At 56.0% G+C, this 56,347-nt stretch carries 53 protein-coding genes, 1 tRNA gene, 1 pseudogene and 1 riboswitch (1 of these 56 cut by a window edge); of the genes and pseudogenes, 32 read left to right on the plus strand and 23 right to left on the minus strand.

Features of this window, described 5'->3' with window-relative positions; translation table 11 throughout:
- Window positions 1–448: 448 nt before the first annotated feature.
- The 5 genes and pseudogenes from ACQZ51_RS19075 to ACQZ51_RS19095 form a co-directional block, all read left to right on the plus strand.
- A pseudogene (locus ACQZ51_RS19075) lies at window positions 449–553 on the plus strand (GntR family transcriptional regulator); the annotation flags it as partial.
- Between the two features lie 107 nt (window positions 554–660).
- Window positions 661–861 (plus strand): FCD domain-containing protein, encoded by a 201-nt coding sequence (locus tag ACQZ51_RS19080; protein WP_448779634.1) that lies wholly within the window; start codon window positions 661–663, stop codon window positions 859–861.
- A 20-nt stretch (window positions 862–881) separates the two neighbouring features.
- The gene (locus ACQZ51_RS19085) at window positions 882–1,241 is read left to right on the plus strand and encodes a dihydrodipicolinate synthase family protein (protein WP_448779635.1); all 360 of its coding nucleotides are present in this window, start codon (window positions 882–884) and stop codon (window positions 1,239–1,241) included.
- 173 nt (window positions 1,242–1,414) lie between these two features.
- On the plus strand, window positions 1,415–1,798 hold the full coding sequence (locus ACQZ51_RS19090) for a dihydrodipicolinate synthase family protein (protein WP_448779637.1): 384 nt from the start codon (window positions 1,415–1,417) through the stop codon (window positions 1,796–1,798).
- A 126-nt stretch (window positions 1,799–1,924) separates the two neighbouring features.
- Window positions 1,925–1,998: transfer RNA gene (locus ACQZ51_RS19095), tRNA-Gln, on the plus strand.
- A gap of 548 nt (window positions 1,999–2,546) precedes the next feature.
- Here ACQZ51_RS19095 and ACQZ51_RS19100 read toward each other — a convergent pair.
- Genes ACQZ51_RS19100 through ACQZ51_RS19125 form a run of 6 tightly spaced genes read right to left on the minus strand, consistent with a single transcriptional unit; the run spans window position 2,547 to window position 7,423 of the window.
- Window positions 2,547–3,554: an AraC family transcriptional regulator gene (locus ACQZ51_RS19100; RefSeq protein WP_448779638.1), complete on the minus strand. Its 1,008-nt coding sequence runs from the start codon at window positions 3,552–3,554 to the stop codon at window positions 2,547–2,549.
- A gap of 10 nt (window positions 3,555–3,564) precedes the next feature.
- A complete protein-coding gene (gene hpaH / locus ACQZ51_RS19105) occupies window positions 3,565–4,347 on the minus strand; it encodes a 2-oxo-hept-4-ene-1,7-dioate hydratase (protein WP_448779640.1) in 783 nt (260 codons plus the stop codon).
- Window positions 4,348–4,364: 17 nt separating this feature from the next.
- Window positions 4,365–4,751, minus strand: a complete 387-nt coding sequence (locus ACQZ51_RS19110) for a RidA family protein (protein WP_448779642.1) — start codon at window positions 4,749–4,751, stop codon at window positions 4,365–4,367.
- A gap of 47 nt (window positions 4,752–4,798) precedes the next feature.
- Window positions 4,799–5,332 (minus strand): 3-hydroxyanthranilate 3,4-dioxygenase, encoded by a 534-nt coding sequence (gene nbaC / locus ACQZ51_RS19115; RefSeq protein WP_448779644.1) that lies wholly within the window; start codon window positions 5,330–5,332, stop codon window positions 4,799–4,801.
- A 10-nt stretch (window positions 5,333–5,342) separates the two neighbouring features.
- On the minus strand, window positions 5,343–5,849 hold the full coding sequence (locus ACQZ51_RS19120; protein WP_448779646.1) for a flavin reductase: 507 nt from the start codon (window positions 5,847–5,849) through the stop codon (window positions 5,343–5,345).
- Window positions 5,850–5,851: 2 nt separating this feature from the next.
- On the minus strand, window positions 5,852–7,423 hold the full coding sequence (locus tag ACQZ51_RS19125) for a 4-hydroxyphenylacetate 3-hydroxylase N-terminal domain-containing protein (protein ID WP_448779647.1): 1,572 nt from the start codon (window positions 7,421–7,423) through the stop codon (window positions 5,852–5,854).
- Between the two features lie 267 nt (window positions 7,424–7,690).
- Between ACQZ51_RS19125 and ACQZ51_RS19130 the strand changes: the two genes are divergently transcribed.
- The gene (locus ACQZ51_RS19130; RefSeq protein WP_448779649.1) at window positions 7,691–8,458 is read left to right on the plus strand and encodes an aldolase/citrate lyase family protein; all 768 of its coding nucleotides are present in this window, start codon (window positions 7,691–7,693) and stop codon (window positions 8,456–8,458) included.
- A 12-nt stretch (window positions 8,459–8,470) separates the two neighbouring features.
- Here ACQZ51_RS19130 and ACQZ51_RS19135 read toward each other — a convergent pair whose 3' ends face one another.
- Window positions 8,471–9,445, minus strand: coding sequence for a LysR family transcriptional regulator (locus tag ACQZ51_RS19135; protein ID WP_448779651.1), 975 nt, complete (start codon window positions 9,443–9,445; stop codon window positions 8,471–8,473).
- A 103-nt stretch (window positions 9,446–9,548) separates the two neighbouring features.
- On the opposite strand from ACQZ51_RS19135, the gene ACQZ51_RS19140 reads away from it, so the two are divergent.
- The 8 genes from ACQZ51_RS19140 to ACQZ51_RS19175 all read left to right on the plus strand — a co-directional run bounded on the left by ACQZ51_RS19140 (window position 9,549) and on the right by ACQZ51_RS19175 (window position 18,376).
- Window positions 9,549–11,024 (plus strand): carboxylesterase/lipase family protein, encoded by a 1,476-nt coding sequence (locus ACQZ51_RS19140; RefSeq protein WP_448779653.1) that lies wholly within the window; start codon window positions 9,549–9,551, stop codon window positions 11,022–11,024.
- A 116-nt stretch (window positions 11,025–11,140) separates the two neighbouring features.
- Complete coding sequence (locus ACQZ51_RS19145) at window positions 11,141–12,394, plus strand: MFS transporter (RefSeq protein ID WP_448779655.1); 1,254 nt, start codon at window positions 11,141–11,143, stop codon at window positions 12,392–12,394.
- Window positions 12,395–12,654: 260 nt separating this feature from the next.
- Window positions 12,655–13,827, plus strand: coding sequence for an ABC transporter substrate-binding protein (locus tag ACQZ51_RS19150; RefSeq protein WP_448779656.1), 1,173 nt, complete (start codon window positions 12,655–12,657; stop codon window positions 13,825–13,827).
- A gap of 139 nt (window positions 13,828–13,966) precedes the next feature.
- Entirely contained in the window at window positions 13,967–14,830 is an 864-nt protein-coding gene (locus ACQZ51_RS19155; protein ID WP_448779657.1) for a branched-chain amino acid ABC transporter permease, read from the plus strand.
- Between the two features lies 1 nt (window position 14,831).
- Window positions 14,832–15,833, plus strand: a complete 1,002-nt coding sequence (locus ACQZ51_RS19160; protein WP_448779658.1) for a branched-chain amino acid ABC transporter permease — start codon at window positions 14,832–14,834, stop codon at window positions 15,831–15,833.
- On the plus strand, window positions 15,830–16,579 hold the full coding sequence (locus tag ACQZ51_RS19165) for an ABC transporter ATP-binding protein (protein WP_448779660.1): 750 nt from the start codon (window positions 15,830–15,832) through the stop codon (window positions 16,577–16,579). Before ACQZ51_RS19160 ends, ACQZ51_RS19165 begins: the two co-directional genes overlap by 4 nt.
- The gene (locus ACQZ51_RS19170) at window positions 16,576–17,292 is read left to right on the plus strand and encodes an ABC transporter ATP-binding protein (RefSeq protein ID WP_448779662.1); all 717 of its coding nucleotides are present in this window, start codon (window positions 16,576–16,578) and stop codon (window positions 17,290–17,292) included. The genes ACQZ51_RS19165 and ACQZ51_RS19170 overlap by 4 nt, the downstream gene beginning before the upstream one ends.
- A gap of 139 nt (window positions 17,293–17,431) precedes the next feature.
- Complete coding sequence (locus ACQZ51_RS19175; RefSeq protein WP_448779663.1) at window positions 17,432–18,376, plus strand: aromatic alcohol reductase; 945 nt, start codon at window positions 17,432–17,434, stop codon at window positions 18,374–18,376.
- 144 nt (window positions 18,377–18,520) lie between these two features.
- Here the strand turns inward: ACQZ51_RS19175 and ACQZ51_RS19180 are convergent, their stop codons facing one another.
- Window positions 18,521–18,946, minus strand: coding sequence for a winged helix-turn-helix transcriptional regulator (locus tag ACQZ51_RS19180; protein ID WP_448779665.1), 426 nt, complete (start codon window positions 18,944–18,946; stop codon window positions 18,521–18,523).
- Between the two features lie 479 nt (window positions 18,947–19,425).
- On the opposite strand from ACQZ51_RS19180, the gene ACQZ51_RS19185 reads away from it, so the two are divergent.
- On the plus strand, window positions 19,426–21,621 hold the full coding sequence (locus ACQZ51_RS19185; protein ID WP_448779667.1) for a methyl-accepting chemotaxis protein: 2,196 nt from the start codon (window positions 19,426–19,428) through the stop codon (window positions 21,619–21,621).
- A 321-nt stretch (window positions 21,622–21,942) separates the two neighbouring features.
- Here the strand turns inward: ACQZ51_RS19185 and ACQZ51_RS19190 are convergent, their stop codons facing one another.
- The 4 genes from ACQZ51_RS19190 to ACQZ51_RS19205 all read right to left on the minus strand — a co-directional run bounded on the left by ACQZ51_RS19190 (window position 21,943) and on the right by ACQZ51_RS19205 (window position 25,669).
- The gene (locus tag ACQZ51_RS19190; protein WP_448779668.1) at window positions 21,943–22,719 is read right to left on the minus strand and encodes an ABC transporter permease; all 777 of its coding nucleotides are present in this window, start codon (window positions 22,717–22,719) and stop codon (window positions 21,943–21,945) included.
- Entirely contained in the window at window positions 22,706–23,473 is a 768-nt protein-coding gene (locus ACQZ51_RS19195; protein WP_448779855.1) for an ABC transporter ATP-binding protein, read from the minus strand. The genes ACQZ51_RS19190 and ACQZ51_RS19195 overlap by 14 nt, the downstream gene beginning before the upstream one ends.
- A 64-nt stretch (window positions 23,474–23,537) precedes the next feature.
- On the minus strand, window positions 23,538–24,539 hold the full coding sequence (locus tag ACQZ51_RS19200; RefSeq protein ID WP_448779670.1) for an ABC transporter substrate-binding protein: 1,002 nt from the start codon (window positions 24,537–24,539) through the stop codon (window positions 23,538–23,540).
- A 47-nt stretch (window positions 24,540–24,586) separates the two neighbouring features.
- Entirely contained in the window at window positions 24,587–25,669 is a 1,083-nt protein-coding gene (locus ACQZ51_RS19205) for a 4-oxalomesaconate tautomerase (RefSeq protein WP_448779671.1), read from the minus strand.
- 104 nt (window positions 25,670–25,773) lie between these two features.
- Here ACQZ51_RS19205 and ACQZ51_RS19210 point away from each other — a divergent pair, with 104 nt between their 5' ends.
- The 7 genes from ACQZ51_RS19210 to ACQZ51_RS19240 all read left to right on the plus strand — a co-directional run bounded on the left by ACQZ51_RS19210 (window position 25,774) and on the right by ACQZ51_RS19240 (window position 32,598).
- Entirely contained in the window at window positions 25,774–26,670 is an 897-nt protein-coding gene (locus ACQZ51_RS19210; RefSeq protein WP_448779672.1) for a LysR family transcriptional regulator, read from the plus strand.
- Window positions 26,671–26,827: 157 nt separating this feature from the next.
- Window positions 26,828–27,157 carry a hypothetical protein gene (locus ACQZ51_RS19215; protein WP_448779674.1) on the plus strand — a complete coding sequence of 110 codons (330 nt, stop codon included), beginning with the start codon at window positions 26,828–26,830 and terminating at the stop codon, window positions 27,155–27,157.
- A 361-nt stretch (window positions 27,158–27,518) separates the two neighbouring features.
- Window positions 27,519–28,349, plus strand: a complete 831-nt coding sequence (locus tag ACQZ51_RS19220) for a metallophosphoesterase family protein (RefSeq protein ID WP_448779675.1) — start codon at window positions 27,519–27,521, stop codon at window positions 28,347–28,349.
- A complete protein-coding gene (locus ACQZ51_RS19225) occupies window positions 28,346–29,506 on the plus strand; it encodes an ABC transporter ATP-binding protein (protein ID WP_448779677.1) in 1,161 nt (386 codons plus the stop codon). The genes ACQZ51_RS19220 and ACQZ51_RS19225 overlap by 4 nt, the downstream gene beginning before the upstream one ends.
- Entirely contained in the window at window positions 29,499–30,431 is a 933-nt protein-coding gene (locus tag ACQZ51_RS19230) for a carbohydrate ABC transporter permease (protein WP_448779679.1), read from the plus strand. Before ACQZ51_RS19225 ends, ACQZ51_RS19230 begins: the two co-directional genes overlap by 8 nt.
- Window positions 30,428–31,279 (plus strand): carbohydrate ABC transporter permease, encoded by an 852-nt coding sequence (locus ACQZ51_RS19235; protein ID WP_448779680.1) that lies wholly within the window; start codon window positions 30,428–30,430, stop codon window positions 31,277–31,279. Before ACQZ51_RS19230 ends, ACQZ51_RS19235 begins: the two co-directional genes overlap by 4 nt.
- 47 nt (window positions 31,280–31,326) lie before the next feature.
- Window positions 31,327–32,598, plus strand: coding sequence for an ABC transporter substrate-binding protein (locus ACQZ51_RS19240; RefSeq protein ID WP_448779682.1), 1,272 nt, complete (start codon window positions 31,327–31,329; stop codon window positions 32,596–32,598).
- Between the two features lie 99 nt (window positions 32,599–32,697).
- Here ACQZ51_RS19240 and ACQZ51_RS19245 read toward each other — a convergent pair whose 3' ends face one another.
- Window positions 32,698–33,675, minus strand: coding sequence for a substrate-binding domain-containing protein (locus tag ACQZ51_RS19245; RefSeq protein WP_448779684.1), 978 nt, complete (start codon window positions 33,673–33,675; stop codon window positions 32,698–32,700).
- A gap of 230 nt (window positions 33,676–33,905) precedes the next feature.
- Window positions 33,906–34,052: riboswitch (FMN riboswitch) on the plus strand.
- A gap of 112 nt (window positions 34,053–34,164) precedes the next feature.
- Here ACQZ51_RS19245 and ribB point away from each other — a divergent pair.
- Window positions 34,165–34,806, plus strand: a complete 642-nt coding sequence (ribB, locus tag ACQZ51_RS19250) for a 3,4-dihydroxy-2-butanone-4-phosphate synthase (RefSeq protein WP_448779686.1) — start codon at window positions 34,165–34,167, stop codon at window positions 34,804–34,806.
- 72 nt (window positions 34,807–34,878) lie between these two features.
- Here ribB and ACQZ51_RS19255 read toward each other — a convergent pair whose 3' ends face one another.
- Both ACQZ51_RS19255 and ACQZ51_RS19260 read right to left on the minus strand, forming a co-directional pair.
- Window positions 34,879–35,814, minus strand: coding sequence for a dihydrodipicolinate synthase family protein (locus tag ACQZ51_RS19255; RefSeq protein ID WP_448779688.1), 936 nt, complete (start codon window positions 35,812–35,814; stop codon window positions 34,879–34,881).
- A gap of 147 nt (window positions 35,815–35,961) precedes the next feature.
- Window positions 35,962–36,681, minus strand: a complete 720-nt coding sequence (locus tag ACQZ51_RS19260) for a GntR family transcriptional regulator (protein WP_448779690.1) — start codon at window positions 36,679–36,681, stop codon at window positions 35,962–35,964.
- A 233-nt stretch (window positions 36,682–36,914) separates the two neighbouring features.
- On the opposite strand from ACQZ51_RS19260, the gene ugpB reads away from it, so the two are divergent.
- The 4 genes from ugpB (at window position 36,915) to ACQZ51_RS19280 (ending at window position 41,145) form a co-directional block, all read left to right on the plus strand.
- Window positions 36,915–38,219, plus strand: coding sequence for a sn-glycerol-3-phosphate ABC transporter substrate-binding protein UgpB (gene ugpB, locus ACQZ51_RS19265; protein WP_042616875.1), 1,305 nt, complete (start codon window positions 36,915–36,917; stop codon window positions 38,217–38,219).
- Window positions 38,220–38,363: 144 nt separating this feature from the next.
- Window positions 38,364–39,245 carry a sn-glycerol-3-phosphate ABC transporter permease UgpA gene (gene ugpA / locus ACQZ51_RS19270; RefSeq protein WP_448779693.1) on the plus strand — a complete coding sequence of 294 codons (882 nt, stop codon included), beginning with the start codon at window positions 38,364–38,366 and terminating at the stop codon, window positions 39,243–39,245.
- 11 nt (window positions 39,246–39,256) lie between these two features.
- The gene (gene ugpE / locus ACQZ51_RS19275; protein ID WP_243257806.1) at window positions 39,257–40,105 is read left to right on the plus strand and encodes a sn-glycerol-3-phosphate ABC transporter permease UgpE; all 849 of its coding nucleotides are present in this window, start codon (window positions 39,257–39,259) and stop codon (window positions 40,103–40,105) included.
- Complete coding sequence (locus tag ACQZ51_RS19280) at window positions 40,105–41,145, plus strand: sn-glycerol-3-phosphate import ATP-binding protein UgpC (RefSeq protein ID WP_448779695.1); 1,041 nt, start codon at window positions 40,105–40,107, stop codon at window positions 41,143–41,145. The genes ugpE and ACQZ51_RS19280 overlap by 1 nt, the downstream gene beginning before the upstream one ends.
- 58 nt (window positions 41,146–41,203) lie before the next feature.
- On the opposite strand, the gene ACQZ51_RS19285 is transcribed toward ACQZ51_RS19280, so the two are convergent.
- From ACQZ51_RS19285 to ACQZ51_RS19310, 6 genes are all read right to left on the minus strand, one after another.
- On the minus strand, window positions 41,204–44,302 hold the full coding sequence (locus tag ACQZ51_RS19285; RefSeq protein WP_448779697.1) for an efflux RND transporter permease subunit: 3,099 nt from the start codon (window positions 44,300–44,302) through the stop codon (window positions 41,204–41,206).
- On the minus strand, window positions 44,299–45,552 hold the full coding sequence (locus ACQZ51_RS19290; protein WP_448779699.1) for an efflux RND transporter periplasmic adaptor subunit: 1,254 nt from the start codon (window positions 45,550–45,552) through the stop codon (window positions 44,299–44,301). Before ACQZ51_RS19290 ends, ACQZ51_RS19285 begins: the two co-directional genes overlap by 4 nt.
- Window positions 45,553–45,881: 329 nt before the next feature.
- A complete protein-coding gene (locus ACQZ51_RS19295) occupies window positions 45,882–46,862 on the minus strand; it encodes an esterase-like activity of phytase family protein (protein ID WP_448779701.1) in 981 nt (326 codons plus the stop codon).
- Between the two features lie 52 nt (window positions 46,863–46,914).
- On the minus strand, window positions 46,915–48,819 hold the full coding sequence (cobT, locus tag ACQZ51_RS19300; RefSeq protein ID WP_448779703.1) for a cobaltochelatase subunit CobT: 1,905 nt from the start codon (window positions 48,817–48,819) through the stop codon (window positions 46,915–46,917).
- Window positions 48,820–48,920: 101 nt separating this feature from the next.
- Complete coding sequence (gene cobS / locus ACQZ51_RS19305; protein ID WP_042616868.1) at window positions 48,921–49,910, minus strand: cobaltochelatase subunit CobS; 990 nt, start codon at window positions 49,908–49,910, stop codon at window positions 48,921–48,923.
- Window positions 49,911–49,975: 65 nt separating this feature from the next.
- Complete coding sequence (locus tag ACQZ51_RS19310; RefSeq protein ID WP_042616867.1) at window positions 49,976–50,605, minus strand: J domain-containing protein; 630 nt, start codon at window positions 50,603–50,605, stop codon at window positions 49,976–49,978.
- 113 nt (window positions 50,606–50,718) lie between these two features.
- On the opposite strand from ACQZ51_RS19310, the gene ACQZ51_RS19315 reads away from it, so the two are divergent.
- Window positions 50,719–51,000, plus strand: a complete 282-nt coding sequence (locus ACQZ51_RS19315; protein ID WP_448779706.1) for a BolA family protein — start codon at window positions 50,719–50,721, stop codon at window positions 50,998–51,000.
- 2 nt (window positions 51,001–51,002) lie between these two features.
- Here the strand turns inward: ACQZ51_RS19315 and aroB are convergent, their stop codons facing one another.
- Entirely contained in the window at window positions 51,003–52,136 is a 1,134-nt protein-coding gene (aroB, locus tag ACQZ51_RS19320) for a 3-dehydroquinate synthase (RefSeq protein ID WP_311273036.1), read from the minus strand.
- Window positions 52,137–52,139: 3 nt separating this feature from the next.
- Window positions 52,140–52,736, minus strand: a complete 597-nt coding sequence (locus tag ACQZ51_RS19325) for a shikimate kinase (protein WP_448779708.1) — start codon at window positions 52,734–52,736, stop codon at window positions 52,140–52,142.
- Between the two features lie 170 nt (window positions 52,737–52,906).
- On the opposite strand from ACQZ51_RS19325, the gene ACQZ51_RS19330 reads away from it, so the two are divergent.
- From ACQZ51_RS19330 to ACQZ51_RS19345, 4 genes are all read left to right on the plus strand, one after another.
- Window positions 52,907–53,059 carry a hypothetical protein gene (locus tag ACQZ51_RS19330; protein WP_448779710.1) on the plus strand — a complete coding sequence of 51 codons (153 nt, stop codon included), beginning with the start codon at window positions 52,907–52,909 and terminating at the stop codon, window positions 53,057–53,059.
- Window positions 53,060–53,076: 17 nt separating this feature from the next.
- Window positions 53,077–54,030, plus strand: a complete 954-nt coding sequence (gene xerD / locus ACQZ51_RS19335; RefSeq protein WP_448779712.1) for a site-specific tyrosine recombinase XerD — start codon at window positions 53,077–53,079, stop codon at window positions 54,028–54,030.
- A gap of 63 nt (window positions 54,031–54,093) precedes the next feature.
- Entirely contained in the window at window positions 54,094–55,047 is a 954-nt protein-coding gene (locus tag ACQZ51_RS19340) for an acetyl-CoA carboxylase carboxyltransferase subunit alpha (RefSeq protein ID WP_042616862.1), read from the plus strand.
- A 236-nt stretch (window positions 55,048–55,283) separates the two neighbouring features.
- Window positions 55,284–56,347 carry the 5' portion of a sensor histidine kinase gene (locus tag ACQZ51_RS19345; protein ID WP_448779857.1) on the plus strand. It continues 391 nt past the right edge of the window, so the window shows 1,064 of its 1,455 coding nt (coding positions 1–1,064); it begins with the start codon at window positions 55,284–55,286; its stop codon lies off the right edge, out of view.

The raw sequence follows: 56,347 nt of genomic DNA on the forward strand, positions 1-56,347 counted from the left end.
GTCTCAATCCTCAGAACCAAACCTCTCGGCCAATTCCAGGTTTTCTCTAGAACGAAGGACATCGTCGCTAGCAGCGCCGCCGCCCTCGTCAGTGAGCGGGTTATAGAGGACACCCCCGCAGATAGTCAACAGCACCCGAGACAGAAAATACAGAAAAACACTAAGTGATTGGTTATAAAGGCGTATTTTCGACTTAAGAGCTGGAACTCTTACGACAAGGCGAGTTTCGCCGTTGGCGGACTTGCTCCAGCATCTTGCCAACATCATCTCATTCGCCGTGCACCCTCCTGCCCTCCAACAACTTTCGCAGCCCTATGCATTTAATTGCATCAGTGTCTTAGGCGCTCACATTTTGCCGAAACCAATTTATCGTCCTGAAGCCGCCCGTTGAGCGCCTCGACCCTGAACACTCGACGCCTCGGGACCATGTCTATCGGCTGTTAGAAAGGCGATAATATCAGCGCGGTTTACATGGGAAGAGCATGTCAACGTACGAGAACTTGCAGAGCGACTGGGTGTCAGTACCACACCACTCAAAGAAACCCTGCACTAGCTTGAAGCTGAAGGATTAGTCCAAACGCTTGCGAGAGCGGTGTCATCATTCGTTTCAACGCAGACTTAGTGGAGGAAACGATACTGGGCAGAGCAGCGCTTGAATCGATGATCGCGCGGCTTGCCGCCAAACGGTGTGGCCAAAACGACATTCAGGCAATTGAGAGAACGATCGATCACATGCGTTTCGCGACTATGAATGTGTCTGCCGATGAACTGATTGAACTGAACGAGACGTTTCACGATCATATCCATGCAGTATCGCAGCCGATACCTCGCTGGAATGATCGAGCGTCAAAAGTTTCATGACGCGACCGTGAAGGTTCGAAATGCATTGGAAGGTATCCGGTATTCCGGTGACACCTTATGCGACAGATGGACAAGTCGACACATTTAAGCTGTCGATGCTTATCAAACGCCTCGCTGATGCTGGCGTCCAGAACATTATGGCGGCGGGTAATACCGGTGAGTTTTTCACCCTAATGACCGCTAAGGTGCGGCTCGTGCATCGCACGACAATAAAGGGGCGTGATGGCAAGTCTTTGGTCAGCGCAACTGTTGGCCGTTCTTTGACTGATGCTAAAGCACGCGCAAGTGATGCTATCTCTGATAGGCGCCGACGCAATCATGGGCCACGATCAGATCGATCCCTTCGCCGGACCAAGCTATCAAGCGAAATACTTTCTTGAGCCAGCGGAAGCTTCAACTACTCCTGTCAGAGCGTATGTCGTAGCGACGCACTGTCGGTGAGTGATTTTCGGCACCTCGCGGTTCACGACAATATTTCTGGTATCAAATACGCCTCTGGCAAACTCATGCTTCTGGCCGAAGTTATTCGTGCGACGCAGGACACGCGACCATTTTGGTCTGGGGCCTGACAGAAGGATGGGCGCCTGCATTTTATGCCATGGGTGCACACGGCGTTACATCCGGCCTGGTTAATGTCTTTCCCGAACGATCCCAGGCCATTCAACGTACTTTGGAAGCGGAAAATTACAAAGCAGCCCGCAGCTTGATTGATGCTATTGCTGGCTTCGACGCCCTTAGAACGAGATATCAGAACGTTGCGAATGTGACAGTCGTCAAAGAAGCGTTGAAAATGCTAGGAACAGACGTGGGTCCAGTACGGATACCTGGTGTGAAAGCACTTGATTCTGCCGAACGTGCTGAACTCAAGGAAATTATCGAGCACGTGAAAGCCAGCCCCGGTAGCTGGCTTTCATCAGAAGTCGCATACGATCGGTAGCATCTAGAGGCAGACAAGATCCGGCCATTGAGAAATGTCGCTTGCGACGCATTTTTCGACTTGCATCCCCAAAAAAATCATTTATACGACGGACCAACGGAATGCTTAGGCATCTCCTGATGGCGTTGGGGAATAGTTCAACGGTAGAACGACGGACTCTGACTCCGTTAATCTTGGTTCGAATCCAGGTTCCCCAGCCACTATCTCTCCTGAATGAAATCAGCCGCTTAGGAAGAAAGTCTAAAACGCTAAGTGTAGCCGCTTTGCGGATCCTCCATATCGACTTCCTCGCCACGCTGGCTTATGACATCACGCCTACGCCCTTAATCAGTGCAAAACCCGCGTCCGAAGCTCTGGTGAGCGCATCGATAACGTCTTGGCGGTATGAAGCCTGAGCGATTGCTATTCTAAGCTAGGATGGCTGATGAAACTGTGAGGGCGAGCGCCTTAGCTACACGCTTAAAGAGGGATGTCTGTGCTGACCCAGTCACAACGTCCAGCGCGGGCTTCTCGTCTTCAATACGCAACTGCCTGATACCTGACAGTGCGGCTTTGAGCTGATCGTCCATTTTGGAACGCTCGACTTCGAGCAATTTCAGGGGATTGTTATGCCCACGATTTGTATAGACAGTAGGTCTCTGTTTTTATCAGGGCCTCCAACTCATCCTAGCGTGCGAACAGGTCTCCCCTCTGTGCAATGAAGGGATCGACGCCGACGCGAGCCGTGCGCGTGCGGTAAAACTCCTACTTAGTCCTCAAGTTGTGAGTCACCCTTTTGAAGACCATGACGGAATTCTTGTGGAGGCAAACGGCGATGCGCCTTGAAGAAGCGGACGAAGTGCGACGGATGTGAGTAGCCCAGAAGGTAGGAAATTTCTTTGATGGAGAACTGCGTATAAAGGAGCAATTGGCATGCTTGATACAGCAACGCCTCCTGGATCAGTTCGCGTGCGCTCACGCCCGCCACAAGTTTGCACGCCGTATTCAATAGATGAGGCGTTGTGGATAGCGCCTCAGCAAAGTTTAAGGTCGTCGGTGGAAACCTCATTTTCATTTTGCGAATGCCGAGCTGCCTGATCTCTTCGCCAATGAGGTCTTGGCAGCGATCAAACATCTGAACTGCCTGAATATTTCCCTTTCTGGTCTGACCTCTTTCGTTGCTGACGGCAAAAATCTCAAGTTCCAGCAGAAGCGCTGCAAAGAGATGGCGCATCAACTCGCGCTTGTTCTCATGGTAGGCAGATACGTGGTTGGAGAGGGATGCCAACAATTGATGGATCGATGTGTGTCCGCGCGGGTCATCTATGGCAAAGGATCGCGCCGCCGCCACGCGCAGATATGCACGCGATACTCCACTGGATGTCGAACCGAGCCCGTTCACTACATCGGGCGAAACGCTTACGACAAAGCCGTCAGAGCCTGGTTCGTAAGAGAAGCGGTGGATCGTCCCGGCTTTGGTGAAGACGCAGGATGGCGCTTGCAGGATGAACACCATGCCGTCGTGTTCGTATTCGCAATATCCAGTTAGAAGAATTGACAGCTGGTCGAAATCCGGATGCACATGAAGCGGTATGTTCCAATCGACTTCGGCATTCCGGACTTCCAGTTTCTCGGCGTGCAGAAAGGCATAAATCTCTTCCTTGCAAGGTTCGCCAAAGAGAAAAAATGCCGGGACCTGTATGCCTTTCTGGATTGCCAATGACTTCACCACAGCTTGCGCACTTGCCTTGAGTTCGCTGTTGCCTGGTGTTGTCATCGGACCCCCCTTAAATAAAGCTTACGCCGATGGAGCCTAATTCACCATAGTTCGCCTCGATAACATCCCCTTTGACGATATCGACTGGACGCGTGAACGAGCCGCCGAGGACAATCTGCCCCTTCTCGAGTTTCTCGCCTACGGCATGCAATTTGTTCGCCAGCCAGGCTATTCCCGCAGCCGGATGCCCCATGATCGACGCCGAAACTCCGGATTCCTCGATGATCCCGTTTTTCGACAATGTTGCCCCGACCCATCGGACATCGACATCGAACGGGCGAACGACCCGGCCACCGACGACCACACCACCCGAGGCTGCATTGTCGGCAATGGTGTCGGTGATAGCCCGTGGGACCTCTGTGCGATAGTCAATGATCTCAAGAGCCGGGACCACATATTCGGTTGCCCGCATCACGTCATAGATTTGAATGCCGGGCCCCTCCAGATCGCTGGCCAGCACAAAAGCAAGCTCCACCTCAAGACGGGGGCGGATAAATGTGCTCGTATCGATTTGCGCGCCATCCCGATACATCATGTGGTCGAGCAGATGACCATAGTCCGGCTCGGTAATCTTTGATGCCATTTGCATAGCGCGAGAGGTCAGGCCGATCTTATGGCCAACTTGGCGCGCGCCCTTTTCCCTGTGCAAATCGGCCCACAGCTTTTGAATGGCGTAGGCGTCCTGCAATTCGATGTCGGGATAGGTTCGGCTCAGTTGCGGGATCACACGCTTGTCGTGTTCCGCCCTGAACAGGTCTGCGGCGCCTTGCCGGCGTTGTTCGTCAGTCAGCATTGATTTCTTCGTCCTTCTCAGGCTTCTGCGACGCAGTCGATCTCCAAAAGGAAATCTTTGCGTGGCAAGCGAGCTTCAACCGTCGTTCGTGCGGGCCAGCCCGATGGCTCGTCGCCGAAGAACTCCCGATAGATTTCATTCATCTCGTCAAAATCTGCGCGGCGGTCGAGATAGATGTTGATCTTGCCGATCTTTTCAACAGAGCTTCCCGCATATTCGAGCGTCGCCTTGATGTGCTGCAGCGCTAGACGCATCTGCGCAGCAAAATCACCTTTGGGCACCTGCACATTTGAATCATATCCCGGAAAACCGGAAACGAATATCAGGCCACCAATCTTTACTGCATTTGAATGTGGGGATTTGGAACGGGGCAGTGCGGGGTTGTTGTAAATGGTTCGTGCCAAGGGCCTGTATCCTCGTTGTCGTGTTGGAAGCTATTTATCTTGCTGTATTATTCGCCGCTTGACCGCCAGGTCGTCGGGATCCTGCGATCCGGGTCCTTTACCCACGTCGCCCATTTTTCCTGCACGAGCTTCAGGTCCAGCTCGATGTTCTTGACAAGGAATTCTCCGCGAAACTCGAGATTGCCATCATCATCATACCACTCCAACGCATCGACCTCACCCGGTTGGCGATATCGCTCGATGACGAGGCCGATACACCCTTCCGGACGTTGGGGGGAATGGCGAACATGTGCCGGGAGTAGGAACATCTCCCCCTCGCGCACCACCACTTCGCTTCTCTCACGCGTGGCTGGGTCTATCAGCCGCAGAGTAACATCCCCCCGCAACTGAATGAACAATTCCTCGCCGGGATCATCATGATAGTCAGGCCTGTAATTCGGCCCTCCCACCATCATCACCATGAGATTTTGCCAATTCTCTTTCCAAAACTGGATATTCCCAATCGGCGGTTTCAGAGTGGCACCGTTTTCGTCAATCCAGTCGTCCAGATTGATCGGCATATTTGAAGGTGTCAGCTTCATGATGGTCTCCTCAAACGTTGGCGTGGCGGCCGATCGACACGGCGTGATATGCCCGGTTGCAATAGATCAAAGCTTCATCCGGGTTAGGGTTGACGTCGATCTTGATCACTCGGCCAAACAAAATCGAGTGTGTGCCAACTTCCTTAACTTCGGTGATCTCGCAATCGATAAGGCAAAGCGCCTGCTGATGTCCCGGTGATCCGGTCGGCATCCGGGACCAGTCTGCACCGGAAAACCTGTCCTGCATTTCAACACCCGCACTGCCGGAAAATTGCTGCGAAAGATGTTTTTGATCGTTGCTCAAGACATTGATGCAGAAGACGCCGTTGTGCTTGAAGACCTCGTTCATGGCGCTCGAACGGTTGAGGCATACCAGCACGATTGCAGGATCGTCAGTCACGGAGCAAACGGCCGTGCATGTGTAACCGCAACGTCCTTTGGCGCCGTCAGTGGTCACGACGTTGACCGCGGCTGCAATATGCGCCATCGCGTCTCGGAATTGGCTTTTGTCAACCATCCTCACTGCTCCCCAGAGCGAGCTTTGAAGATCGATACATCGTCGACGTTGTGATAGGCGGGATCGATCCAACCGTTTTCATCGTAATCCGCCATCGCAGCCGCGGCCAGATCTTCCATGGCGGCAAGTTTGCCACTGCCCTTTGCATGCATAAGAGCCTGCATGCGGATCATTTCGTGGTTACCGAAATAGTTGCGCTCATACAGTTCATGACGAGCCCCAAATTCAGAGCCTATGGCATCCCACAGGGTCTTCATGATCTTGATACGCTCTTTGTAGTCCACACCGTTTGAACCACGGACGTATCGCTTCAAATACTCGTCCAGATACGGATTTTTGAAGTCGAGCGCGCTGGATGGTAGATAGATCAGCCCGGAAGCAACAATCTTCTCGATAATGCCGCGTACGGCTGGATAAGCTTCGCTTGCCAGAATCCGGTAAGTCACAGACGCGTTCACGTTGGGCAATACCGCGCCGCCAACCCATTCGTCGGGCGCACCCGCCATGGCGTCGGTCAGCGCCCAGAACAGATTACGCCAACCGATCATTTCCCCAACAAGCACCTGCACGCCGCGGAAATCATCTGTACCGGACGCGCGCAATGCCTTCTGTGTCAGGCCGATGATGAAATCGAGTTTCACCGCCAGACGCGTGCAGCCTTGGAAGGTGAAGCCGTTGAGGAAACCTGACCGGTTGTAGAAGGTCTTCAGCATCTCCTTGTCGCGATAGCAGAAGACATTTTCCCAGGGAATGAAGGCATTGTCGAAAATGAAGATGGCGTCATTCTCATCGAAGCGACTGGTCAAGGGATAGTCGAAGGGAGATCCTGTCGCAGCCGCCGCCAATTCGTAGGATGGACGGCAGATCAGCTTCACACCGGGCGTGTCCATGGGGGCCATGAACATTACCGCCATACTGTCATCGGTCAGCTCTGCGGATAGGTTTTGGCCGAGGAAGTTGTAATGCGTGAGAGCGGATGAGGTCGCAACCACCTTCGCGCCCGAAACGAAAAACCCTGAATCGGTTTCCTTCGTCACATTGATGAACACGTCCTTGACGTCATCCATCGCCTTGTTTCTGTCGATGGGAGGATTGACCAAGGCGTGATTGATGAATGCCACGGATTCCTGGGCGCGGGTATACCAGGACCGCGCATTCCCAGCGAACTTACCGTAGAAATCAGGGTTTGCGCCGAGCGTGTTTGTGAAACTAGCCTTGTAGTCAGGGCTTCGGCCCATCCAGCCATAGGTGATGCGTGCCCAGTCGGCGATGGCGTCACGCTGGGCGAAAAGTTCCTGACTGGTGCGAGCATAGCGGAAGAACTTGTGGGTATAGCCACCCGAACCTGTGTCTGTTTCGACCGTCAGACGAGACTTCGTCTTCTCGTCGTGCAGCGCATCGTAAAGCTTCGAGATCGAAACGGCGGCATTTCGAAAGCCGGGATGAGTGGTGACATCCTTGACCCTCTCGCCGTAAATCCAAATCTCTCTGTCGTCACGGAGTGACTCCAGATATTCGGCTCCGGTGAATGGCCGGTTTTTACCATCCAGAATACTCTCGGGCCTGCCTGTCATCGCAATCGATCTCCCAACATTGGTTGCAGCTTGATTTTGCCGCGTGTGAACTCATGATAGGAAATAGGGCGATGATGGCTACCAAGTTGAATAGCCATTTTTACCAAATGCATTACCTTAGGATGGCGGAATTTACCGAAAAACTAGCGCACCTGCTGTGTCGGGTAGCCTTTTTCTTAACATCGCATGCGAAATGGTGACCATAGGATGTTCCATCAGCATGAGCGACGCTAGCATCGGTACAACGCTGATTTAGGAGCCTTGACAATGGAATTGCCTCGTAACGTATTCAAAGCGTCGCTACGCGAGCGGCGCAGTCAGATCGGCCTTTGGTGCAGTCTTCCTGGCCCTTATGCGGCTGAAATTGCAGCGGGTTCGGGCTATGATTGGCTGTTGTTCGACACGGAGCATTCTCCAGGAGATCCCCTGACCGTATTACCGCAATTGCAGGCCGTTGCGCCATATCCGGTGTCTGCGGTTGTTAGGCCGGCGACGAATGATGCGGTGCTGATAAAACGCCTGCTCGACTTTGGAGCGCAGACATTGCTCATTCCCTATGTGCAGAGTCCTGAGGAGGCGAGAGAAGCGGTGGCTGCGATGCGGTATGCTCCTAGAGGTATTCGGGGTGTTTCCGGATTGACAAGAGCAACCCGTTTCGGCCGTGTGGCAAATTACGCCACGCTCGCCGAAGATGAGCTCTGCCTACTCGTTCAGGTTGAGACAGTTACTGCTCTGGAGCGCCTAGATGATATTGCAGCCGTTGATGGCGTCGATGGCGTCTTCATCGGTCCGGCTGATCTGGCTGCTTCCATGGGTTATGTCGGCCAGCCGGGACATCCGGAAGTGAAGAAGGCAGTTGAAGATTCCATCATCCGCCTCACTGCCATGGGCAATGCGTCAGGCATCTTAACGACAGACAAGGAGTTTGCAGCGAAATGCATATCGCTCGGCTGCACTTTCACCGCTGTCGCTATCGACGCCGGACTGTTGGCGCGCGGTGCCGAAGAGGCTCGCAAGTCGTTCGGCACCAGCTGAACGACTTACGATTCAATCCAGTCGCTTCACTTCCCGCATGCCTTGCTCGATTGATCCTTGATCGCTCGCAGACGCCGATTCCGCGACGCCATTGATCATTGCGGGCAATCTTTCCAGCAGCAGATCCAGAAACTTGCGGGTTGCAGCGGTTATTGTTCTGCTGCCGGGATAGATTGCGAAGAAGCTGACCGGCTCGGGTGACCATTCGCTAAGGACCGGGACAAGCCGGCCCAAGGCGAGGTCTTCAGAGCAAAGACGCATTGGCAGTGATGCTACACCGAGTCCTTTGCGCGCGGCCTGCAACAGCGCCGTTGGCAAGGTGGTGGTAAAGACGGGATCGAACCGCACCTCGATTGTTTTTTGTCCACAGCGCAGCTTCCACGACCAATTCGTATCGCGCCCGCCCAGCCCAAGGCATTTCAACAATCGCAACGACTGCGGGTCGCTGATATCCGGCCCGTTCCTTATTACGTCCGGGTGTGCAACGAGCACATAGGGTGACGTGAAGATTTTGCGAGCGACCAATGCCGAGTCAGGCAAAGCCTCAAAGGCTGGGTAGATCAAAAGGTCAGCGTGGGCTGCGCGTGGGTCATAAATGCCTGTCGTCTCCTCCAGATGAAGGCGGACATCGGGTGCAGCGACAGCAAAATCCGCCGCGATGCCATCAATGAGCAGTGATCCCAGCAATGGCGGGCAAATCACATGGAGAGTTCCGGCAGGGTTTTGCCGGGATCCCTCCGCCAAAGCAAAGATCTCGTCGGCTTCAGCGGACATTTTCGCGGATCGCTCGTAACACATCGCGCCGAAATTCGTCAGCTGGAAATGACGCGAGCTGCGATGGAAAAGTTTCATCCCCAACTGGGTTTCCAGTTCCGACATACGCCTCGCAATGGTTGATTTCGGTATGTTGAGACGTCGAGCAGCAGCGGACAGACCATCCGCATCCACCACATTTTTGAAGAGGTAAAGATCGTCGAGTCCGGGCATTCACTGTCTCATATTCGGGACGAAGGAGGCTTATTCTTGGAACGAGCAAACGGAAAAAGCGAGTCTATAGTAACCGGATAATCATTGAGCATGGAGAATGCAAATGTCCGGGTCTGTTGTCGTGAATACACCCTTCGGCGCGCTTCGCGGAACAAAAGTCGATGGTGTCTCCTGTTTCAGAAGAATACCCTATTCCTCGCCCCGAACTGGCACGGAACGCTTTGCAAAGCCCACGACGCCTCCTGCGTGGGATGGCGTACGCGATGCAAGCAGCCCTGCTTCAGTTCCGCCGCAACTGCCGTCGCGGTTGGATGCCGTAATGGGCACCTACCCGATGATGCAGGATGAAGATTGCCTGCATGTGGATATCTGGACCCCTCACGACCACGACGCCTCGGCGCCCGTACTGGCTTTCATCCATGGCGGCGCTTTCATGACCGGCGGTGGGTCTCTCGATTGCTACGACGGTCACGAACTTGCGAAAAGGACCGGTCTCGTCGTCGTAACCATCACCTACAGGTTGGGCGTTCTCGGCTTTATGCCAATTCCTGAAATGGATGCCGTCAATCTGGGCCATCATGATCAGATCGCGGCTCTGCGATGGGTGCAGCAGGCCATCCGTGCTTTCGGCGGAGATCCGGATCGGGTGACTGTCGCCGGGCAATCGGCCGGGGCGTACAGCATCGCGGTGATGCTGGGCACAAATGTCGGACAAGGCTTGTTCCATCAGGCAATTTTGATGAGTACGCCGCTCGGCCTGCCCTTGAAGAAGGCAGAGGATTCAACAGGTTTTCGCTCTGCACTGTTGAGCGAACTTGGCTTCTCACCGGACGACTTGGACAAGCTGCGGGACGCTCCGATCACGGCCATAATGGAAGCCATCGCACGCATGCGCAACCTGCCGGTTCCCGGCGCGGCGGTGGGCGACGTAACACCTCCGTTCATGCCTGTTATTGATGGAGACCTCATTCCACGGGACCCTATCCTGTCGATTCAAAAGGGCAGTGCGGCGTGGTGCCGGACGATTATTGGCGTCACGCGTGAAGAACACGCCTCGTTTTCCATGGGGCCTTCACCGCTCAACGATTTGACCGAAGAGGGTTTACTGTCGCTTTTCCAAAGCAAGTTTGGCGAAGAAGGTGGGGAGAAATTGGCAGAAGCCAAGGCTCGACGGGTGCCTCCGACAGCGCGCTCCGTCGTCTGCGATATGTTCAGCGACGTCGATTTCGTTCTTCTCAGCTCTGCCTTTGCCGAGAGCCAATGGAGCCACGGACAGACAGCCTCGTATGCCTATCAATTCGACTGGCAGTCACCCTTGCCTGGACTGGGTGCAGGCCACTGCCTCGATTTGCCGTTCCTGTTCGGCAACCCAAAGGTCTGGAGTGTCGCACCCATGGTGGCCACAGCCGATCCGGCTGAGGTTGCTTCACTTACGGCTGTATTCCAGGGCAGTCTCGCGGCATTTGCCCTTACCGGGTCTCCGAACGGCGCAGATCTGCCGCAGTGGCCGCCCTTTGCCAAGACGCGCGCAGTGATGCACTTCGACAAACGTGTCGCCGCATACGGACATCTTGTCTGAGAACCAGCAGCACATCGGCAGCGGACTACTCATCACGGTCCGCGTTCAAGGGAGGAAAACGCAAGGAGACAAAAGCAGAATTCTCAACGTGCATATCCAAAAAATGGGGAACAAAAATGAATATGCAATCTACTCATCATGGGCTCGACAAGGCCGCCGCCGGAGAGCGTAAATCAAAGATCACGCTGATCGTCCTGTGCTTTCTGATCGTACTTCTTGATGGATTCGACACCATAACGGTGACCTTCGTGGCACCGGTCCTGGCGGGCATCTGGGGCCTGCCCGTTTCGGCTATAGCACCTGCATTTCTGGCCACAAGTTTGGGAGCGGTCGTCGGCTACATTGGAGCGGGCCCGCTCGCTTTGCGGTTTGGAGAACGCAAGGTGATTCTGTTTAGCGTTGTTCTATTTGGATTGGGAACGCTGGCGACTTCGCTCTCGACGGATATCGTCACGCTGTCTTTGTTTCGGCTCTTCACCTCCATCGGTTTGGGCGCCGTCCTGCCGCTTGCAATCGGTGGCGCCTCCTCTGTCGTGTCGCAAGCCCGGCGGGCCACCACTGCAATCTTGATCGCAACCGGTCTTTCTGCTGGCGGCGTTCTGGCAGGAATTGTCGGCGGTCCACTCATTAGACATTATGGATGGGAATCCGTATTCGTCGTCGGGGGCATTCTGCCATTGCTTCTGGTGCCGGCGATCTACCGCTATTTTCCAGATGTCAGCGTCAAAACCTCCGCATCTTCGACACGAAGTCCAATATTGGGCCTGTTCGAAGGACATCTGGCACTGCAGACCGTGCTTCTCTGGCTATTTGCCTTCACGATATTCGTCGAGGCCTACGCGCTTCTGTATTGGATACCAACCTTGCTGATCAATTGGGGTATGCCCAAGGAGTTAGCTCCGGCCAGTGCTGCTGCCTTTTCAATGGGCGGGCTGGTTGGAGGCGTGCTTCTAACCGTCCTCGTCGGCAGGCTCAAGGTCCTCAAGTCTCTGTTCCTGTTTACATTTTTCGGCCTCGGATGCATCCTGTTTTTCGGGTTAGGTGAGCTTCGGCAAGAGCTTCTTATGCCAGTCGCCTTTGGATTGGGCCTCGGGCTTCTGTCTTGCTGCGTGGGCCAGAGTGCCCTTGCCGTATCCTTCTACCCTCCGCACCTGCGAACAACAGGCATTGGCTGTGCTGCGGCGGCGGGTCGAGTGGGGTCTATCATCGGCCCAGCCTTGGGTGGTGTCGTCATTGCCCTCGAATGGGCGCCGCAGCAGATCGTCTTGGCCGCAGCGATCCCGTCGATTTCGGCACTCGCTATCCTGGTCGCCACGCATCTTCTCATGCCCAAGCCGAAGTCCGACACAGGTGCGGCCACCGACAAGTAAAAGAGTGCGCCATATTTGCAGAAACAATAGCCATTGGGATTTGGTGCAGGGATCAAATCCGTCGATTTTGGCATTCGCTATCCTGGTTGCCGAGCATCCCTGGTGCCCAAGCCACAGTCCGACACAGGGTCGGTGACCTGCCGCCAGGCAATCGACGAAATGGCTATGGAATTGAGGGATGTGGTTATCCGCAACGGCTGTACTTGCTCGGCGGCAAGCTTAGGCTTCATGACATAAATAAAAGAACTGAGGGAACTTTCATGAAGCTTTCATTGTTGACCGCTGTGGTAACAGCGATCCTGTCCACCGCCGCCTTTGCAGATACGATCAAGGTCGGCGTCATTGGTCCTTTCTCCGGGCCATTTGCCTTGCAGGGAAAGAATTTCAAGGCCGGTATTGATGCCTATATGGCGCTGAATGGCCAGCAAGTTGGCGGCCACGACATTCAGATCATCTACCGCGACGTTCCGCAGGCGGATCCGGCGCAATCCAAGGCCAGCGCCCAGGAACTGGTGGTGAAGGATGCCGTTCAGTATCTGGCCGGGTTCTATTTCACGCCGGACGCGATGGCAGTGACACCGCTTCTGGAGCAAGCGAACGTGCCGATGGTCGTCATGAACGCAGGCACATCTGCGATTGTTATCAAAAGTCCGCTTGTGCTGCGCACCTCGTTCACAATGTGGCAAACGTCCCAACCCATGGCAAAGGTAGCCTTTGCGCAAGGGTTCAGGAAAGTGATCACCGTCGTCAGCGACTACGGGCCAGGTGTGGACGCAGAGACCGCCTTCAAGTCGCAGTTTATGGCTGATGGCGGGACTGTTGTAGAAGCCTTGCGTCTCCCGCTTTCGACCAACGATTTCAGTGCGGTGATGCAAAGGGTCAAAGACTCAGGTGCCGACGCGGTTTTCGCGTTTCTGCCATCGGGTCCAACAACCCTTGGCTTCGTAAAGGCCTACAATGAGAACGGCATAGCCAAGGCTGGGATTAGATTGCTATCCCCGGGGGATCTGACGCAAGAGCCAGATCTTCCGGTATTGGGGGATGCGGCTATCGGCATGCAGACAACATTCCACTACTCCGTCTCGCACGACTCGGATGCGAACAGGAAATTCGTGGCTGCAGCAGGCAAGGCGATTGGCAATCCTGCTGAACTCTCCTTCCCCGCAGTGGGTGCCTACGACGGCATGCATGTGATTTACGAAATGATCAAGGCAACCGATGGCAAGAAGGATGCCTCGAAAGCGGTCAACGCGGTGAAAGGTATGGCTTGGGAAAGCCCTCGTGGCCCAGTATCCATCGATCCTGAAACCCGTCACATCACTCAAAATATCTATCTGCGCGAGGTGAGCAAGTTGCCGAACGGGATGTACTTCAACAAGGAAATCCAAACCTTCCCAAGCCAAGGCGATCCTGGTTTGGCCGCCACGAAGTAAGGCAATTGATGCTGAACTGCTGCATCATTCGTTAAATCGGAATCGATTTCATAAGAAAATCATGCAGCAAATCTGAGTGCTACGGCGAAGCTTTGTGCGCCACATAGTGCGCTGGGCGCTGTAGGCGGGGAGTCTATTTATGTTCACCATTCTGAGCGTGGGGATTGATGCCATCGCGTATGGCATGGTCCTGTTTGTAATATCGATTGGCCTTTCGGTGACAATGGGATTGATGCGCGTTGTGAATCTGGCTCACGGCGCATTTGCAATGGTCGGAGGCTACGTCGCATCGTATGCCATACAAAATCTGGGGCTAGGCTATGGTGTCAGCCTTGTTCTCGCAGTTGCTGTCGTTATTCTGGTCGGCATACTGCTTGAGAGGTTGCTGTATCGCCGGATCTACGGCTCTTCCGATCTGACGCAAGTCCTCATGACAATTGGCATCAGCTTTTGCGTCATTGGCATAGCCAACTATGTCGCCGGCCCTACATTGAAGCCCATACCATTGCCGGAGGTGCTGAAAGCGCCACTCGATATTGGTTTCCGTACGATCACCGTCCATAAGCTTTTTGTGATCGCCATCGGCTTTGCGGTGGCAAGCGCGATTTGGTTTGTAGCAGAGAGAACTCCATTTGGCGTTCGGTTACGTGCAACCGTCGATAATGCTGCAATGGCTGGCTCTTTGGGTGTGCGCACCAAAGTAATTTACGCATCGAGTTTCGCTGTCGCAATCGGCCTGTCGGCGCTTGGTGGCATACTCGGTGCCGAGTTGCTTCCAATCGAACCTTATTACGCGCTGCGCTATATGGTGACCTTTCTTGTGGTCGTCTGCGTCGGTGGCGCAGGATCAATTGGTGGGGGCCTTGTCGCGTGCCTCCTTCTGGGCGCAATCGAAACAACTGCACGCTATGCGGCGCCTGAGTTCGGCGAGTTCTTCTTCTATCTCGCCGTCATAGTCGTGGTCAGCATATTTCCAAACGGCTTGTTAGGCGGAGCGCGGTGATATGAAGACTGAAGATATCTCCATACGGATTGCAGATGATCGACGTAACCGAATTGTCCGCGATGTTTCCGGCCTGGTCGCAGTCGCCGTTCTGGCCGCAATGGGTTACTTCCTGTTCCCCAACAATCTCGGGCTTTTCACTCGGATTCTGAGCACCGCTCTGTTTGTCGTGTCGCTAGACCTTGTGGTAGGCTTTTGCGGTATCGCAACGCTTGGGCATGCCGTTCTTTTCGGGGCAGGCTCTTATGCTGCCGGTATCGCCTCCGCTCGATACGGCATATCCGACCCAATCATGATGGTCGCAATTGGTGCCGCTGGTGGCGCGGCTGCCGCCTTTGTATTCGGGCTTGTAGTCCTGCGTGCTCATGGATTGGCGCAATTGGTCTTGTCCATTGCTTTGGTTCAATTGGCGCATGAGGCGGCCAATAAGGCTTCAGCTTTCACCGGTGGCAGCGACGGGCTGTCCGGCATTTCACCTGCACCGCTCTTTGGGGTGTTCACTTTCGACCTGTGGGGCGTCACTGCCTATTGGCTTGGCGTTGCCTTGCTTCTCCTCGTCCTTCTGGGGCTGCGGATTGTGACACGGTCGCCGTTCGGCATGCTCTGCCGCGGAATCAAGCAAGATCCTGTCAGAGTGCAGGCGATGGGTGCGTCGGTTCGGCGCAATCTTCTCAAAATGTATACCGTCTCCGGCCTTGTGGCAGGTATCGCGGGGGCATTGAACGCAATTGCTACGCAGGTTGTCGGCCTGGACAGCGTGAGCTTTGGGCTATCAGCCGAAGCACTGGTCATGCTGGTGCTGGGTGGCGTTGGAACACTCTACGGTGCAATGATCGGCGCAGTGTCCTTCATGCTTTTTGAAGACTATGTGTCGGCTGCAAACCCCTTCCATTGGCTCACTATCGTAGGCGCCCTCCTGATTTTCGTTGTGCTCGTCGCTCCGCAAGGCATTTACGGCTCGGTTGCCGATTTATACCGACGCAAGAGAGGACAACGAGAATGACGCCAATATTCGAAGCTCAAGCGCTGAAGAAGTCCTTTGGTGGGCTTCCTGTCACTCAGAATGTTTCGTTTTCCATGCAAGCCGGGGACAGGCTCGCTCTTATTGGCCCGAATGGAGCTGGCAAAACGACCCTTGTAAATATTGTCACGGGTCACTTGGTGCCGGATTCAGGCACGGTGAGTCTCGGTGGCGAGAATATCTCCAGATACACTCCAACGCAGCGAGTGGGTAAAGGACTGGTCCGCTCCTTCCAGGTCACCCGGCTCTTTGCCGATATGACCGCAGAGGAGCATATCGCGTTGGCCATCCTCCAACGTTTGCGAATAAGCGGGCGCATGGTTGGTCACTATCGGAACATGCCGTTCGTCATGGCCGAAGTGAAACAGCACCTCGAAACGCTCGGGATCGCCCATGTTGCGAACAAAGAAGTAAGTGACATGGCCTATGGCCAGCAACGCCTTTTGGAAATTGCTCTCGCTCTTGCCCTCAAGCCCAACGTTCTTCTGTTGGACGAGCCTGCGGCGGGCGTTCCGAGCACTGACACACAACGGATTGAAGATGCTCTCGCTGCCTTCCCGCAAGAACTGGCCGTTCTGATGATTGATCACGACCTTGATCTTGTTTTTCGTTTTGCCAATCGAGTCATTGTGCTGGCCGCAGGTGCTATCATCTTCGACGGCCTGCCGCAGGACGTTGTCAAGGACGCACGGGTTCGTGAAGCCTATCTGGGAGGCTATGTGGCATGAGTGCTCAATCCTTAAGCGTAGACGGGCTTACAGCAGGTTACGGCGCGACACGTATTCTTGAAGACGTGAGCTTCGATGTAGCAGCGGGTAAGCGGGTAGCGATACTGGGGAGAAACGGAGCCGGCAAAACGACGTTGCTCGCGACCATAGCCGGACAAACTAAACGACACAGTGGCAGGATCCGGCTTGGGACAGCGGAAATTTCCACCATGGAGAGCCCCGCAAGGGCTCACTCTGGTCTAGGATATGTGCCACAATTGCGCTGCATATTCCCCTCTCTGACGGTCGCTGAGAACCTTCTGGTTGGCCTTAAAGGACGCCCCGCCGATGCCGTTGAGGAGGCATACGTCATGTTTCCACGCCTGAAGGAGCGCCACCGAAATCTAGGATCTCAGCTTTCAGGCGGAGAACAACAAATGTTATCGACGGCGCGAACGATCCTTGGTCGTCCAAGTGTGCTGCTACTGGACGAGCCGCTGGAGGGCTTGGCTCCGGTCATATGCGAGGAGTTGATGCAAGCGTTTTCGCATCTTGCTGAAACAGGACAGATAACGATCTTGTTGGTGGAGCAGCGCATCAAGGCTGCACTCGACTTTGCACAGTATATTTTCATTATGGAAAGAGGTCAGATCGCTTGGGGAGGAACGCCAGTAGATTTGAAGGGACACCCTGAGGTCGTTGAAAGCTTACTCGGTGTCGCGGTGCGTCAGTGATGAGCCATTGCTCGCGATGATGGGTCAGTAGTTGAACGCGCCTTCTATTTTGCTGCGGTATCATCCGTGTACCTTCTTTTCTTCGTGGTCCCGCCTTGCCAAATAGCGTTGACATGGAGTTTTTGAAGGATTGAAATCGATGAACCAGACAGTTTCCAACGTGAAGTCACGAAACATTCTCGTGCTCGGGGCCGGGGAACTCGGCATGCCCGTCCTTCGCAATCTGGCCCGTCGCGCCAAGGGCATTGAGGGCGCAAAGATCAGCGTTTTGCTTCGCGGCAGTGCCGTGAACTCAGACTCACCAGCCAAACAGCGCGACGTCGCCGAAATCCGCGACTTGGAGATCGAGATCGTAGTGGGCGATTTGGTAAATAGCTCAATCGATGAACTCGCATCTCTGTTTTCACAGTACGATACCGTGATTGGCTGCGCTGGCTATGCGGCTGGGATTCATACACCGATGAAGCTGGCCAAAGCGGCGTTGCAGTCCGGTATACCGCGCTATTTCCCCTGGCAGTTTGGTGTCGATTTCGAGGCGATTGGTCGAGGCGGTCCGCAGGACATCTTCGACGCTCAGCTCGATGTGCGTGAACTCCTTCGCTCTCAGAGCAAGACGGATTGGGTCATCATCTCCACCGGCATGTTCATGAGTTATCTTTTCGAACCAGAATTCGGCGTCGTCGACCTGGAAAACAACGTAGTGAACGCTCTTGGCAGCTTCGATACCGCTGTCACGCTGACGACGCCCGACGACATCGGCGTGCTCACCGCTGAAATCGTCTTCTACGAGCCGACCATCAGCAACGAGATCGTGTTTCTGGCGGGCGACACCGTCACCTATGGCGAGCTTGCGGACAAGCTGGAGGCGGGTTTGAACCGGCCCTTCAACCGGTCCGAATGGAAAGTTCCCGTCCTTATGGAAGAACTGGCAAACGACCCCCAAAACATGATGCGCAAGTATCGCGCAGCCTTTGGTATTGGACGAGGAATGGCGTGGGACAAGGCAGGCACGTTCAACGCACGCGAAGGCATCAAGGTGACGGAAGTGTCCGATTGGATCAATGCGAACCTGAGCGGCAAGTGACATGGCCTCGAAGGTGCGAGCCGAGAGAAGATAATAAAGGGAGCGCGGTATATCCGCGCTCCCAATAAGAGCTGATCCGCAGCAATATCATTACGGAGTCGAACACCGTGCCGACATCAGCGGAGCGGCGACATGTCTCGATTGTTAAAACGTCTGCCAGGAGGGCTTTTCTGGCGGACGGGAATCAAAATCCTCGCGCGACTTTCGGAACTGCTCGGAATTCTCCACGACCCACGTCCACAACGGGATCATACGCATGAGAAGACCCATTCCCAGCTCTGTCAGTTCGTATTCCACCCGAGGCGGCACCTCAACAAGATCATGACGCGTGACGAGACCATCTCGTTCGAGTTGGCGTAGCGTGCGAGTTAGCATCCGCTGCGTCACGCCGTGCATTCGTTTTCCGATGTCTGCGTGGCGGAGCCTACCATAGACACCGAGGGTGTGTATGACGCCGAGCGACCACCTGCTTCCAGCGTGGGTGAGAACCTCGCGTCTCACCCCATCTTCGTCCTCGCGAAGACCATCGCAAACCGCTTGAGAATAGCTAAGCATTTCTTCTCTGGTCATTCCTCTTGCCTCCGGTATTTCTGCCCTTGCGTGTTACCAGCCTTCAGAGAGCATTTCACATGTCTCTTTGGGGTCTCGGAACGTTCATATAGCAATGTCACCTCAACCTAAATTCGGATTCATGTTGAACGTTTAGCCTTGAGGATTGATCTCGCTCGCTTGCAAGCCCTAACGATGCGACATCACCGGCTCGGTCCCAATAGGGCAAGAAGCGAGACTTACATCATGCTAGGCCCCGCCTAGCTCGCAAAATCGGAGGCAATGAGAGGAGCAATCTTCAATATCTCCGTCATGCATCTCCAACTGCGTTTCTCGCCAATAGTTCGAACGAACCGTCTTTACAGAGTGCGTCATTTGAAATTTAGGATGCTCGGGTCGGTCGGCGGGCTTTCTGTACCCCCACTACTAGTGATACTGGCGGATTTGGAGTTTATTCACGAATATCGCTTAGTGTCCTCGGAAAACCTGGGGGTCTAACTATGAATTCTCTACTGAGGACTGTGTCCGGCAAGCTTATTCTGGCGACAGGCATAGCGATAGCCAGCATTCTTATTGCCTATACCGCCTTCAACATTGCTCGTATCACAGCCAAGACGGAAAGCGACGTTATGGCGCTCGCGACCGAAAAGGCCGCTCTCGTCAGCCAACGCGTAGCAACGGATATCACCCAGGCGACATCGGCCGGCGCGACCCTCGCGGCCAGCCTTTCCGGCATTATCGGCGACGGCTCGAAAAACCGGGCTGACATCATCGCCATGATTAAAACCGTCGCTCCGCAATATCCCAGTGTTTTCGGTGCTTGGATGTGCGAGCTCGTTGTGCCGAAAAGCCCGATCAAAACGGTTGGAACCGACGGTTTGAACAAAGAAGGCGTGTTCACACCCTATTGGACGAAAGGCGATAGCGGCCAAATGGAGTTCTCCACTTGGACCATAAAGCCTGAGGATGAGTATTACTCCCTCGTCCTGAATTCGCAGAAGGCAGCGATAACCGCGCCCTATCTCACCAACATGAAGAAACTCGTGACATCCGTATCCGTGCCGGTCATGGTGAACGGCGCTTTGTTCGGTATGGCGGGCGTCGATATCAAACTTGATGATCTCACCGCATCGGTCAGCCAAATGAAGCCGTTTGAAGGTGGTAACGTCATGCTTCTGGCCAGCAATGCCAAATGGCTGACACATCCTGATCAGGCAAAGCTCATGACCGACTATGCGGATCAGGGTGCTGAAACCGTCAAGCAAGCATTGGCTGACGGTAAGATCAAGGTTCTCTCCGACATGCCGGATGGTGGGGTTCGCTTGATCTATCCTTTCTCTGCCCCCGGTATGAACACCACCTGGGCAGCGGTTCTGGATGTGCCTGCTGCGGTCTTCGCCGCACCGGTGTGGAGCCAGATCTACAGCACGGCAATCGGCGGACTGCTGATCCTTATCGTCACAGTTGGCGTCATCCTGGTCGCCAGTCGCACTCTGATCGGCAAGCCTTTGACAAGCGTTCTGTCAGCTGTTCAGAAAATGTCGAACGGAAACTATCAGGATCCGATCGTCGAAAGTGGCAGCAAAGATGAACTCGGCAGTTTGACATCGGCCCTCGAGAAATTCCGCCATCAATTGGCGCGAGGCGAAACGTTGAAGGCCGAACAGGAAGCGATGCAGGAACAGGTGGAAGCCGACCGTACAACGCGCGCCGGCCTCGAAAAGGCGAAAGCGGAAGACCTCAAGCGTTTCGTAGATGTCGTAAAGAGCCGCTTCGACATTTTGGCTACAGGCGATCTGACTGTTCGCATGGACGAGAAACTGGCACCCGAATTCGAGATAATCCGCCATAATTTCAATACCTCGGTACAGGCACTCGAAGACACTATCGGTAATGTCGTGCAAGCCGTGTACGCCATCCGGTCTGGCCTCGGGGAGATTTCCACCGCCTCTAATGACCTTGCCCGACGTACTGAACAACAGGCGGCCTCTCTGGAGGAGACTGTCGCTGCTCTTGGTGAAGTAACCCGGGGTGTCAACGACACCGCTGACGGTGCCAACACGGCCCAGACAACCATGAAGGTCGCACGTGGCGATGCTGAAATGGGCGGAGAGGTGGTGGCCCGTGCGATTGCGGCTATGACTGAAATCCAGGAATCGTCTTCAAAAATTGGCAATATTATCAGCGTCATCGATGAGATCGCTTTCCAGACCAACCTCCTGGCACTCAATGCGGGTGTAGAAGCAGCGCGCGCAGGCGAAGCCGGTAAAGGCTTCGCAGTCGTTGCCCAAGAGGTGCGTGAACTTGCACAGCGTTCAGCTCAGGCGGCCAAAGAAATCAAGACGCTGATCTCAATGTCATCAACGCAGGTACAGTCCGGCGTCCAACTTGTTCAAGACACGGGCAGCTCCCTGGGCAAAATCGTAGAACAGGTTCTTGGCATGAGCCAGACAATCGGGCAGATTGCTTCAAGTGCCAATGAACAGGCGGTCAGCTTGCGCGAAGTGTCGTCTGCCGCCGACCAGATGGACAAAGTTACGCAGCAAAATGCCGCGATGGTTGAAGAGACAACAGCAGCTGCTCAGAGCCTGACACAAGAAACCGAAGCATTGGCCGAAATGATCAGCCGGTTCAGGATTTCTAAGGGCGCGGGTGGTCAGCAGACTGGTCAGCGCGTTTATTCAATGGCGAGTTAAGACGCATGGCGGTCGGCGATTGTCTCGACCGCCAGCATTCGAGTTGACTGAAACGGTGGGGCAGCCGCATTCTGCGAGTAGAAACGCCTCCCATGCCTCCGACACTGTATCTCTACAAGCTCAACATGCGTGGACATTTCTACTTTTACGTTTTTGCAAACTACAGCTGATTGGGGCAACTCCGCGGAAGATCGGCGGATAAGCCATCTGTGCTGTGATTAGGCACACTAGGGCTCGTCTTGGGGCTACAAAAAGGGATACGACGAGAAAAAGGGGCGATCAATCGATCGCCCCTTTTCAGTTGTTTCAATCTCAACTTGCTTATGCAGGTCGCTCTTCACCTGCATTGGGGCGCCACGTAATCAATTTCTTCTCGACAAAATCAAGTACAAGATCGATGACGAGGACGAACATTGCCAGGATGATGATGCCTGCGAACACGCCGACCGCATCGAAGTTGCCTTCCGAACGGGCGATGAGGTAGCCGAGACCTGCCGACGCACCGAGATATTCGCCGATAATAGCGCCCACGACCGCAAAGCCAACCGAGGTGCGGAGCGAAGACAATATCCAGCTCGCTGCTGCAGGGAAATATACGTGACGCAGGAGGTCAGAACGTTTTGCACCAAGGATGCGGGCGTTCGATAGAACCACCGGGTTCACTTCCTTGACGCCCTGCATGGCGTTGAAAAAGGTAACGAAGAACACGAGCGTAACAGCAAGTGCAACCTTCGACCACAGACCCAAGCCTAGCCACAGAACGAAAATCGGAGCGAGAACAACGCGGGGAATCGCGTTTACCGCCTTGATGAAGGGATCGAGAACGCGTGCGACGAAGGGGCTTAGTCCAAGCCATACGCCAGCCGCAACACCGAGGCCCGTACCGATGAGGTAACCCAGAACCGTTTCGCTCAGCGTAATGCCAACATGCTTGTAAAAACCAGCGTCAGCTATCCATGTGACAACCTGTTTGACGATATCGAATGGGGCAGGGAAGAAGAAGCGATCGATCACGCCTGTTACAACGCCAAGCTGCCAACCACCTAGGATGACAACAAGGAGCGCGACCTGAATAAGGCGAATATTAATGGCGTGCATAGCTTTTCTCCACTTCGCCGCGCAGGGATGCCCAGATGTCACGGTACAGAGTCATGAATTTCGGATCGAGTTTGATTTCCGCGACGTTACGCGGACGCTCCAGATCAACGGGGAAGCTCTCGATCACCCTGCTTTTTGGGCCTGCAGCCAGAACGACAACGCGGTCACCCAGAGCGATGGCCTCTTCGAGGTCATGCGTGATCATCACGACCGCCCTGCGGTCTTCCTGCCAAAGTCTCAAAAGCTCGTTCTGCATGAGATGTCTAGTATGGATGTCGAGCGCTGAGAATGGCTCGTCCATCAAGATGACCTTCGGCTCGGTTATGAGAGCCTGAGCCATCTGCACACGTTTGCGCTGGCCGCCGGAAAGCTGGTGAGGAAAGCGTGTCTCGAAGCCTTTCAAGCCAACTTTTTCAAGCCATGCCAGCACCTTGCTGCGCCGCTCTGCCTCTGGAACGCCTCTGAACATGAGACCCAACTCGACATTCTGATACGCGGTTTTCCAAGGAAGGAGAGCGTCCTGCTGGAACAGATAGCCGATGTTGTTTTGCACGCCGTCGACTGAAGCGCCATCAATCGCGACGGTCCCTTTCGCTGGCTTCAGCAAGCCAGCGATAGCGTTGAGGATGGTTGACTTGCCGCAGCCGGTTGGCCCGACGATGGAGAGGAACTCTCCATCGCCGACCTTGAGATTGACATCCTGAACGGCGACGAACGAGCCGAACGCCATTGTAACGTCATCAATTGCGACCATTGATTTGGCTTGAGTATCTGCCACTGGCGTTAACTTTCTAATTGTCGAGGACATTGGCAAGCCCTCACTGAGCTGGCTTCGAAGCCGAGGCCTCGACGAACTTGTTGGTGTAGGTGCTGTTGAGATCGATTGTCGCCTTGGCAACTGCCTCGTTGAAGCTTTTCAAGACAGTCAAAGGTGTTTCCAGATCACCTGCTACAAATTTGCCGTCGTCCGAGAAGATCGCCTTCGCAGCTTCGACCGCCTTGATGTAGGTCTGCTTGTCGCCAGACACGAAGTCTTCTGGAAGCTTCTCGACAATTTCTTCGGCCGAATGCGCCTTCATCCAGTGCAGCGCCTTCACGGTCGCATTCGTGACCTTCTGAATGACTTCTGGATTTGCGTCGATGTACTCTTGGGTGGCATAGAGAACGGAGGTTGGATAGATGCCGCCGTAGACATCCTTTGCGCCCTGGTCGCTGCGTGCATCGATCAGGATCTTACCCAATCCACGCTCAACGACAATCGTAGCCGCCGGGTCATAATTCACCAGTAGGTCGATCTTGCCTTGCTGCAACGCTGCAACGGCTGCCGCACCGGACCCTACGCCGATGATGGAAATATCGTCTTCACTCAGATTGTGTTGCTTCAGGTAATAGCGAATGAAGAAGTCGGAAGATGAACCAGGCGAAGTGATGCCGACTTTCTTGCCCTTGATTGTCTCAGGCTTTGCAGGGTCGAAGTCGGTATCATTGGTGCCAGCCAGTACTAGCCCAGAGTTGCGTGCCAGCATTACAAAGCCAACGACGTGCTTGTTCTGAGACTGCATCTGGATCGTGTGGTCGTAAAAACCGACCGCAACATCCGTTGAACCAGCGACGAGTGCCTGGAGAACCTTGGATCCGCCTTGCGCGAAGTTCTCGGTTGTAACATCAAGCCCTTCATCCTTGTAGTAACCAAGGCTCGCAGCTACAGGGAAAGGCAGGTTGTTGAGATTATAGGATCCGACGCTCATTCTCACGGATTCAGCGTTTGCGGATGCTGCGAGCGCACAAAGCGCGGCTGTTGCTAAAAGGAATTTACGCATAGGGGTCTCCTCCCGATTGTCTATTGTCTTTATCGATCTTGTGTCTGTTATGCGGATTTCTGAGTTGCCTCAGCAGGTTTCGCAAACGCGTAACCCTCAAAAAGTCTGCGTGCCGTTCTGACCAGACCGGCGGTAATGGCACCGTTTCTCATCTCAAGTTGAACATCAAGACGGCCCGCGGGATGCTCGATCTGTATCTGCGCGGGGACGGTCGGTCGTCCGGCTTGTTCAAAAACGACCGTTCCCTCGGTAACTGCTGCCGTGGCGATACCGACCGCTCCGGTTGTCGCAAGTGCCGGATGGCACTCGTCGGGCATGAAGTATCGCACAGACAGGGTCCCGCCATTGCGGGCTGGCGAGATGATAACGGGCTTGGGAATAACCATATCGGTTACGTCGCCCATTCCCATGAGAGCACCAGCCTTGACGCGGATTCGTTTGAGCCGATCAATCAACTCGCGATTTTTTGACAGAACGGCGGGGTCTTCATAGCCGGTAAGGCCGAGATCGGCTGCTCGCATGAGCACCATTGGCATCGCGCAGTCGATTGCGGTCACGTCGATTCCATCGATTACGTCCACGGGCTGGCCCGTAGGAAGCAGCTTGCCGGTTTTAGCGCCCGACGCATCCATGAAAGTCAAAGCGATCGGCGCCGCAAGGCCGGGTACACCATCAATAGATGCATTTCCGAGATAAACGACCTCATTGCCATGAGTAGGAACTTTGGCTTCAATCAGCTTTCCCGTGTTCACGTTGTGAATACGAACGAGCGTATCTTCCCCCTGGCCCGAAACAAGGCCGGCCTCGATTGCAAACGGGCCGACGGCGGCCAGCATGTTGCCGCAATTGGGCGAGTAATCGACATACTGGCGGTCTGTCCTGACCTGAGCAAAGAGGTAATCGATATCTGCACCCTTCACATTCGACGGGCCGATGATTGCGACTTTCGAGGTAACCGGATTACCGCCACCGATGCCGTCGATCTGCAGGGGATGGCCAGAGCCCATGATGGACAAAAGTGCTGCGTCTTTCTGTGCCTGATCGCTTGGCAGATCAGACGCCAGGAAGAATGGACCTCGCGAGGTGCCGCCCCGCATCAGGACACAAGGTATCTTTTGAAGATCGTTCATGGGTGCCTCAATCTTGCATTTGATGGATCAATCCATCGCGTTGTTGCAATATGAGGAAGAGAGGACTATTTGTTAAATGCAATGTTTTGGAGGATTATTGCGATATGAGCATCAATTGCGAAATCTTGGATCTGCGCGCCTTTCAAGCGGTGGTTGAACTGGAAAGCTTCCACAGGGCTGCTGAAGCCCTCCATATCTCACAGCCTGCACTGACAAGGCGCATCCAAAAACTCGAACAATCTATCGGGGCGCCATTGCTGGAGCGGACAACCCGCCATGTCGCGCCGACGGCTATGGGCCAGGAAGTCATGCCGCTCGTCCGGCGAATGCTTGAAGAATTTGATGGCTCTCTGTTCGCGATGAAAGACGGCACGCAACGGCGTGGTCTGATCACCATGGCCTGTGTTCCAACGGCAGCGTTCTACTTTCTCCCCATCGTCATCAGAACGTTCAGCGAGCAATATCCTCACATCCGACTCCGCATCCGTGACCTTACCGCCAACGAGGGCCTTCAGGCAGTGGCGCGGGGTGAGGTGGAATTCGGCATCAACCTCATGGGAAACTCGGATCCAGATCTTTCCTTTGAGCCACTTATTGACGACCCATTTGTTCTCGCCATGAGGAAAGATCACCCACTCGCGGAGTTCGAAACGATCCAGTGGAATCAACTGGAGGAATATCCGCTTGTGGTCGTAGATCGATCTAGCGGGAACAGAACGCTTCTCGACGGGGCGCTCGCGAGACACAATCTAAAGCTGAACTGGTCCTATGAAGTTACTCACCTCAATACGTCTCTAGGGCTTGTAGAGGCGGGATTGGGAATATCTGTGTTACCGAGACTTGCGACACCGCAGGAGGATCACCCCTTTCTGGTATCACGCCCGATCGTCGAGCCGGTGGTTTCGCGCACAATAGGTATTGTTCAACGACGCAGTAGCGTTTTGTCTCCAGCTGCGGAGAAATTTGTTGGCATGCTTTTGAAGACCTGGAAAGCTCCTTAGCCCCGATGATCGACCGTAATCTAGCCTAGCTAACGTAGACAAGAGGTGCGTCACCCGCGCAAAACCTCAGCAATCGCCTGTACCAATCAATAGCAGCGTTCCTCAAAATGAAAGATGAATTAATGACATCTATGGAGCAAAGACCTATCCAAATGATATGTCGCCGCTAACAGCAAATGCTGCGCTCGGCTACCGTGTGCCGGACTGGGATCTATCGTTTGGCTGGACGGGACACTTTGTTGCCGCGCAGACCCATACGCCCGTCAATCAGGGAACCGGATACTTCTACGCCCGCCCCGAAAGCTCGGGATATGCGGTTCACGGACTGTTTCTGGACTGGACTCCGAAAGAAGGTTTCATGGCCGGAACAGAGGTCCATGCAGGGGTAGAGAACATTTTTGACAAGCTATACGAGCCGTATCTTTCCGACGGTGTGTCGGCAATGCCCGGCCGTAATTTCAAGCTCTCCATCAGCCGTAAGTTCTAGAAACGTCGGAGCCAGAGCTCATTGCGGGAGCGTAGACAGGCGGTAATTTGGTCCTGCCTTGTTTCGCCAGAATACAACGTACTCATCCGACCGGTGAGGAGACGATTGTGCAACAGGGATCGCGCGTCTGCCGTATGGCAGACGTGTATATCCCATGAGGAAAGCTTCTTTCGCCAAATCCAGTTTTCAAACGTCGTTCGTGAGAACATCGAGCGTGTGAAGGTTTTGCAACAAAACTGAAAAACCACTGACAGAAACTGTAGCCGTACTGACATCATCAATGACTAAACAAGGCGGCAACATATGGCGGGGTCGTGCTTGAGGGCATTCTCCGGACAAACTGAGTTACCGGAGTTACATCTTGAAAATCGTCCAGATCACAGACACCCATCTCAGCCCCAACAAGCCACATTTCAACGACAACTGGGAGCCGCTGGTTCACTGGATCGAAAGCGAAAAGCCTGATCTGGTCGTTCATACCGGTGATCTCAGCGTCGATGGTGCCGATTTCGAAGAAGACATCGCTTTTGCCATGGACATGATGCGGCAATTGTCCGTGCCGATGCTGATTGTTCCTGGCAATCACGATGTTGGACATTTCCATGGGTCGGCACAGCCGGTCAATGCCGAGCGCTTGGACCGCTGGCATCGCCTCGTCGGCCCCGACCACTGGGTCGAAGATACGGATCGTTGGCGCATCATCGGCCTTAATAGTCTTCTGATCGGGCTTGGTGGCGCAGATGAAGAGGCGCAGGAACGCTGGCTGGAACAAGCCCTTGAGAGCCGCGACGGCCGACGGGTCGCAATCTTCACGCACAAACCGCTTTTTGTCGATGACGCCAACGAACCGGAAGCGGGATACTGGAGCGCACCGTTTGAGCCGCGCATGCGGCTGCTGGAGCTTATCGCCAAGCATGATGTTGCGCTGGTCGGTTCCGGCCATCTGCACTGGAGCTGGATAGGCCGTCACGGCGACACCACCCTCGTCTGGGCGCCACCGTCCTCCTTCATTCTGGGAGATATGGAGCGCGAAATGCCGGGATCGCGGCTGCTTGGTGCGGCAGTTCACCATCTCGGAGAAACGGTGGAAAGCCAGTTGGTTTCCGTGGAAGGGCTGAAGCCCTATTATCTCGATGATGTGGTCGCAGAGGTCTATCCATCCGCTCTCAAGAAGAAGGAAGCGGCGGAATGAGCGTGCTGTCTCTCTCCAACATCACAAAGTCTTTCGGCTCGAACGATATTCTCAAGGGCGTAAGCCTTGAGGCTGAACCCGGCGAATTCATTGCGCTCGTCGGCCCGTCCGGCTGCGGCAAGAGCACGCTTCTTCGCATCGTCGCGGGTCTGGACCATGCCGATCAAGGTGAGATCAGCCTTGGCGGAAAGATACTGTCGAACCTGACAGCCGCTGACCGCAACATCGCCATGGTGTTCCAATCCTATGCGCTCTATCCGCATCTGACGGCTGGCCAGAACATCGCAGTGCCGCTTGCCATGCGTCGCCTCACCGCCACGCAACGTCTGCCGATTATCGGCAATCTTTTACCCGGTCAGAAAGCCATCCGCCAAGGCATTCTCAAAGAAGTCGAGGCGATGGCTGCCTCCTTGAAGATCGGCCATCTGCTGGATCGCAAGCCCGGCCAGATGTCTGGCGGTCAGCGCCAGCGTGTGGCTCTTGCCCGCGCCATGGTTCGCCATCCAGCCTTGTTCCTGATGGATGAGCCTCTGTCCAACCTCGATGCCAACCTGCGTGTCCATGCGCGTGGCGAAATCGTCGAACTGCAGCGCAAGTCAGGCGTTCCGGCACTCTATGTCACGCACGACCAGTCGGAAGCACTGTCCATGGCAAGCCGTGTGGCCGTTATGATTGGTGGCAGACTTCTTCAACTCGCTACGCCACAGACGATTTATGAAGACCCCTCCCATATCGAGGTTGCCCGGTTCATCGGCCAGCCTCGGATCAACCTGCTGCCGACAAGGGCGACTGCCAATGGCATGGTGCAATTCGGTGGCATCACCATCGCGGCGTCGAGCCTGTCGCATGGCGACGACATCACCGTCGGCATTCGCCCGGAGTTTGTGAGGCTGGCATCGCAATCCAGAGACACGATGGCTGCAACGGTGGAACGTCTTGAGTTCCTCGGCTCGGAAGTCATCCTCTTTGCACGCCTTGACGGTATGGGCGAGACTGTCGTCGTCAAGCTCACGCCGTCTGACGCAGCAAATCTAGGCCCCGGCAAGCCGGTTCATCTGGCAATCCAGCCGGACAAGGCGTTGCTCTTCGGTGCCGATGGTGAGCGCATCACAACGCAGGTTTCCATCGTTGGTGCGCCGGAGTTGCTTCATGGCTGAGTTGACCGCATCCGTTTTCGCCGCCCCGACACCGACGCAGGCAGAGATCGCCGCCAGGCGCGAAAGCCGCACCGCATGGCTGCTTGCGGGACCGGCCATCGTCCTCATGATGCTGTTCATCATCGTTCCGACGGTCGCCGTCATCGTGCTGGGCTTTACCGATTTCGAACTTGGCTATTCCAATTTTCGCTTTGTCGGATTTGAGAACTATGTCGAGCTCTTCAGTGACCGCACGTTCCGCACATCGCTGTGGAACACTGTTGTCTACACGGCCATTGTCACGCCCTTCTCAATTTTCTTTGGCCTCGGCATTGCCATGCTTATCGAAGCTGAGCCGCGGGCGAAGGCGTTTTTCCGCACAGTCTACTTCCTGCCGGTTGCCTCCCTGTTGGTGGCCATGGCAACGGTCTGGCAATATATGCTGCACCCGAGTATCGGCCCTGTGAACATGATGCTGGGCGTCTTCGGCATCGCCGGTCCCAACTGGCTCGGTTCGTCCAGCACGGTTTTGCCAAGCCTTGCCATCATCGGCATCTGGCAGTCCGTCGGTTTCAACATGGTGCTGTTTCTGGCAGGCCTGACGGCCATTCCACGTGATCTTTACGCGGCGGCGGAAATGGATGGCGTCCGCTCCAGTTTCGAGCGTTTCCGCCTCGTCACATGGCCGATGCTGGCGCCGACCACGCTGTTTGTGGTGACGATCAGCATCATCAATTCGGTCAAGGTCTTCGAGACCGTAAAAGCCTTGACCGAAGGCGGGCCAAACAAGGCATCCGAAGTGCTTCTTTTCACGATCTATCAGGAAGGGTTTGTCTATCTGCGCGTCGGCTATGCGTCAGCCATGACTGTGATCTTCCTCGCCATTCTGGTGGTCCTGATGTTCCTCCAGTACCGCGTTCTTGACCGCAAGGTGCATTACTCATGACGCAGTCCGCCACTCTCCCACCAACGATGACATTGGGCCGCGTGATCCGCCTGTGCATTCTGACAATTGGCGCGCTCATCTTCCTGTCGCCCTACATCTTCATGATTTCGACGGCTGGCAAAGCGCAAAGCGAGATATTTTCCTCGTCTCTGTCGCTCATTCCGCAGACATGGAGCTACATGGCCAACTTCACCAAGGCCATGACGCGGGTTTCCATGCCGCATCTTCTCTTGAACGGTGCCATCGTCTGCGCGCTGATCCTGTTCATTCAGGTTATCGTCGCAGTGCCCTGCGCCTACGCCATGGCGAAATTGAAATTCAAGGCGGCGCGGGCATTGATGATCATGGTCATGCTGGGGCTGCTGGTGCCGATCCACGCAACCGCCTTGCCGCTTTATGTCGCCTTCGACCGCATGTCGGTGCTCAACAGCTATATGGCGCTGGTCGCACCTTTCTCGATCTCGGTGTTCGCGATCTTCCTGTTCCTGCAGTTCTTTCGGGCAATGCCGGACGATCTTATCCACGCAGCCCGGCTGGATGGAATGACCGAAGCTGGCATCGTCACCCGTGTCATTTTGCCCAATGCCTGGCCAGCGGTCACGGCCTTTGCGATCTTCTCGGTCGTCGCCCACTGGAACGATCTGTTCTGGCCGCTGATCGTCGTGACGAACCAGACCTATGCAACACCGCCGCTTGGCCTTCTCTACTTCCGTGCTGCGGAAGCGGGAGACGACTACGGCGCGCTGATGGCTGCAACGCTCATCATCACTCTTCCCCTCGTTCTTGCGTTTCTGGCTGCCCAGAAGAGCTTTATCGAAGGCATCACCATGACCGGCCTCAAAGGTTGAGCCGGACAGCATAAACACTACCCTCACCATTTAACGGAGAACGTGCCATGAATCTTATCAGACACGCATTGACGGCGCTTGCCGTCTCGGTTGCCTTTGCTGCCATGCCCGCAAAGGCAGAGACAGTGCTGACCGTGCATTATCCAATGCCGGGCTTCTTCAAGGATGTGATGGACAACATTTCGAAGAAGTTCATGGAAGAGAACCCAGAGATCAAAATCCAGTTCGCCAATCCTTCCGCAACCTACGAGGAAGGCATCCAGACCATCATGCGCCAGGCCGGAACGGCCGAAATGCCTGATCTGACCTTCATCGGCCTTAACCGTCTGCGCATGGTCAACGAGCGTGACATTCCTGTTGATCTTGGGCCGCTCGTCAAAGCCGATGGCAACATGGCTGAGCAAGGCTTTTCAGACAATATTCTGAAGCTTGCCCAGGTGGACGGCAAGCAGGTTGGCCTCGCCTTCGCAACCTCGAACCCGATCATGTATTACAACGCCGATCTGGTTCGCAAAGCCGGTGGCAACCCGGATGTTCCGCCAAAGACCTGGGATGAGGTGATTGCGCTTGGCGGGAAGATCAAGGCGCTCGGCGATGGAAATGAAGGCATCGATTTCCGCTGGCAGGGCGATGACTGGATGTTCTCCGCTTTGCTGTTCGGCGCAGGCGGCACCATGCTGAACGCAGACGAAACGAAGGTGACCTTTAATGGTGAGGCAGGCCAGAAGGCCGTTGCCGTTCTCGACAAGATGGTCAAGGAAGGCGGTCTTCCGGTTCTGACCAAGCAAGCTGGCGAACAGGCCTTTGCCGCTGGTAAGATCGGCTTTGCGTTTCAGACAACGGGCGCCCTTCGCAACACCATCAAGAATGTCGGTGACAAGTTCGATCTGCGCACAGCACAAATTCCGCTGATCGACGCAGAAAATGGCAAGCTGCCAACAGGCGGCAATGCTGTGGTTATTCTGACAAAGGATGCCGAAAAGCAAAAGGCTGCATGGACCTTCGCGAAGTTTGCAGCCGGCCCTTACGGTGCATCCGTTGTCGTGCCGGGCACAGGTTATGTTCCAAACAACGAGTTGGCTGCAAAGTCACCGGAATATCTCGGCAATTTCTACAAGGAAAACCCGCTGTTCCAAGCTGGGCTTTCACAGATGTCGCGCATGATTCCTTGGTACGCTTTCCCGGGTACAAACGGTGTAAAGGTTACCCAGACCATCGTTGAAAACCTGTCGCGCATCGTCGAGCAGAATGCCAAGCCTGACGAAGCCTTGAATGACGCGGCCGATGAAGTGAAAAAACTTCTGCCGCGCAGGTCTTGAAGACACCAGGCACGACGTTGAGGAGGTGGCTTTGTCACCTCCTTTTTTGTTTTTTGAGATAGCTCGGATCAAGCGGGCCTGTTGCGCCAGGCAATCATGCTAGGCGACTGTTGCGCCGGCGAACAATTGATACCCAACCCGCAGATGCCTTGGTGGCGCTGCGTTCTGCGCAATATCCAGCAGCAATGCGGCAGCGGCGGTGCCCATGTCTGCATCCGGCATCCGTATTGTGGTCAAGGGCCGCTCGAGCATTCGCCCGATGGAAATGCCGTCGAAACCGCAAACCGAGATATGACCGGGAACCGAAATACCATGTCGTCTCAGAGCGCTGATGACAGCAAGCGCCAGAAGGTCATTGGAGGCGATGATGGCACTTGGCCTGATATTTTCCACCACATCCAGCAGATCAAGGTTTTCGTATCCGTCGAGAAAGCCAATTTGCAGCGCTTCGAGCGGTCTGAGCCCGTTGTCGGCCAGCGCCTTACAGTGCCCCTCATAACGCAGCCGTGCCCTGTCAGAGGAGGTGAAATACCCGGATACGAACAGGATATGGTGATGACCCTTATCCATCAAGAAACGGGTAAGCTCGTAGCTTGCCTGAAAATTATCGACGGTGACCGCCGCTTGAAACCGCGGCATCGGCAAATTGTTCAGCAGAACGGTGGGTGGCAATGCTGCCGAAAGGGCATCGCTGCAACGCGGATCGCAGAGCGTCAAGATTAACCCGGTCGGGTGTTCCTCAAGGAGCGATGCGACAGCCGAAGCCTCGCTGGACGGATCATAATTGGACTGTGCAATCAACACACTATGCTCAGCGGCCTGCAGGCGACGCTGAATGCCCGCAAGAGATGCGGCAAACACCGGATTGGAAATGCTCGGCACCAGGACGCCAACGACAGCGCGTGATCGACGGCTATCGCCAGCTTTGTTTGCGATATGCCTGTAACCAATTTCCGCCGCCGCACGGCGCACCTTACGCACCATCTCGGCACTAACCGGCCCGGTCCTGTTCAGTACACGGCTTGCCGTGCTGATGGAGCATCCTGCGCGGAAAGCGACCTGCTCAAGTGTGATCATTGATAATCAACATAACAGCCTGTTTTGACTTCGGATCGTGTCACCGTATCGTATCCTGTACAGTGCTATGAGGCTATAGCTGGTGACATCTGCGAGCAGTAACGCCCATGAAAACGTGGGGGTGCGATAAACAGCAAAACGTTGCGATCCAGCGCAAATTCATTTCAGCAACGCCTCTTTGCAGGCAATCTTTGCCCCTTGCCTAGCGGCTATTCCTTGCCATATGCTCGATCTGTTCTCAGGGCGGGGTGCAATTCCCCACCGGCGGTATCGGGATTTTTCCCGGAGCCCGCGAGCGCTTCCGGCCTGGCCGGAAGGTCAGCAGATCCGGTGAGATGCCGGAGCCGACGGTATAGTCCGGATGGAAGAGAACAAGGTGGCATCTCCTGCACGCAGCGGGGGAGCGTTGCGTTGTTCGCCCAAGGGAGATTTGGCGTTTTGAAAAAACGCGAAAGTGCTGGCAACAGCATAACCCTTGAAAGGCAAGACATGACTATTTCCAAAATTGAAGAGGCGGTGGCAGCCATTGCACGCGGTGACATGGTCATCGTGGTGGATGATGAGAACCGCGAAAACGAGGGCGACATCATTGTCGCCTCCGACAGCATTACTGCTGAGCAGGTTGCTTTCATGATGAACCACGCGCGTGGCTTGATCTGTGTGGCCATACCCGGCGAAAGGCTGGATGAGCTGGACATTCCCCTGATGGTGCCGCGCAACACGGAGTTCCACAAGACGGCCTTTACCGTTTCCGTGGACTATATTCCGGGCACCACGACCGGAATTTCCGCCAGCGACCGTGCCAACACGGTTCGTGCGCTGATATCGGCTGACGCAAAACCAGACGATTTTGCCCGGCCTGGCCACATCTTCCCGCTACGCGCAAATCCCCTCGGCGTTCTGGGCCGCACCGGGCATACGGAAGCAGCTGTCGATCTGTGCCGCCTTGCGGGCAGGTTCCCGAGCGGCACGATCTGTGAAGTGGCCAATGATGATGGCACCATGGCACGGCTGCCGCAACTGAAGGTGTTTGCGGCACGCCACGGGCTTCACCTCGTCACGATCAAGGATCTTGTCGACTATCTCAGTGAGCGGGAACCGGCGAATTTCGAGGAAATGGCTGTCGCCTGATTGCACCGAATTGCACAACGAACAAAAAATGCGCCCCACCGGGCGCATTTTTCATTTCAGCTATCGACGATATCAGTTCGGATAGCGTGACGCGTACCAGGCCTTGAACAGCGCATACTGATTTTCAAGCTGGCGGCGCTGCGAAGCGCTAAGTTCATCGCTTTCGTTGAAGTGCAGCGAATATTCCTCGGCACCATTCAGCACCATCAGATATTTGTAGTGAAGCACCAGATCCGGGCCTTCATCATAGGAAGACAGCACGGTGAGAGCTTCTTCGAGCTCAAGCGCCTCACGGCGCGCTGTGGCATCGCCCTTGGCTGCCTTTTCGCACAGCGAAACGAGGTGGAGAACCTCGCGTGGTAGCGCGTTGCCGATGCCGGTGATGGCACCGCCTGCGCCGCAATTGACGAAACCGTGGTAGACGCCGGTATCCACACCCACCATCAAGGTCAGATCATCATCGCCTGCGGTGATGTTTTCAGCCGCATAGGTCATATCCGCCTTGCCGCCAAATTCCTTGAAGCCGATCAGGTTGCAATAGCGCGACCGCAGGTCAAAGAACAGATCGGCACGGGTGGCAAAGCCATAATAGGGGCTGTTATAAATAACAGCCGGCAAGCCGTTTGCTGCTTCCAGAATGGCAGAGAAATGCGCCTTCTGCGCGGATGAGGACGAACCGCGCGACAGAACGCGTGGAATGACCATCAGGCCCTTCGCGCCAACCTTTGCGGCATGGGCTGCATGGCTGACCGCCGATTGGGTGTTGATGGCGCCGGTACCGACAATCACGGGAATGCCCGCTTCGGCAAGGCGGCGCACGCCTTCCTGGCGCTGCTCATCGGTCAGAAGCGGCCAGTCGCCCATCGATCCGCAATAGACAACCGCAGACATGCCCGCCGCGATCAGCTCCTTGCCTGTCTTTACCAGACCGTCGAAGTCCGGTGTGCGATCCGGGTTGCACGGCGTCATGAGAGCGGGGATGCAGCCGGAGAAGATCGTATCTGCCATGTGTTCAGCCTCGTTTAAACTCAGGCGCGAGCGCCCTATCCATCATGGGTAGATGAATTATCACAGGACATCAGCTCTGTCGACAAATAAAATACAAATGGCGTGAGCACGATCAGAGCACTTCGTCATGACCACAGAACGCAGGATTTAAAGCGGCATGTTGGTGGTCTGGCGCGTATCGGCAGCGATATAGGAGCGGATCTGCTGGACGATCTGGTCAGCATGGGCAACGGCGATGCGGTCTGCTTTCTCGATATCACGCTCGATGATGGCGGCGATCATATCCTCATGCTCCGTCACATAGTGGCGCGGCAGGACATCATTGAAGGATGAATAATAGAGCCGCAGAATACGTCTGCCCTCATCCAGCAGGCGGGTGAACAATTCCGTGTAATGGCGGTTGCGCCCAGCAAGTGCGATGGCCACGTGGAAGTCTCGATTGGTGGAAATCATGCCAAGCACATCGCGCTCGTTGACGGCACTTTCGAAAGCCGCCTGAGACGACAGGATGAGCGGAATATCCGCCTCTTCGTGCCGGCCCGCCGCAAGCCGTGTGGTGACCCTGTACATCAACGTCAAGGCATCGAAAAATTCCGGCAGGCCGAGAAAGTCGATCTGCGAGACGATGGTGGCGCGGTTGGTCAGCGTCGTGATCAGGCCCTCGGAGGACAGCTTCACCAGAGCCTCACGGATGGGCGTTCTGGAAAGCTCGAAACGTTCGGAAAGCTGCACCTCGTCAATGGGGCTTCCGGGGGCAAGCTTCAGTTCGATGATTTCGTTGCGCAGCGTTTCATAGACGGTGGAAACACCAAAGCCCCGGCGGTGGGTCTGCTTTTCCCTGTCATCAAGTTTTTCTTTCGCAGCCATCTGCCCTGCACCCCGCAACCCTGTCGATGATGTTCACTTACGATATTAGCCGGGATAACAAAACGCCTAAAAAAGAGGGGCTGCCCGTCCATTTTTGGCAGTTTCCACTGCCGCGCCCGCTATTGTGACAGTTTTATGACAGAAATCAGTTGCGACTAATGTTTGAAAGTGATCATGAAGAACGTGGCGATTCATGATCGCCCAAAATCAGTTCATGGTAGGGAGGAAATTCCATGAAAGCCGTCTTCACTTCGGTCACCGTTGCCACATCTGCACTGCTGATGGCGTCCAGCGCCATGGCCGCCACGGAAATTCAATGGTGGCATGCCATGACTGGCGCCAACAATGAGGTTGTCGAGCAGCTTTCAAAGGAATTCAACGAGAGCCAAAAGGATTACAAGGTCCTGCCGGTTTTCAAGGGAACCTACCCGGAAACGCTGAATGCGGGCATTGCCGCCTTCCGCGCCAAGCAGCCTCCAGCCATCATTCAGGTGTTTGATGCAGGCAGCGGCGTGATGATGGGTGCGCAGGGTGCCATCGTTCCTGTGGCGGACGTTCTGGAAAAAGCTGGCCTGACCTTCAACAAGGCCGACTATCTGCCGGGCATCGTTTCCTATTATTCCAAGCCTGACGGCACCATGCTGTCCTTCCCCTACAACTCCTCTTCGCCGATCATGTACTACAACAAGGACATCTTCACGAAGGCCGGGCTCGACGCTGAGAACCCGCCAAAGACATGGCCTGCCGTGTTTGAAGCCGCAAAGAAAATCAAGTCCAGCGGTGCTGCACCCTGCGGCTTTACCTCAACATGGCTGACCTGGATCCAGACCGAAAACTTTGCCGCCTGGAACAACCTGTCCTATGGCAGCAATGAAAACGGCCTTGCCGGAACAGACGTCAAGCTGGCCTTCAATTCCGAGCCATTCGTCAAGCATTTTCAGGCCATTGCCGATCTGGCCAAGGATGGCACATTCCGTTACGGCGGCAGAACATCTGAGGCAAAGCAGCTGTTCACATCGAGCGAATGCGGCATTCTGACGGAATCATCCGGCGGCCTTGGCGATATCGTCAAGAGCGGCATGAATTACGGCATCGGCCAGCTGCCTTATTACGAAGGCGAAGGACGCCCGCAGAACACGATTCCGGGCGGCGCGAGCCTCTGGGTCTTCGGCGGCAAATCCGACGATGAGTATAAGGGCACGGCGGCGTTCTTCCAGTTCCTGTCGCAGACCAAGATTCAGTCTCGCCTGCACCAGGTTTCAGGCTACATGCCGGTGACACTGGCCGCCTATGAGGACACCAAGGCATCGGGCTTTTACGGCAAGAACCCGGCTCGCGAAACGCCGCTTCTCCAGATGATGGGCAAGCCGCCAACAGCAAACTCCAAGGGTGTGCGCCTCGTCAATCTTCCGCAGGTCCGCGACATCATGAACGAAGAGTTCGAGACGATGCTTGCGGGCAAGCAGGATGCCAAGGCAGCACTTGATAAGGCTGTCGAGCGCGGCAATGCGGCCATTCAGCAGGCCGTTGGCCGATAACAAACCTGGCTGCTGGTGCTTAAAGGTGCTGGCAGCCATGATACCATTGCGGTGTGCACTGCGCGGCACCGCCTGACTACACAAGCATCCGACTATTGTGAGACATCCGACATGACCTGTCGGATGCTCTAAAGGAGCCCGCCTTTGCAAAGCGTCGTCTTTCCCAACAAAATCCTTCCCTATTTTCTGGTCGCCCCGCAGATCATCCTGACCGTGGTGTTTTTCTTCTGGCCCGCCAGTCAGGCACTGTATCAGTCTGCCATGAGTGAGGACCCATTCGGTCTGCAGAGCCGCTTTGTCGGCTTTGACAATTTCTCTGCCATTCTATCAGATCCGAACTACCTGCATGCCTTGCAGGTGACGGTCGTCTTCAGCATTGCCACGGCACTCGTCTCCATGGGCGCGGCCCTTTTGCTGGCCACCGCTGCAGATCTCGTGGTGCGCGGCAAGGGCTTTTACCGCACCATGATGATCATTCCCTATGCGGTCGCACCTGCCGTGGCCGGCATGCTCTGGCTGTTCATGTTCAACCCGGCCATGGGCACCTTCGCCTATATTCTGCGCAGAAACGGCATTGACTGGGACCCACTGCTGAATGGCAATCAGGCGATGACGCTGGTGGTTGCGGCGGCCGCATGGAAACAGATCAGCTATAACTTTCTGTTTTTCGTGGCAGGCCTGCAGGCCATTCCAAAATCGCTTCTGGAAGCCGCCGCCATCGATGGTGCGCGCGGTGCGCGTCGGTTCTGGACCATCATCTTCCCGCTGCTCGCACCCACCACCTTCTTCCTGCTGGTGGTCAACACGGTCTATGCCTTCTTCGATACATTCGGCATCATCCATTCCGTGACGGGCGGCGGACCGGCAAAGGCCACGGAGACGCTGGTCTACAAGGTGTACAATGACGGTTTCGTCAATCTCGACCTTGGTTCATCGGCGGCGCAATCCGTTATCCTGATGGTGATCGTCATTGCGCTCACAGCCTTCCAGTTCCGCTTCGTTGAGCGGCGCGTGCATTACGGTTGAGGAAAACATAAATGATCCAGAACCGTCCCATCGCAACTCTCATGGCGCATCTGATGCTGGTCCTCGGCATCGTGATCGTTGCCTTTCCGATCTATTACACCTTCATCGCATCATCAGCGACATCCACTGACATCCTGCGACCGCCGCTTTCGCTTCTGCCATCAGGGCACCTTGCGGAAAATTACGGGGAAGCCATTTCCGGTGGTGTCGAGCGGGTGGTTGGTGTCAGCCTTGAACGGCTGCTGTTCAACAGTTTCGTGGTTGCGCTGGCCATTGCCATCGGCAAGATTATCATTTCGTTCCTGTCGGCTTTCGCCATCGTCTTCTTCCGCTTTCCCTTCCGCATGGGCTTTTTCTGGATGATCTTCATCACCCTGATGCTGCCGGTGGAGGTGCGCATTCTGCCGACCTATAAGGTGATCGTCGATCTTGGCCTGTTGAACACCTATGCGGGATTGACCCTGCCGCTCATGGCATCGGCCACGGCGACATTCCTCTTCAGGCAATTCTTCCTGACCATTCCCGGCGAAATGGTGGAAGCAGCCCGTATCGACAATGCAGGACCCTTCCGCTTCATGCGCGATATTCTGCTGCCGCTTTCAACAACGAACATAGCGGCCCTGTTCGTGATCCTCTTCATCTACGGCTGGACACAGTATCTGTGGCCGCTTCTGGTGACGGATCGCGCGGAAATGAACACGATCATTATCGGCCTGCGCCGCATGGTGGATTTTACCGACGCCTCGACCCCCTGGAATTATGTGATGGTGACGGCAATTCTCGCCATCATCCCTCCGGTTATCGTCGTGGTGCTGATGCAGCGCTGGTTTGTCAAAGGCTTGGTGGAGACTGAAAAATAATGGCAACAATCGAACTCAAGGACGTTCGCAAGGTCTATGGCGGCAATGTCGAGGCGATCAAAGGCGTATCGCTGAGCATTCAAGACGGCGAGATGATCGTGCTGGTCGGCCCTTCCGGCTGCGGCAAATCCACCCTGCTGCGCATGGTGGCCGGGCTTGAAAGCATCAGTTCCGGCGATGTCGATATTGGCGGCAAGCGCGTCAACGATCTGGAACCGGCGGAACGCGATATCGCCATGGTGTTCCAGAATTATGCGCTCTATCCGCATATGACCGTGCGGCAGAATCTGGCCTATGGGCTGAAGAACCGCAACACACCGAAGGACGAGATCGACAGGCGCATCAATGATGCCGCCCGCGCGCTCGAAATCGAGCAATATCTGGAACGCAAGCCCAGACAATTGTCCGGCGGCCAGCGCCAGCGCGTCGCCATGGGCCGCGCCATCGTGCGCAAACCATCCGTGTTTCTGTTCGATGAGCCGCTGTCCAATCTGGATGCGAAGCTGCGAGTGCAGATGCGGGTGGAAATCCGGCGCTTGCAACGCTCTCTGGCAACCACCAGCATCTACGTCACCCATGACCAGATGGAGGCGATGACGCTGGCTGACCGCCTTGTGGTGCTAAATGCCGGGCGCATCGAGCAGGTTGGAACGCCCATCGAGCTTTACGAGAAGCCGGCGACATCCTTTGTCGCCACCTTCATCGGCTCTCCTTCCATGAACCTCTTGCCCCTTGATGGAAAGGTCTGGAAAGCACCTGAGAATGGCAGCATTCCCGCCGGTGCCGCGACAATCGGCATCCGCCCTGAAGACCTCACCATTGCAGAGGCATCATCCGCCAGCCCGTTCAACATCCCGGTGACTGTTGCAGCCGTGGAGCTTGTAGGGGCGGAAAGCTATGTTCACGCGGAGATGTCGGACGGGAACCCGATCGTCTTTCGTGTTGCCGGTCGCTCGGCCATCGAGATTGGCGACACAATGGCCATCACGGCCGATGCAGCTCGTTTCCATCTGTTTGATGCAGACGGAAAACGTCTCTAAAACTTTTCGACCCAACTGGCCCGGATTGATCCGGGCCAGTCGCCAGCACAACATGGTCTCAAGCTCCGGTCGGCTCCATTTCCGGGTGATGCCGGTTTTTCCTGAAGAGCGACTTCAGAAAGTCTGAAAACCGCTCGATCTCCACGAAGATCACGGGCGTCATGAACAATGTCAGGATCTGGCTGACAATCAGCCCGCCCACCACGGCAATACCCAGCGGCTGGCGCAGCTCCGAGCTGGCACCTGTTCCAAGAGCAATCGGAAGCGCCCCGAACAACGCGCAGAATGTGGTCATCATGATCGGACGCAGGCGACGAACCGCCGCCTCATGGATCGCCTCAAGCGTTGGCATTTTCTCCTCCCGCTGCAGGGTCAGCGCGACGTCGATCATCATGATGGCGTTCTTCTTGACGATGCCGATCAGCATCAGAAGGCCGATAAGGGCGATAATCGACAGGTCGAAACCAAAGAGTTTCAGCGTCAGCAACGCACCAAAGGCGGCAGATGGCAGACCGGAGAGGATTGTCAGCGGATGCAGGAAGCTTTCATAGAACACGCCCAGCACGATGTAGATGGTGAGGATTGCAGCACCGATGAGGAGACCGGTGCTGTCACTCGTCTGCTTGAAGATTTGTGCGGCACCGGCAAGATTGGTCGTGACCGTCGATGGAAGCGCGATCTTTTGCTTCAGCGCATCAAGCTGCTGCGTGGCCTGCCCCAAAGAAACGCCAGCGGGCAGGTTGAAGGAGAGTGTGACCGATGTGAGCTGTCCCGTTTGGTTGACCGTAACAGGCCCCGGTTTGCGGCTGATCGTGGCAAAACTCGATAGCGGCACCAGCGTCCCAGATGACGAAGCAACCCGCAAGGAACGCAGCGACTGCTCTGTCCAGTCAACAGACTGATCATATTCCAGAATGACATCGTAGCTGTTGCCCGTCGTCTGGATTTGCGTCGCAACATAGCTGCCAAAGGCTGCTTCCAGCGTCTTGCGCAGGGACTGTGAGGAAACGCCCAGGCTGTTTGCGCGGTCCTTATCAACCTCGACATGGGCCTGCAGGGCATTATCCTGCAAATCCGAGGCGACATCCACAAAGGTGCCGCTCTCTGCCCGCATGGCATCGGCCAGCGTTTGCGACCATTGGCGCGCCGCGTTGGCATCAATGGATTGCAGCACCACCTGATAGAGGCTCTGGGTGCTGCGCCCGCCAAAGCGCAGGCTCTGTTGCGGCGTGATAAAGGTCTTGAGGCCTGCAATGCCCGCCAGAGAATGTCTTAAGCTCCCGAGCGTCGCCTGAAGTTCCGGGCGCTGGTCGGCTGGTTTGAGCTGAACCAGCAGCGTGCCGGAGTTGAGCGCCGAGCCCCCCGGACCTGAGCCGAGCGTAGAGGTGACGTGGGCAACAGCCGGATCGGCAGACAAAATACCCGCGGCTTGGGCCTGAAGGCCGCTCATGGCCTTATAGGAAATATCCTGCCGCGCCTGCGTAGACACCGTCAGCAAGCCCAGATCCTCAGTTGGGAAAAAGCTGCGGGCAAGGCTTGAAAACATCCAGCCCGAACCGACCAGCGTGAGCAGGAACAGGATGATGACCACGGGCCTGTGAACAAGGCACCAGCCGACCGAACGGCCATAGGACTCCGTTGCCCGGTCAAACAGGGTCTTCTTTGGGTTCTCAGGTGGTGCATGGTGCGGCAGACGCGAAGCCAGCATGGGGGTGACCGTCAGGGACACGATAGCCGATGCCATGATCGCCAGGGTAACGACCACGCCGAACTCGTTCAGGACACGTCCGACGATGCCGCCCATAAGGAGGATCGGCAGGAACACGGCAACCAGCGAAATCGACATGGAGATGATGGTGCCCGTCACCTCGCGGCTGCCTTCGATGGCCGCCTGAAACGGAGGCATGCCCTCCTCGACCTTGCGGACGATGTTTTCCAGCATCACGATGGCATCATCCACCACCAGACCAACCGACAGCGTGAGGCCAAGGAGAGATATGTTGTCGATGGAAAAACCCAGCGCATACATGGCACCGAGGGTGGCAACCAGTGACAGGGGCACGGCAAGGCCGGGAATGAGCGTGGCCCAGACCTGACGCAAAAACAGATAGATGACCAGAATGACGAGGCCGAGCGTGACCATCAGTGTTGTCTCGACATCATCGACGGCAGCACGGATCGAGACCGATGCGTCATTGACAACGTTGATATGCATATTGGCGGGCAGGCTTGCCTGCAACTCGGGAAGCTTGGCCTTGATAGCATCCACCACCGCCACCGTGTTTGCGCCGGGTTGGCGCTGGACCGACAGAACGATAGCCGGCGTACCATCTAGCCAGCTTCCCTGATTGACGACCTCCACGCTGTCCTTCACCGTTGCCACATCCTGAAGCCGCACAATACGATTGTCCGGATTGGCAATGATAAGCGTACGGAACGAAGCCGCATCCGTGCGCTGGGTGGAGGCATCGAGCGTCAGTGCCTGCGAGGAATTCTGTAGGGTGCCGATGGGCGATTGGTCGTTCGCGGCTGCAAGGGTGTTGGAAAGGCCGTCCAGCGAAAGGCCTCGGCTTGCGAGTTTGGCAGGATCGACCTCCACCCGCACCGCATAGGTCTTCGCACCGAAAATCTGCGCCTGCGCCACGCCTGAAATAGTGGAAAGAGCCGGGGAAATCACGTTCTCGGCAAGGTCGTCCATCTTCGTCAACTCGGCACCATCGCTGGTCAGCGCCAGAATGATGACGGCGGCATCGGCCGGGTTCACTTTCCGATAGCTGGGCGGCGACGTCATATTATCAGGCAGTTGCCGCTGCGTTCGCGCAATCGCGGCCTGAACATCGGCTGCGGCGGCATCGATATTGCGAGACAGATTGAACTGGATGGTGATCTGAGTATTGCCGAGCGACGAGCTTGCGGTGATCGTATCGATCCCGGCTATCGTTTGAAACTGCTTGATGAGCGGCGTCGCCACCGAACTTGCCATCGTATCCGGTGCGGCACCGGCCAGCTGGGCGGAGACATTGATGGTGGGGAAATCCGCCTGCGGCAGCGCGGCGACGGGCAGGTTACGATAGGCGGAGAAACCGGCAAGCACCACGCCGATCATCAAAAGGATTGTCGCAACGGGACGACGGATGAAAATTTCGGAAATATTCATGGCGCGACACCGTTTTGGGATATCCGGGTTTCGGTGCCTGTGCCTGTGTCACCATCCGTCTGCTTGACCATAACCTGGCTTCCATTGGTCAAGCTGGCCTGTCCTTCGACGACAACCTTTTCACCCTCGGCAAGCCCTGCAGACATGCCAGCGCTATCACCATTGCTGAGTGCTACGGTTACCTTGCGTTGTTCGACCGTATTGTCGGCCCGCACGACATAGCAAACATATCCGCCTGCCAACGGCTGGAGCGCCACAACAGGCACAATCGCCAGATTATCGGCCTTGCCAGCGGTGACTGCCACTTTCAGCGACTGTCCCGGCCAGAAGTTTTCGGCGTTGTTCTCCAGCAGCATTCGCAGTTTGAAGGTGCCAGAGGCTGCATCGACATTGTTATCGATGAAGACGATGGGTCCGGTTGCACTCTGGTTTTTCGCGTCTGCCTGGGTGGGAGAGACCGTGGCGGACAGGCTTTTGGTGGCCATGGTGGCGCGGATCAACGCGAGGTCCGGTTCCGGCAGCATGAATTCGGCATAGACAGGTTTCATCTGTGTCAGTTGCACAACATTGGCACCCGGCGCGACATAAGCGCCTACGGACAGAAGCACGGCCCCCAGCCTGCCATCAAAGGGAGCGCGGATTTGCGTTTGCGACAGCGTGACATGGTCGGCGGCAAGGTTGGCCTGATCGACCAGCAATGTGGCGGCGGCCTGGCGGGCCGTGGCGCTGGCATCGCTCACCTGCTGCTGCGTATCTACGCCGGTTCTAGCCAATGTCTCGGTGCGGCTGAGGGTGGCGTTGGCGGCATCCAGCGTTGCCTGATCCTTGGCAAGCTGCGCCTCATCACGCTGAATATTGGCTTTGATCGTCCGGTCATCCAGCTGAACCAGGAGATCGCCAGCCTTCACCTCCGCGCCATCCTTGGCCAGCACATTTGCCACAATGCCGGAGATCGGGCTGGTCAAGGCGGTCGAGGCCACGGGCACTATGGTGCCGATGGTTTCCCGCTCAACCGGCAAAGCCCCTGACGTGACGACGGCAACCTTTACCGCCACAATGCGCGCCCCTGGCTGCGACGACCCGTGTCTTTCACCATGCCTGGATGGCACGTCTGCTGATGCGCGGATGCCATCGGATGCTGAGGAAGCTTCGACCGCCCAGGCCGGAAGGTAGGCTGCAAAGTCACTACGGTAAACGAAGAGGAGGATCGAAATGGCTGCGACCACCACGAGCGTTGAAATATACTTCATGCAGAAGTCCTCTGGAGAGGTTACTCTGGTTATAGATCAGCTGAATTCAGGAAAGACAGGAAATATTAAAGCAGCATAGGAAATGTAAATTTCCCATTCCGTCATTAAATTCCGTAGTAGAAGTATATTCATAGCTCACACGCCTCGCGCGCTGCGATAATAACAGGCGACGATTGCAATCATACATGAACAGACAGCCGATGGCGCGACCGTCATTGTTTCTTGACACACTTAACGCGCCAAACACTGAAAATGGAAGATGATGGGAGATTAAATTACTGTAATCTGGTCGCAGCACTGAAGGCGCGGCTGCGACCGCGCGCCACGGCTCAATCCGCCAGTTTGAATTCCAGCATGATGTTTCGCTGCAGGAAGGAGTGGTTATTATCCGACACGAGGATCAGGCGCGTCGATCCATCCGCCGCCTTGATGACATCGATGCCTTCGATATTGTCGATCTGGTCGGACAAATCCGCCTGGATCAGAACCTCACCATCCACGACAGCACCGGGCTTGATCGCATCGGCTTCAATAAGGCGGATGCGCATGCCGACGCCGAGCGCCAGATCGAACATGCGTTCCAGGAGCAGAAGATCGCCATTGGGCAGGAAAGCACCGTCTGTCACGGAAAACGCACTGTGCTTTGCAACGGTGAAAAGCCCCTTGCGTGGCCCTTCCAGAACAGCAGCGAGGAGATGACCTCTGCTATCGACGCTGGTTTCGGCAATGGTCACCATTGCCCCCTTCAGCGGACCATCGGTTGGAGACAGGGCAAGCGTTTCCATGCCCGCATTGCTGCGGAATTCCCCGTCCGGAATAAGATGCGGCAAGCGTCCAATCGGCTTCGCCGTCGCCCTGCCCTCATAGGGGTAGATATCGATGCGGGGCTGCTGTTCGAAGCTGACGAAGGCCTTGCCGGCGCGAAGGGCGAGCCCTTCGGCATCCATATCCACCTTGCGCTTGGCTTCGCGCCCATTTCGGTCCAGCATCGGGTCTATATGAACGTTTGACAGGCCTGAAAGAAGGCCGGATGCCCCGCGCTCGATCGCGCCACTCATCCAATGCCCCGTATCCAGCACAGCGAGAAAGTTCGTTCCATCCGGCAGGAAGCGAATGCTTGAAATGGCCCCGAACAGGGGTTCGGGCGAGCGCATGACAAGCCCACCCACAAATTCCAGCCTGCCGAACCGCGTCTCGGTCGAGCCGACCTTGAACACATCAATCGAACGCGATGTCACTGATACATCGACCGTGGCGGCGGCTAAGCCCGAAGGGCAAAGGGCAGCAGCCGACGCAATGGTGGCGACCATTGCTCGACAAAGAAATCTAACAGACCATGTAGAGGCTAAGGCGAACGCCGACCTAGCTGGCACGGCGCATCCTGCCGGAGCGGCGGGGGGCTGCGCTCGTATCTTCAAACAATGCGGCAAGTTGCTCGGTCATCGCGCCTGCCAATTCGTCCGCGTCCACAATGGTAACGGCGCGGCGATAGTAGCGCGTCACGTCATGGCCGATACCGATGGCAAGCAGCTCCACCGACGACCGCGTCTCGATCTGCTCGATAACTGCGCGCAGGTGCCGCTCCAGATAGTTGCCCGGATTGACCGAAAGCGTCGAATCATCCACCGGCGCGCCGTCCGAGATCATCATCATGATCTTGCGCTGTTCAGGACGGTTGATGAGGCGGTTATGTGCCCACATCAGCGCTTCGCCGTCGATATTCTCCTTGAGCAGGCCTTCACGCATCATAAGGCCGAGATTGCGGCGCGAACGGCGCCATGGCGCGTCTGCGGACTTGTAGACAATGTGGCGCAGATCGTTGAGGCGACCGGGAGATGGCGGCTTGCCATTGGCCAGCCACTGCTCACGCGATTGACCGCCCTTCCAGGCTTTCGTCGTAAAGCCGAGAATTTCGACCTTGACGCCCGAACGTTCCAACGTGCGCGCCAGAATATCGGCGCAGGTGGCAGCCACCGTGATGGGGCGGCCACGCATGGAACCGGAATTATCGATGACCAGCGAGACAACCGTGTCGCGGAACTTAGTGTCGCGCTCCTTCTTGAAGGACAGCGGCTGCATGGGGTCGATCACCAGACGCACCAGACGCGCCGGATCGAGATACCCCTCTTCCAGATCGAAGTCCCAGGACCGGTTCTGCTGCGCCATCAGGCGGCGTTGCAAACGGTTGGCCAAGCGCCCGACGGCACCCTGCAAATGCGCGAGCTGCTTGTCGAGGAACGCCCGCAGACGGTCGAGCTCGGCTTCATCGCAAAGTTCTTCGGCGGAAATTTCTTCGTCGAATCCCTGGGTGAAGATGCGGTAATCGACCTTCTCGTTGAAGTCATCAAATGGGCTGTTGGGACGGCGGGTTTCCCCTGGAGTTTCCGAATCCTCATCAAGATCGTCGGACATTTCGTCCTCCGACATCTCGGCGCCATCCATCTCGCCGTCTTCCATCTGCTCCTGAGAGGCTTCACTCTCTTCGGCAGGGGCGGCATCAGAACCGGCTTCTTCCTCGACCTGCTCTTCCTGCGTCTCGTTGCTGGCGGGCTGGTCTTCTTCGCTCTCGGTTTCCTGGCTTTCGGGCTGGTCGTCCTCGTCGCCAAAATCCTCCGCCATCTGCATGGAGGTCAGCATCTTGCGGATGAGTTTCGAAAAGGCCTTCTGGTCTTCGACAACCTTGGACAGATCCTGAAGATCGGCAGAGGCCTTGTCTTCAATGAAAGGCCGCCAGAGATCCAGCACCTGGCCTGCACTTTGCGGAGGCTTCTCGCCTGTCAGCTTTTCACGAACCATCATGGCGATGGCTTCGGCCAGCGGTGCCTCTTCCTGGGTTCTGATATTGACGAAATTCGCCTTGGCGTATTTCTCGGCATTCATCGCGCTGATGTTGGATGCCATCCCAGCCATACGCATGGCGCCGATGGATTCAACACGCGCCTGTTCTACCGCATCGAAAATCAACCGGGCATCCGGCCCCTGCGGCGACATGGTGGCGTGGATATCGCTATCGTGGCAGGCCAGACGCAACGCCATGGAATCGCCAAGGCCACGGGTAATGGCGATTTCCTGAACGGTTGGCTTCTTGGAGATTTCCGGCAGGCGCATGCGCTCGCCGGCAAGACCGGGGCGTTCATTGGCAAAGACCACTTCGACTTCCGAGTCACCCGCAATCGAGCGCACACATCCGGTAATGGCCTGACGCAGCGGTTCTGCATCGATCACCGTCCCGGATTTGGGTCTCACATTGTCGCCGCGGCCTGCCATGGGTCTTTCCTGTCGATCCTGAACGCTCACCCTCCGCCGGATGGCGGAAGGGCTGGCGTCTTCAACTCACTGGTGACATTCTCCGGAAATGCCGGGGAAAATCAGGCGCTGAGAACGATGTTCGCAGCGCTTTCCTTCAACTCGACGCCAAATGCGCGCTGATAATGTTCAGCAACCAGCGTCCGCTCCAGCTCATCGCACTTGTTGAGGAAGGTAACGCGGAACGCGAAGGCGACATCACCGAAAATATCGGCATTTTCTGCCCAGGTGATGACCGTGCGCGGGCTCATGACGGTGGAGAGATCGCCATTGACAAAGGCAGAACGGGTCAGATCGGCAACGCGCACCATCTTGGAGGCGGTTTCACGGCCCTTGGCGTTATCAAGGCTCTTCACCTTGGCAACAACGATGGCAACTTCCTGCTCATGCGGCAGATAGTTCAGCGTTGTCACGACAGACCAGCGGTCCATCTGTGCCTGGTTGATTTGCTGCGTACCGTGGTAGAGGCCGGTCGTATCGCCGAGACCAACCGTGTTGGCGGTTGCAAAAATGCGGAAGGCAGGGTGAGGACGGATAACACGGCTCTGGTCGAGCAGCGTCAGGCGACCTGATGATTCCAGCACACGCTGAATAACGAACATCACGTCCGGGCGACCGGCATCATATTCGTCGAATACCAGCGCCACATTGTGCTGGTAGGCCCAGGGCAAAATGCCGTCCTTGAATTCTGTGACCTGCTTGCCGTCCTTCAGAACGATGGCATCCTTGCCGACGAGGTCGATACGGCTGACATGGCTATCGAGATTGACGCGCACGCAAGGCCAGTTCAGACGGGCCGCAACCTGCTCGATATGGGTTGACTTACCCGTGCCGTGAAAGCCCGAGACCATCACGCGTCGGTTGTGAGCAAAACCGGCCAGAATGGCGAGCGTGGTATCACGGTCGAACAGGTAGTCCGGATCAAGATCCGGCACATAGGCGTCACCCTTCGAATAGGCAGGCACGCGCAGATCCGTGTCGATACCGAAAACGTCTCTCACAGAGACTGTGGTATCCGGCAGGTTTGTAATATCAAGGTCAATTTTGCTCATAACGACTCCAAGGCGGGTAGCAGCCACCCGGCCACAATATCTATCAGGCGCTCACAGGAAAGGGCTTAGCAGAAACCTGCTTGCTTTAACAATTGGTAGGCTTGAATTACAGCACGAAAACGCTCCTCCGAACCGCGATCACCACCATTAGCATCAGGATGGTGCTTTTTGACAAGGTCCTTATAGCTCCGTTTTATTTCGTCCTGATTGGCATTCACAGAAAGCCCAAGCGTATCGAAGGCTTTTTGTTCCAGGGTCTTGAGCTTGCGGCTCTGCTGGTAACGGGGGCCACCGGTGCGCCCCTGCCCGGATGCAAAGCCGAAGGGATCGCGGATGCGCGCATTGGTCGCACTGGCTGAACCCGATCGAAGCGTCGAATGCAGCGCACTTTCAGCAGCGCTCTTGTTGACGCCAACCGTCCAGGTGGGGCGGTGCCCGGTGATCGCCTCTTTCTGATATCGCGCGATTTCGGCGTCCGACAGGCCGGAAAAATAATTATAACCCTTGTTGTAATCCTTCACGTGCTCAAAACAGAACATGAAGAATTGCCCTTCGGCATGGCGGCCGACGGGAGCACGGTGAGCGCCCGGCTTTTCGCACCCATCCCACTGACAGGTCGGGGTCTGAATCTCAGGCTCCCGGTCCTTTCTGCGGCGTGTGCGAATGCGGTCGAAGTATTTCGAATCCAGTTTCATGGTAGCCTGATTATGGTGCGCGAAATCGCGCACAACAAGAATTGACAAAGCAGAATGTTACGGGTCTTTAGATAACCCCCTTTTAGAGGCACGACCCATTGGAGACGCCACACATGACCTTGCGCGACAGCATAGAAAACAAGCTCAAAGAAGCGTTCGCGCCTGAGCGACTCAACGTCGTTGATGAAAGTCATATGCATGCGGGACATCAGCCCGACATGACCGGAGCAGACGAAACGCATATGCGTGTTCAGATGGTGTCAGAAAGCTTCGCGGGCAAGTCCCGTGTTGACCGCCACCGCGCCGTCAACGCTCTGCTGAAGCCAGAACTGGATGCTGGTCTGCACGCGCTTGCGCTTGAGATCGCAGCCCCGGGCGAAAAGACCCGGTTCTGAGATCAGCCCGGATGCTTTTCGCTGAGGAACGACTGCACCTCTGAAGCCGCCACATCATCTGCCACGAAGGACTGGCCGATGCCGTGGGTGAGGATGAAGGTGAGCTTACCGCCCTTGACCTTCTTGTCCTGGGCAATCGCCGTCAGCAGCGTTTCAACCGGTGGCAAAGCGCCGGGAATGTCCTTCATGGTCGTCGGAAGGCCGACGGCCTTCAGGTGCGCTTCGACACGGGCGGCATCATCGGGGCTTGCCAGATTAAGCCGGGCGGAGAACTGGTGCGCGAGCACCATGCCGATGGCGACGCCTTCGCCGTGAACCAGACGACGGCTATCGTATTCGGTCGCACTTTCGAGCGCGTGGCCGAAGGTGTGGCCCAGATTGAGCAGGGCACGAACGCCATTTTCCTTCTCGTCGGCAACCACCACATCCGATTTCGCCTGACAACTGACGGCAATGGCCTCGATACGAGCCGGACCACCCGCAAGGATGTCGGTCCAGTTCTTCTCCAGCCAGCCGAAAAACTCCGGCTTGTCGATCAGGCCGTATTTGACGACTTCCGCATAACCGGCGCGAAATTCGCGCGGGCTCAACGTATCGAGTACCGCCGTATCCGCCAGAACCAGATCCGGCTGATGAAACACGCCAACAAGGTTCTTGCCGTGGCGAGAATTGATGCCGGTCTTGCCGCCAACAGACGAATCGACCTGCGCCAAAAGCGATGTCGGGATCTGCACGAAGCGAACGCCACGACGAACAATGCCTGCGGCAAAGCCCGCGAGATCGCCGATGACGCCGCCACCCAGCGCAATCACCGCATCGTTTCGCTCAATCCGCGCCGCAAGCACGGTATCGCAAACGGTCATCAGATGTTCGAAGCTCTTGGTCTTCTCACCGGCCGGCAGCGTCAGGGAGACAGCCTCGATGCCATCCGTCTGAAGACCATCCATCAAAGCCTCGAGATAGAGCGGCGCAACATGCTCGTCGGTGATGATGGCGGCGCGCTTTCCTTTCAGGCGCGACGAAATCTCGCCCCCTGCACGGCTGACGAGGCCAGGCCCGATCAGAATATCATAGGCACGGTCCGGGAGCGGCACATGCACGAGGCGTTCATCGGCTGGCATTTCGTGAGATGTCATGGATCAGGCTTTCTGCTCTGCACCGACGATTGCTTCCAGCACTTCGTGCACGATGATTTCCTTGCGGACATCGCGTGACTCGATCGTTATGTCGGCTTCTTCATAAATCGGGTAGCGGCGCTCCATCAGAGCCTGCAATGTGGCCTTCGGGTTCTCGGTCTTCAGCAAAGGGCGGTGTTCGCGTTTGCTGACGCGATCCCACAGCACGTCGAGATCGGCTTTCAGCCACATGGATATGCTGCCGCGCTTGATGTGCCTGCGGGTGCCCTCATTGATGAACGCGCCACCACCGGTGGAAACCACCTTCGGCCCGCCCCGCAACAGCCGCTTGATGACCCGCTTTTCGAGCGCCCGGAACTCGTCTTCGCCGTAAGCGGTAAACAGTTCGGAAATCGTCATGCGCGATACGCGCTCGATTTCAACGTCGGTGTCGATGAATGGTATCCTGAGCTGTTGGGCGACCAGCCTGCCAATGGCGGACTTGCCCGCACCCATCAAGCCCACGAAAACAAGGTTCCGCTTTCCAAGCGCAGCCCGCGCTCTTTCACCGATCGATTTCTCACCCGTAGCAGGATGAAAACTTGTATTGGGTTCGCTCATGAATGATGGTCCGTTTGGGATCGGTATCTGCAAATGTTTACCAAGCGTCAAGCCTAATTGCGCCTTATAGAACGAGAATCGCGTCGACGAGCCATGGCAAATGCGAGGTGCGGACCTTGCCTTTGCCGCAACTGCGCCTGATATGAAGCCAAAGACTGACCGGAGTGTGCATGCCAACCCTTTTTCGCTTCATCTTAGTTCTGGCCGCCATCGCTGGCATCATCTATGGCAGCATGCTGTCGCTCGTCATGCTGGTGGAGCCGCGGGAACGGGAAATTACGGTCAGAATTCCATCCGAGCGGCTGAACCCGCCCACCCCTTGAGGACGAAGGCTGCTTCAATGAAGGCTCAGGACAATGCGCGGCTGGAAAGTTTCCTGGAAATGATGAGCGCCGAACGGGGATCGGCCACCAACACGCTGACATCCTATGAGCGCGATCTGAACGACCTCGCAGACTTTCTGACAGAGCGCAAAGTGGTGTTCAGCGAGGCGGCGTCATCAGATCTATCTGCCTATCTCACCCATCTTTCGGCACAGGGCTTTGCCGCCTCCTCGCAGGCCAGGCGCCTGTCCTCCATGCGGCAGTTTTACAAGTTTCTCTATTCGGAAGGTCTACGCGGCGATGACCCGACGGGCATACTGGATGCGCCGCGCAAGGGTCGCTCCCTGCCAAAAACCATGAGCGTTGCCAATGTTACCGCGCTTTTAGCCCAAGCCTCCCAAGAAGCAGAAACGGAAGGTCCTGGCCAGCTTGCGCGCATTCGCATGCATCTGCTGCTGGAGCTTCTCTATGCGACCGGCATGCGGGTGAGCGAGCTGGTTTCCCTTCCGGCCAAGGTTTTGCGCCATGAAGGCCGCTTCCTGATGATCCGGGGGAAGGGCAACAAGGACCGGATGGTGCTGTTGTCGCGCGCGGCCATGGCGGCAATGGACAGATACGAACAGGCAAGAAAAGCCCTGGCACCCCAAAAGGAAGGCCAGCCTGAAAGCACGTGGCTATTTCCGTCCAACGGCAAGGAGGGGCATCTGCCACGTCAGGTGTTTGCCCGCGACTTAAAAGATATCGCCATTCGCGCCGGGCTGTCACCATCCACCATATCCCCGCACGTGATACGGCACGCTTTTGCCAGCCACCTGCTCCAAAATGGTGCAGACCTGCGCGCCGTGCAGGAACTGCTTGGCCATTCGGACATTTCCACGACACAAATCTATACCCATGTGCTGGAAGAAAGGCTGCAAGAGCTGGTACAAACGCACCACCCTCTTGCCAAACAGGCCAAAAACCTTGAATAGAGCGTCCAAAACCGCCGGAATAATCCGGTACAACCTTGCGCAAAACGATCGGAATCGGATCTCATGCACAGCTACCTCGACTTCGAAAAACCTATCTCGGACCTCGAAGGCAAAATTCTCGAGTTGAAAAAACTCGCTGCCGAAGACGAGAGTATAGATACGTCGGAGGAGATTTCCCGTCTTGAATCGCGCGTTCAGGACGCGATGCAGGATATCTACTCCAAACTGAACGCCTGGCAGAAGACGCAGGTTGCGCGTCATCCCCAGCGGCCCCACTTCGTTGACTACGCCAAGGCGCTGTTCACTGATTTTACGCCGCTGGCTGGCGACCGCAAATTTGCCGAGGACGCCGCGATCCAGGCAGGTCTCGGCCGTTTCAACGGACAGGCAGTCGCCATCATTGGCCAGGAAAAGGGCAGCGACACCAAATCGCGCCTGAAACACAATTTCGGCAGCCCGCGTCCCGAAGGATACCGCAAGGCGATCCGCGTGCTTGAGCTGGCCGACCGTTTCGGTCTTCCCGTCGTAACCTTGATCGACACTGCAGGCGCCTATCCAGGCGTTGGTGCCGAAGAGCGCGGACAGGCGGAAGCCATCGCGCGTTCAACGGAAATGTGCCTCAACGCCAAGGTTCCAATCATCTCTGTTGTCATTGGCGAAGGCGGATCTGGCGGAGCCATCGCTATCGCCACCGGCAACCGCGTCTACATGCTGGAACACGCGATCTATTCGGTGATTTCGCCCGAAGGTGCGGCCTCCATTCTGTGGCGCGACTCCACACGCGCCAAGGAAGCGGCCACCAATATGCGCATCACCTCAGAGGATCTGCGGTCGTTGGGCGTGATTGATGGCATCATTCCCGAACCGATGGGCGGTGCCCACCGTGATCCGGCCAAGGTTATCGCAGCAACCGGCAAAACCATCGACGCGGCACTGCGCGATCTGGTTCCGCTGGCAGGCACGCAGCTGCGCGCTGAACGCCGCCAGAAGTTTCTCGATATCGGCCGCAGCCTCTAAACCACAATTGCCGACAAAAATTGAACCCACCCGCCGCAGCGGGTGGGTTTTTGCGTTTAAACCACAGGCAGTGACCGCGAATGCCATGCGGCATGTTCGATAAAAGTGAACAACTTAACCATTGCTGTAGCAATGCCTTGCATAAGCAACCGCCGCTGGACTATTTACGCGATATCTAAAAAAATACGGGGCTTGCGGTGGCTAAATTATCTGCGTTCATTCAACGAACGCTTATCATGCTTGGGGTGGGCGTTGTCCTGCTCGTGGGGATGGTTGCGACATCGCTCTGGCTGGTCCAGGCAAACAACAAATATTCCCAGGAAACCGCTGAACTGCGGCGACTGCGCGCCTCCATTCTCGACGTCCTGACCACCGTACAGGATGCAGAAACCGGACAGCGTGGTTTTCTTTTGACGAGTGACGAGCGCTATCTCGTGCCCTATCAGGACGCATTGGCGACGCTGGCCAACAAGCGTGCCCTGCTTGTTGAACGCGTCGGCGACCGGCCAGAATACAAGCCCGAACTTGAGCCACTGCAATCCAACCTCGACGCCAAGCTGGCCGAAATCGGGCGCGGCATCGAGCTGGTCAGAAATGATCGGATGCCTGAGGCCATCGAGCTTGTGCGCAGCGATACCGGCCTTGCCTATATGCGCGCCATCCGCGACACGCTCAACCACTTCCAGCAGATGACGGACGATCGGCTTCGCGTCATCGTGGCCGACCAACTATCGGCGGCAGAGAACCTTCGCTGGGTAACGATTGGCGGGGCCATTGCCATTCTGGGCGTGCTGGGCGGCGCGCTGGCACTGATCATGAAATATATCCGCGAGCTTATGCGCTCCCGCGAAGAGGTGGATGAACTGAACCGCGGACTGGAAGAGCGCGTGGATGAGCGAACCCGTGACCTCATTCGAGCCAATCAGGAAATCCAGCGTTTCGCCTATATCGTGACCCATGATCTGCGCGCACCGCTGGTCAACATCATGGGCTTCCTTTCGGAGTTTGATGCATCGCTGAAGCCGGTTCAGGCATTTGTTCTTGCGGATGGAAAGCCGCTATCGGAGCGGGAAGTGCAGGACGCACGACTTGCTGTGCAGGAAGACCTGCCTGAAGCCATGGGCTTCATTCGCTCGTCCACGCGCAAGATGGACCAGTTGATCAACGCCATCCTGAAAATCTCCCGCGATGGACGCCGCAAGCTTCAGGCTGAGAAGGTCGACCTTAAGGAAATCCTGACATCGGCAGCGGCAAGCGTGCAGCATCAGGTGACCGCCGTTGACGGCAAGATCGACGTGGA

This window comes from Agrobacterium sp. CG674 (assembly GCF_053521645.1).

Excerpts from the sequence above, each read along its gene's own strand:
- ACQZ51_RS19100 (WP_448779638.1), bottom strand. The coding sequence starts at position 3,554 with ATGACAACACCAGGCAACAGCGAACTCAAGGCAAGTGCGCAAGCTGTG.
- ACQZ51_RS19150 (WP_448779656.1), top strand. The coding sequence starts at position 12,655 with ATGAAGCTTTCATTGTTGACCGCTGTGGTAACAGCGATCCTGTCCACC.
- ACQZ51_RS19165 (WP_448779660.1), top strand. The coding sequence starts at position 15,830 with ATGACGCCAATATTCGAAGCTCAAGCGCTGAAGAAGTCCTTTGGTGGG.
- aroB (WP_311273036.1), bottom strand. The coding sequence starts at position 52,136 with ATGACATCTCACGAAATGCCAGCCGATGAACGCCTCGTGCATGTGCCG.
- nbaC (WP_448779644.1), bottom strand. The coding sequence starts at position 5,332 with ATGAAGCTGACACCTTCAAATATGCCGATCAATCTGGACGACTGGATT.
- ACQZ51_RS19325 (WP_448779708.1), bottom strand. The coding sequence starts at position 52,736 with ATGAGCGAACCCAATACAAGTTTTCATCCTGCTACGGGTGAGAAATCG.
- ACQZ51_RS19310 (WP_042616867.1), bottom strand. The coding sequence starts at position 50,605 with ATGAAACTGGATTCGAAATACTTCGACCGCATTCGCACACGCCGCAGA.
- ACQZ51_RS19260 (WP_448779690.1), bottom strand. The coding sequence starts at position 36,681 with ATGGCTGCGAAAGAAAAACTTGATGACAGGGAAAAGCAGACCCACCGC.
- ACQZ51_RS19145 (WP_448779655.1), top strand. The coding sequence starts at position 11,141 with ATGAATATGCAATCTACTCATCATGGGCTCGACAAGGCCGCCGCCGGA.
- ACQZ51_RS19340 (WP_042616862.1), top strand. The coding sequence starts at position 54,094 with ATGCACAGCTACCTCGACTTCGAAAAACCTATCTCGGACCTCGAAGGC.
- ugpB (WP_042616875.1), top strand. The coding sequence starts at position 36,915 with ATGAAAGCCGTCTTCACTTCGGTCACCGTTGCCACATCTGCACTGCTG.
- xerD (WP_448779712.1), top strand. The coding sequence starts at position 53,077 with ATGAAGGCTCAGGACAATGCGCGGCTGGAAAGTTTCCTGGAAATGATG.
- ACQZ51_RS19080 (WP_448779634.1), top strand. The coding sequence starts at position 661 with ATGATCGCGCGGCTTGCCGCCAAACGGTGTGGCCAAAACGACATTCAG.
- ACQZ51_RS19225 (WP_448779677.1), top strand. The coding sequence starts at position 28,346 with ATGAGCGTGCTGTCTCTCTCCAACATCACAAAGTCTTTCGGCTCGAAC.
- ACQZ51_RS19175 (WP_448779663.1), top strand. The coding sequence starts at position 17,432 with ATGAACCAGACAGTTTCCAACGTGAAGTCACGAAACATTCTCGTGCTC.
- ACQZ51_RS19215 (WP_448779674.1), top strand. The coding sequence starts at position 26,828 with ATGTCGCCGCTAACAGCAAATGCTGCGCTCGGCTACCGTGTGCCGGAC.
- ACQZ51_RS19125 (WP_448779647.1), bottom strand. The coding sequence starts at position 7,423 with ATGACAGGCAGGCCCGAGAGTATTCTGGATGGTAAAAACCGGCCATTC.
- ACQZ51_RS19160 (WP_448779658.1), top strand. The coding sequence starts at position 14,832 with ATGAAGACTGAAGATATCTCCATACGGATTGCAGATGATCGACGTAAC.
- ACQZ51_RS19205 (WP_448779671.1), bottom strand. The coding sequence starts at position 25,669 with ATGAACGATCTTCAAAAGATACCTTGTGTCCTGATGCGGGGCGGCACC.
- ACQZ51_RS19330 (WP_448779710.1), top strand. The coding sequence starts at position 52,907 with ATGCCAACCCTTTTTCGCTTCATCTTAGTTCTGGCCGCCATCGCTGGC.
- hpaH (WP_448779640.1), bottom strand. The coding sequence starts at position 4,347 with ATGCTGACTGACGAACAACGCCGGCAAGGCGCCGCAGACCTGTTCAGG.
- ACQZ51_RS19240 (WP_448779682.1), top strand. The coding sequence starts at position 31,327 with ATGAATCTTATCAGACACGCATTGACGGCGCTTGCCGTCTCGGTTGCC.
- ACQZ51_RS19130 (WP_448779649.1), top strand. The coding sequence starts at position 7,691 with ATGGAATTGCCTCGTAACGTATTCAAAGCGTCGCTACGCGAGCGGCGC.
- ACQZ51_RS19315 (WP_448779706.1), top strand. The coding sequence starts at position 50,719 with ATGACCTTGCGCGACAGCATAGAAAACAAGCTCAAAGAAGCGTTCGCG.
- ACQZ51_RS19155 (WP_448779657.1), top strand. The coding sequence starts at position 13,967 with ATGTTCACCATTCTGAGCGTGGGGATTGATGCCATCGCGTATGGCATG.
- ribB (WP_448779686.1), top strand. The coding sequence starts at position 34,165 with ATGACTATTTCCAAAATTGAAGAGGCGGTGGCAGCCATTGCACGCGGT.
- ACQZ51_RS19295 (WP_448779701.1), bottom strand. The coding sequence starts at position 46,862 with ATGGTCGCCACCATTGCGTCGGCTGCTGCCCTTTGCCCTTCGGGCTTA.
- cobS (WP_042616868.1), bottom strand. The coding sequence starts at position 49,910 with ATGAGCAAAATTGACCTTGATATTACAAACCTGCCGGATACCACAGTC.
- ACQZ51_RS19185 (WP_448779667.1), top strand. The coding sequence starts at position 19,426 with ATGAATTCTCTACTGAGGACTGTGTCCGGCAAGCTTATTCTGGCGACA.
- ugpE (WP_243257806.1), top strand. The coding sequence starts at position 39,257 with ATGATCCAGAACCGTCCCATCGCAACTCTCATGGCGCATCTGATGCTG.
- ACQZ51_RS19140 (WP_448779653.1), top strand. The coding sequence starts at position 9,549 with ATGTCCGGGTCTGTTGTCGTGAATACACCCTTCGGCGCGCTTCGCGGA.
- ACQZ51_RS19195 (WP_448779855.1), bottom strand. The coding sequence starts at position 23,473 with ATGGTCGCAATTGATGACGTTACAATGGCGTTCGGCTCGTTCGTCGCC.
- ACQZ51_RS19170 (WP_448779662.1), top strand. The coding sequence starts at position 16,576 with ATGAGTGCTCAATCCTTAAGCGTAGACGGGCTTACAGCAGGTTACGGC.
- ACQZ51_RS19200 (WP_448779670.1), bottom strand. The coding sequence starts at position 24,539 with ATGCGTAAATTCCTTTTAGCAACAGCCGCGCTTTGTGCGCTCGCAGCA.
- ACQZ51_RS19190 (WP_448779668.1), bottom strand. The coding sequence starts at position 22,719 with ATGCACGCCATTAATATTCGCCTTATTCAGGTCGCGCTCCTTGTTGTC.
- ACQZ51_RS19245 (WP_448779684.1), bottom strand. The coding sequence starts at position 33,675 with ATGATCACACTTGAGCAGGTCGCTTTCCGCGCAGGATGCTCCATCAGC.
- ACQZ51_RS19285 (WP_448779697.1), bottom strand. The coding sequence starts at position 44,302 with ATGAATATTTCCGAAATTTTCATCCGTCGTCCCGTTGCGACAATCCTT.
- ACQZ51_RS19280 (WP_448779695.1), top strand. The coding sequence starts at position 40,105 with ATGGCAACAATCGAACTCAAGGACGTTCGCAAGGTCTATGGCGGCAAT.
- ACQZ51_RS19235 (WP_448779680.1), top strand. The coding sequence starts at position 30,428 with ATGACGCAGTCCGCCACTCTCCCACCAACGATGACATTGGGCCGCGTG.
- ACQZ51_RS19180 (WP_448779665.1), bottom strand. The coding sequence starts at position 18,946 with ATGACCAGAGAAGAAATGCTTAGCTATTCTCAAGCGGTTTGCGATGGT.
- ACQZ51_RS19120 (WP_448779646.1), bottom strand. The coding sequence starts at position 5,849 with ATGGTTGACAAAAGCCAATTCCGAGACGCGATGGCGCATATTGCAGCC.
- ACQZ51_RS19290 (WP_448779699.1), bottom strand. The coding sequence starts at position 45,552 with ATGAAGTATATTTCAACGCTCGTGGTGGTCGCAGCCATTTCGATCCTC.
- ACQZ51_RS19255 (WP_448779688.1), bottom strand. The coding sequence starts at position 35,814 with ATGGCAGATACGATCTTCTCCGGCTGCATCCCCGCTCTCATGACGCCG.
- ACQZ51_RS19085 (WP_448779635.1), top strand. The coding sequence starts at position 882 with ATGCATTGGAAGGTATCCGGTATTCCGGTGACACCTTATGCGACAGAT.
- ACQZ51_RS19230 (WP_448779679.1), top strand. The coding sequence starts at position 29,499 with ATGGCTGAGTTGACCGCATCCGTTTTCGCCGCCCCGACACCGACGCAG.
- ACQZ51_RS19135 (WP_448779651.1), bottom strand. The coding sequence starts at position 9,445 with ATGCCCGGACTCGACGATCTTTACCTCTTCAAAAATGTGGTGGATGCG.
- ACQZ51_RS19210 (WP_448779672.1), top strand. The coding sequence starts at position 25,774 with ATGAGCATCAATTGCGAAATCTTGGATCTGCGCGCCTTTCAAGCGGTG.
- cobT (WP_448779703.1), bottom strand. The coding sequence starts at position 48,819 with ATGGCAGGCCGCGGCGACAATGTGAGACCCAAATCCGGGACGGTGATC.